Consider the following 56932-nt stretch of genomic DNA (forward strand, 5'->3'; position numbering starts at 1 on the left):
CACCCTCGGTCGACGGCACCACAGAGGCACCCTCGGTCGACGGCACCACAGAGGCACTCTCGGTCGACGGCGCCGCAGAGGCACTCTCGGCCGCCTGCCCCTCAGCCGACGGCACCGCACCCTCTGTCGCCGAAGCCGACGCCGGCGTCGCCTGGCTCGCCGAGCCCTCCGCTGCCGTACGGGCGCGCCGCACCGGACGGTCACCGGCCGCCCTCGCTGGGCGCTCCCCCGCAGCCGCACGGACCGGGCGGTCGCCAGCCCCGCCCTCTCCTCGCACCGGCCGGTCGCTCGCCGCTCGGGCGGCGCCTCGGGCGGGGCGGGCAGGTGCCGGTGGGAGTTGGCCCTTCAGGGGGCCCCACTCGTTCGGGTCGGGGACGCCCGGCGGGAGCATCTGGCGGCGTTTGGGGCCGCCGTGGTCGGACTCGCCCGGTTCCTTCGCGCCGGGCCAGGCCTTGGCGACGCGGGCCGCCAGGACGAAGTCCTTGCGGAGGGGGTGGCCTTCGAAGGTTTCCGGGAGAAGGAGGTGGTCCAGGGCCGGGTGGCCCTCGAAGTCGACGCCGAACATTTCGTGCGTCTCGCGTTCGTGCCAGGCGGCGCCCGCGTAGACGTCGACGGCGGTGGGGAGCACCGGAGCCCCGTGCGGGACCGTCGTACGGACGAGGAGTCGGCGTACCGGTGACAGCGCCACGACATGGGCCGAGACGCGGAAGCCGGTGCCGGGTTCGTCGACCGCGCTCAGCCAGTCGAAGTAGGTGCAGCCCAGGTCGTCGCGGGCGGTACGCAGGGCGGCGAGCCAGGTGGTGGGTGGTACGTCGACCGTGAGGAGGTCGTAGGACTCCTCGGCGGTGGCCTCCGTACCGAAGAGTTCCTCGGTGGGGGCGGGCAGCCAGCCGACGGCGGTCATCGGGCGTCCCCCGAGGCCGGGTCGGAGGACGAACCCGCAGCCGCAGCCGATGACCCCTGCGCCTCACCAGGCGCCGGCCCCGACCCCGCCGTCGGCGCCGCAACCAACCCGCTCTGCAGTGCCGCCGTCGAAGGCCGAGCGCCGGCGACCCCGTACCGCTCCCCCAGTGACTCCCGGGCGATCTTCTCCTGGAGTTTGAGGATGCCCTGGAGGAGGGCTTCGGGGCGGGGCGGGCAGCCGGGGACGTAGACGTCGACCGGGATGATCTGGTCGACGCCCTTGGTGACGGAGTAGGAGTCCCAGTAGGGGCCGCCGCAGTTGCTGCACGCACCGAAGGAGATGACGTACTTGGGCTCGGGCATCTGCTCGTAGAGGCGCTTCACGGCGGGGGCCATCTTGTCGGTGACCGTGCCGGAGACGACCATCAGGTCGGCCTGGCGCGGGCCGGGGGCGAAGGGGATCACGCCGAGGCGGATGAAGTCGTGGCGGGCCATGGACGCGGCGATGAACTCGATGGCGCAGCAGGCGAGGCCGAAGTTGAAGACCCAGAGGGAGTAGCGGCGGCCCCAGTTGAGGACGACCTTCATGGGCTCGGGGGCGAGGCGGGCGAGGGTGCCCAGCCGTTTCGGCTCCGGCAGCAGTACGGGCTCGCGGGACTCGGGGGTCACGTCCATGTCAGGACGCCCTTCTTGTATGCGTACAGCAGGCCCACGGTGAGGAAGCCGAGGAAGACGAACATCTCGACGAGGGTGGTCGCGCCGTAGCCCGGGGCGGCGAAGACCGTGGCCCAGGGGAAGAGGAAGATCGAGTCGACGGCGAAGATGACGTAGAGGAACGCGTAGACGTAGTACCGGACCTGGGTGTGGGCCCAGCCCTCGCCGACGGGGTCGACGCCGCACTCGTAGGTGAGGAGTTTCTCGGGGGTGGGGACGACCGGGCGCAGCAGGCGGCCGGCGCCGAAGGCCACGGCGACGAAGAGGACGCCGACGACGGTGAGCAGTCCCACGACGGAGTAGGAATGGAAGTAGTCCGCCGCGACGACCACGGCCGGTTCCCGGAGGGCGACCGGCGAGGTCGCCGGCAAGCCGTCCGGCAAGGTCCCCTGCACCATCTCCCGCAAGTCCGACCCCTCCTCTTCCCCACAGGCCCGTTGCGGCCCGTTCCCCACAGGTCCGCTACGGGCCCGCTCCGATGCCCTGATGCCCCGGTGACCCATGTGAACTCTGTGTTCGACGATGTGTACGCACGGGAGTCTAGGCCCTGTTAAAGGGGCGGTAAGCAGCCCGTCACGGCTTGAGATCCGGTCGGAATGATGAGATGGAGGCGATGGTGGGGTTTTCCCCAGGGAACCGGGGCGGCCGACCTCATGGCGCCGGGGCCGCCCGCGCGGCACGCTGGCCCATATGACCGTACGCATCCCCTACGCCGACCCGGCGGCATTCGACGGCGACAAGCTCGACGAGCCGTTGCCGCCGGCCCGCTTCGCCTACGACAGACACACCTGGAAGGAGATCGCGCATCTCCTGACGAATCTGCCGGTGTCGGTGTTCGGCTTCGTCTATGTGGTGACGATGCTGGCCGTCAGCGGTGGGCTGACCGTCACCGTGGTCGGGTTCCCGTTGCTCGCGCTGGGGTTGATGGGCGCGCGGCTGATCGGGAAGTTCGAGCGACGCCGGGCCCGGCGGCTGCTCGGGGTGCGGATCGAGGAGCCGACCCCGTTGCCGTTGCGCAAGGGGGGCGGGCTGGTGCAGCGGGTGTGGATGGCGCTGAAGGACCCGGTGGGCTGGCGGACGGTGCTGTACGACGGGATGCGGTTGCCGTGGGGTATCGCCACCTTCACGATCACGTTGACCTCGTTGTTCGTGCTGTGGCCGGTGCTGCCGTTCATCGCGCGGGGGCTGTCGAACGTGGACCGGGCGATGGTGCGCGGTCTCCTCTCGCCCTCCGACGAACTGGAGCGCCGTATCGCCGAGTTGGAGTCGGACCGGGGTGTCGTGGTCGACACGGCGGCGGCGGATCTGCGGCGGATCGAGCGCGATCTGCACGACGGGGCACAGGCCCGGCTGGTGAATCTGGCCATGGGGCTCGGCCTGGCCAAGGAGAAGCTGCTGGAGGGGCAGGCCGACGAACATGTCGCCGCGATGGTCGACGAGGCACACGGCGAGGTGAAGCTCGCGTTGCAGGAGCTGCGGGACCTGGCGCGCGGGATCCATCCCGCCGTCCTCACCGACCGCGGACTCGACGCCGCCCTCTCCTCCGTCGCCTCGCGCTGCACGGTGCCGGTGAAGGTGGACGTGGACCTGCCGTCACGACCGGCCGCCGCCATCGAGGGCATCGCCTACTTCACCGTCTCCGAGCTGCTGCAGAACATCAGCAAGCACAGTGGCGCCCGTACCGCGTCGGTGGACGTGTGGCGGACGGACGACCGGCTGCTGGTCCAGGTGTGGGACGACGGCCGCGGCGGCGCGCGCCTCGACGGCGGCACGGGCATGCGCGGTCTCGCCGACCGACTGGGCGCCGTGGACGGCCTGTTCGTCCTCGACTCCCCGCCCGGCGGCCCCACGACGGTCACCGCGGAGCTGCCCTGGCGCGAGCGGACCGCCGAACCGCGCCGGGGCTGAGGGAGAAAGCGGGAGGGTAGGGAAAACCCCCCTCCGAGGACGCCGACGGACTCCATGGCCCGTGGACCTGCGGCCGAGCAGTCTGGAGATACAGCAGCACGGTTGCCGGAACGAGTAGAACGGGACGACGTCAATGGCCACGGAGTACGAGCAGGGGTACGGAATGCACGGGAGGGCGGCCAAAGAGGGGCGCCGGCTGCCGACCGCGCTGCGCGCACCGTTGGCGGCGCGCAGCTGGCGCGAGTTCGGATACGTCCTGCTGAGCCTGCCGATCAGCATCATGCTCTTCACCTACGCGATCACGATGGTGTCGCTGGGCGCGGGCCTGCTGATCACGTTCCTCGGCGTACCGGTCCTGGCCGGAGCCCTGGCCGGCTGCCGCGGCTTCGGCGCGCTGGAACGGGCGCGGGCCCGCCGCCTGCTCGACCTGGACGTCGCCGACCCCGAGCCGCTGCGGATGAGGAAGAACGGCCCGATGGCCTGGATGGGCGCCGTCCTCAAGTCCGGAACATCCTGGCGCCATCTCCTGTACGCGGTGCTGCACTTCCCGTGGGCGGTCTTCTCCTTCGTCGTCGCCCTCAACTTCTGGGCCTACGGCTGGGCCCTGCTGACCTACCCGCTGTGGTTCTGGCTCTTCCCGATGTACGGCGGTGGGGGCGGCCTTCAGCTCTACGGCGACGAGCACCACCGGATCTATCTGGACAACCCCTTCGAGATCACGGTCACCGCGCTGGTGGGACTGTTGTTCACGCTGGCCACGCCGTGGATCGTACGGGCGCTGACGATGGTGGACCGGGTGATGGTGCACGGGCTGCTCGGACCGTCGAAGCTCGCGACGCGGGTCGTCGAGCTGGAGTCGGACCGGGGTGTCGTGGTCGACACGGCGGCGGCGGATCTGCGGCGGATCGAGCGCGACCTGCACGACGGGGCACAGGCCCGGCTGGTGGCGCTGGCCATGGATCTCGGGCTGGCGAAGGAGAAGCTGACGGAGGACCCGCAGGCGGCGGCCCGGATGGTGGGCGAGGCGCACGGCGAGGTGAAGACGGCGTTGCAGGAGCTGCGGGACCTGGCGCGCGGGATCCATCCCGCCGTCCTCACCGACCGAGGACTCGACGCCGCCCTCTCCTCCGTCGCCACGCGCTGCACGGTGCCGGTCAAGGTGGACGTGGACCTGCCGTCACGACCGGCCGCCGCCATCGAAGGCATCGCCTACTTCACCGTCTCCGAACTGCTGCAGAACATCAGCAAGCACGCGCAGGCCACGTGGGCGGCGGTGGACGTGTGGCGGGTGGAGAACCGCCTCATGCTCCAGGTCGTGGACAACGGAGTGGGCGGCGCGGATGCCTCCGGCGGTTCCGGGCTGGCCGGTCTCGCCGGTCGACTGGACGCGGTGGACGGAATCCTGGTGGTCGACTCACCGGCGGGCGGACCGACCCGGATCACGGCGGAACTGCCCTGGCGAGGCTGACCGCCGCCCACGAACGTGCCGTGGCCCCGGGATGTCCCCGGGCCACGGCACACGCCTACGCCGGATCACCCACCGCCAGCACCACCTTCCCCCGGTTCCGCCCCTCCCCCAGCACCCGGTGCGCCTCCGCCGCGTCCGCCAGCCCGTACTCCTCCGTGACATCGATCCGTACGGCACCAGAGGCGGCCAGTGCGAGTGCGCTGAGCGCGTGGGCGCGTACCGTCGCCGGGTCGCGGCGGGCGAGGTCGCCGATGTTGTAGCCGGTCAGGGTGCGGTTGTGCTTCCAGATCGGGAGGACGGGGAGTTGGAGGTCGGGGTGGCGGGCCGCTTCGCCGTAGACCGCGAGACGGCCGAAGGGGGCCAGGATCTCGAAGCTCGCCAGCCGGGTGGGGCCGCCGACCGGATCGAGGACGATGTCGACGCCCCGGCCGGAAGTGGCCGCGAGGACCGCCTCCGGGAAACCCTCCCGGACGAAGACCTCGTCATAGCCGAAGGAACGGCGGGCGTACTCCGCCTTCTCCGGCGTACTGACGGTGCCGTAGACCTGGCCGGCCCCCAGCGCCCGAGCGAGCTGCGCCGCCACGCCCCCGACACCACCGGCCGCGGCGTGCACGAGAACCGTGTCACCGGGCGCGACCCGCGCCGCACCGACCAACACACCGTAGGCCGTCGTCAGGACAAGCGCGGCACCACCGGCGGTACGCAGATCGAGCCCGCCTGCACGCGGGACGAAGCCGCCCTGCAGCCCGCCGGAATCACCAACACGCCCGTCGAGCCCGTCCGGCAGCCGGTCGGGACCGCCGACACCCGGAGCGAAACCACCCCGCACCCCACCGGAATCACCGACACGCCCGTCGAGACCGTCCGTCGGCGGGAGAGTCGAGGTAGCCGGCAGCGGGAGGTCCAAGCCGACCGGCAGCGGGCGGCCCAAGTCGCCCGCCGGCGGGAACGCAAAGACAGCCGGAGCCACCGCATACTCCGCGTAGCCTCCGCCGTTCGGGAGGTACGCCGTCACCGTGTCGCCGATCGAGACTTCCGTCACGCCCTCGCCCAGTGCGGTCACCCGGCCGGAGGCCTCCAGGCCCGGGACGGTCTCGCCCGCGGGCTGGCCGAAGTCGCCGAGGCGGTGCTGTATCTCGCCGTAGTTGACGCCGGCGTAGGCGACGCGGATGAGGATCTCGCCGGGGCCCGGTTCGGGGTCGGGGAGGTCCACCAGGCGCAGTACCTCCGGTCCGCCGGTCTCCTTGAACGCGCTCGCCCGCATGGGCCCACCCCTCCGTGTCGGGTACCCGGTGCCCGGTGATCGGGACCAGGTCGTGCGGAGAGCCGGAACCTGAGATGTCCTGTCCCTATTCCGGCCCTCTCCGGGGGGCGCGCCCGGTCCGAATTCCACTCGCCCGGACGCACCGCGGTCCGAATACTGGAATGCTGGACCTGTCGCGTGGACGGGCAGGGCGGGCTATGGGGGGCCGAACATCGTGGAGGACAGGGTGCGGGTGGTCATCGCCGAGGATTCGGTGCTGCTGAGGGAGGGCCTGACCCGGTTGCTGACCGACCGCGGGCACGACGTGGTGGCCGGGGTCGGCGACGGGGACGCGCTGGTCAAGACGATCACCGAGCTGGCCGACCAGGGCGCGTTGCCGGACGTGGTGGTGGCGGACGTGCGGATGCCGCCGACGCACACCGACGAGGGAGTGCGGGCCGCGGTGGAGCTGCGCAAGGCGCATCCCGGTCTCGGCGTGCTGGTGCTGTCGCAGTACGTGGAGGAGCGCTACGCCACCGAACTGCTGGCCGGTTCCACCCACGGCGTCGGCTACCTGCTGAAGGACCGGGTGGCGGAGGTGCGGGAGTTCGTCGACGCGGTGGTGCGGGTGGCCTCGGGGGGTACGGCGCTGGACCCGGAGGTGGTCGCGCAGTTGCTGGGGCGCAGCCGCAAGCAGGACGTGCTGGTGCGGCTGACCCCGCGGGAGCGCGAGGTGCTGGGGCTGATGGCGGAGGGGCGGACGAACTCCGCGATAGCCCGGCAGCTGGTGGTGAGCGACGGCGCGGTCGAGAAGCACGTCAGCAACATCTTCCTGAAGCTGGGGCTGTCGCCGAGTGACGGGGATCACCGGCGTGTTCTGGCCGTCCTCACCTACCTCAACTCCTGACAAACTGACACGGTGTCAGACATCAGCCGTTAGTCGAGCCGAGAACCGGACAATGCATGAGGAGCGTCTTCAAGGGAAGCGCCGGGGGGCGAGAAATCATGACAAGTCAGGTTGTCAGGCCGTCTCAAAACAGTATCCACCATGCGAACGGCCCAAGGAAGGCGACCCTTACGGACGTAGGGTTGATCCTGGGAGGGTCGGCGGTTCGACCATGCCCGGACAGCGTCCTCGAAGAGGAGGTCCAGTTCAGTGACCAGCCAGGTCAGTAGCCCAGCGGAGCAGACCGACGGAGCCGACGGCACGTTGGTCGGGGAACAACGCAAACCGGCGGGGGTGAAGGACGTCCAGCGCCTGGACCGGGTGATCATCCGGTTCGCCGGTGACTCGGGTGACGGTATGCAGCTCACCGGCGACCGCTTCACCTCGGAGACGGCCTCCTTCGGGAACGACCTCTCCACCCTGCCGAACTTCCCGGCCGAGATCCGCGCCCCCGCAGGCACCCTGCCGGGGGTTTCGTCGTTCCAGCTGCATTTCGCCGACCACGACATCCTGACCCCGGGCGACGCGCCCAACGTGCTGGTCGCGATGAATCCGGCCGCCCTCAAGGCGAACATCGGTGACGTTCCGCGCGGTGCGGAGATCATCGTCAACACGGACGAGTTCACCAAACGGGCGCTGCAGAAGGTGGGTTACTCCGCCTCGCCCCTCGACGACGGCTCGCTGGACGGCTACAGCCTCCACCCCGTCCCCCTCACGACCCTCACCGTGGAGGCGCTCAAGGACTTCGGCCTCACCCGCAAGGAGGCCGAGCGCAGCAAGAACATGTTCGCGCTGGGCCTGCTCTCGTGGATGTACCACCGGCCGACCGAGGGCACGGAGAAGTTCCTCAAGTCGAAGTTCGCCAAGAAACCCGAGATCGCGGCGGCCAACATCGCGGCGTTCAGGGCGGGTTGGAACTTCGGCGAGACGACGGAGGACTTCGCGGTCTCCTACGAGGTCGCCCCGGCCGCCACCGCGTTCCCGACCGGCACCTACCGCAACATCTCCGGGAACCTCGCCCTGTCCTACGGCTTGGTCGCCGCGTCCCAACAGGCGGACCTCCCCCTGTTCCTGGGCTCGTACCCCATCACCCCGGCCTCCGACATCCTGCACGAGCTGAGCCGGCACAAGAACTTCGGCGTACGGACCTTCCAGGCCGAGGACGAGATCGCCGGCATCGGCGCGGCCCTGGGCGCGGCCTTCGGCGGCTCCCTCGCCGTGACGACGACGAGTGGCCCGGGTGTGGCGCTCAAGTCGGAGACGATCGGTCTCGCCGTCTCCCTCGAACTCCCGCTCCTCATCCTGGACATCCAGCGCGGCGGCCCCTCCACCGGCCTGCCGACCAAGACCGAACAGGCCGACCTGCTCCAGGCGATGTTCGGGCGCAACGGCGAGGCGCCGGTCCCGATCGTCGCCCCGTGCACACCGGCCGACTGCTTCGACGCGGCGATCGAGGCGGCGCGGATCGCGCTGACGTACCGCACCCCGGTGTTCCTGTTGTCGGACGGCTACCTGGCCAACGGCTCCGAGCCCTGGCGCATCCCCGACATCGACGAACTCCCGGACCTCACCGTCCAGTTCGCCCAGGGCCCCAACCACACCCTGGACGACGGCACCGAGGTCTTCTGGCCCTACAAACGCGACCCGCACACCCTCGCCCGCCCCTGGGCGATCCCCGGCACGCCCGGCCTGGAACACCGCATCGGCGGCATCGAGAAGCAGGACGGCACGGGCAACATCTCCTACGACCCCGCCAACCACGACTTCATGGTCCGCACCCGGCAGGCCAAGATCGACGGCATCGACGTACCGGATCTGGAGGTCGACGACCCGCACGAGGCACACACGCTGGTCCTCGGCTGGGGCTCCACGTTCGGCCCGATCACGGCGGCGGTACGGCGCCTGCGCGCCTCCGGCGAGTCGATCGCCCAGGCGCATCTGCGCCACCTCAACCCCTTCCCGCGGAATCTCGGCGCGGTCCTGAAGCGTTACGACAGAGTGGTGATCCCCGAAATGAACCTCGGGCAGCTGGCCACCCTCGTCCGGGCGAAGTACCTGGTGGACGCGCACTCGTACAACCAGGTGAACGGCATGCCGTTCAAGGCTGAGCAGCTCGCCACGGCTCTCAAGGAGGCCATCGATGGCTGAGACGTCCACGGAAGGCACGGGCACGATCGAGGCACTTTCGCTCGTCCCCAAGGCCGAGGCAGTGCAGTCCATGAAGGACTTCAAGTCCGATCAGGAAGTGCGCTGGTGCCCCGGCTGCGGTGACTACGCGATCCTCGCGGCGGTGCAGGGTTTCATGCCGGAACTGGGCCTCGCCAAGGAGAACATCGTCTTCGTCTCCGGCATCGGCTGCTCCTCCCGCTTCCCGTACTACATGAACACGTACGGCATGCACTCCATCCACGGCCGCGCGCCGGCGATCGCGACCGGACTCGCCTCGTCCAGGCGGGACCTGAGCGTCTGGGTGGTCACGGGCGACGGCGACGCGCTGTCGATCGGTGGAAACCACTTGATCCACGCCCTGCGCCGCAACGTCAACCTCAAGATCCTGCTCTTCAACAACCGGATCTACGGCCTGACGAAGGGCCAGTACTCGCCGACCTCGGAGGTCGGAAAGATCACCAAGTCGACCCCGATGGGCTCCCTGGACGCCCCCTTCAACCCGGTGTCCCTGGCCATCGGCGCGGAGGCGTCCTTCGTCGCCCGCACGATCGACTCGGACCGCAAGCACCTGACCCAGGTCCTGCGCGAGGCGGCGGCCCACCCCGGCACGGCCCTGGTCGAGATCTACCAGAACTGCAACATCTTCAACGACGGCGCCTTCGACGCGCTGAAGGACCGCCAGCAGGCCGAGGAGGCGGTGATCCGCCTCGAACACGGACAGCCGATCCGCTTCGGCGCGGATGGCGCGCGGGGTGTGGTCCGGGACGCGACGACGGGCGACCTGAAGGTGGTCGACGTGACCCCGTCCAACGAGTCCCAGATCCTGGTCCACGACGCCCACGCGACGTCCCCGACCACCGCCTTCGCCCTGTCCCGCCTCGCCGACCCCGACACCCTCCACCACACCCCGATCGGCGTCCTGCGATCCGTACAACGACCGGTCTACGACACACAGATGGCCGACCAACTCGACACCGCGATCGTGCAGAACGGGAAGGGCGACCTGGCTGCGTTGCTGGCGGGCGGGGACACCTGGACCGTGGTGGGCTGACGGTTCCGCTCCGGACATGCGAGAGGGCCTGGGCATATCGCCCAGGCCCTTTGTCCGTTCACGTCACGCGTCGGGGATGTCCCGCTTCGCGCGGAGCAATGTGTCACGGGTGATGACGACGATTCGCTCATAGTCCGCCCGGGCCGCATCGGCCGGGAGAAGGGCATCGAGTTCTTCGGTGCGATCCGTACCAATAACGGCAAAACTTCCGTCATTGAGTTCGAATACGTCGGGGCAGGTCTCGTTGGTGTGACTACCTCGCATACTGGGCGGGTCTCCGAGGCGACGGATGATAGCAGCTGCGGAATGTTCGCTGAGCACTCGGAGAGCCTTCTTTTGGTCGGAACGGATATTTATCCGGCCATTTTAATTGTGCCACATCACATCGAGTGGTGATGCCGCACGTCAGGGGCATGGCGGCTCCCCTAAATGCCCCACAACCCACCATTCATCTGGATCATCCGCGAGTTCCTCCATAATGCTGTCTACGGCTTCACCCACCCGCCGTTCCAGGGAGTCCGCCGGAAGACTTCTGCGATGCTCGCCCGTTCGGTCCCAATATTCCGCAAAAAGGGAATTCCTACAGAGAATCCTCAGGTGACCGAGGAGTTCTCTCCAGTCGAACGTCCCTATGCGATAGGACAGCAGGAGAGACGTGTACTGACGGTTGGCGAAGATCATCTGCCGTCGCTTGGCCTCGGAGATCCCACCCAGCGTGCTCCGCGCATCGGCCAGCGAGGGGTCGTCGATCGTCCGGTCCATCTGTTCCATGGCGATGCGGTATTCCTGGATCAGGTTGGCGCGGTGCACCTCCTCGGTCATACGCGCCAATTGCCGCAGAAGTTCCGCGAAGAACTCGTCCTGATTCCTGCGCCGGGTGCCGCGGGCGAAGGGAGAACGCAGCCGGGCCAGCCCCGCCACCATTGCAGAACCGATACTTCGCGCGGCCGAATTCCGTGTGGGCATGTGACGGCATCCCCCTGATCTGACGGCCCGCGATCCGACCAGGGGGAACGCAGGCTGGGTACAGCAGTCGCGCACCCCACCCCAAGCGTGCCCGGGAACTCAAGGCGGCGCGGGAGGCGGAGAGGGGGCGCATGGATGGTTGGGTCTCACATGTCGACCAACGCCCTGACACATGTGTGCCCCCTGGCGCCGTGCACATGCCCCAAGTCGCCCGGGGCACACCGCATCGTTCCTGCTCAGCCCCGCCCCTTTGCCGCGTCGTACATCTCCCGCGCCTTCTCCACCTCCCCCATCCGTGCCTCCGCCCACAGCGCCAGCCCCCGCACCTGCTCGGCCGCCTCGCGGCCCAGGTCGGTCAGGGAGTAGTCGACCCTGGGCGGGATGACCGGCTTCGCGTCGCGGTGGACGAGGCCGTCTCGCTCAAGTGTCTGCAGGGTCTGGGTCAGCATCTTCTCGCTGACGGTGCCGATCGCCCGGCGGAGTTCGCTGAAGCGGTACGGGCGGTCGAGGAGCTCGATGAGGACGAGGACGCCCCAGCGGGACGTGACGTGTTCCAGGACCAGGCGGTACGGGCACATCACCGCGCCCACGGTGTACTTGCCCGCCGCCTCGGCCGCCACCTTGCCCGTCACCTCGGTGCTTACTGTCATGCCGGTACCTTACTTCAAAGTGGGTACTTTCGCAGAGTTAGCGCACCTCCTAGGGTTAGTGCCATCGCACCCCACAAGGAGTTGTCATCATGAGCATCGTCGTCACCGGAGCCACCGGACACCTCGGCCGCCTCGTCGTGGAACAGCTGCTGGAGAAGGTTCCGGCCGACCAGGTCACCGCCGTGGTACGCACCCCGGAGAAGGCCGCCGACTTCGCGGAGCGCGGAGTGAAGATCGCGGTCGCGGACTACAACACCCCCGAGACCTTCGACTCCGTCTTCGCCGCCGGCGACAAGGTGCTGCTGATCTCCGGCAACGAGTTCGACAAGGGCCGCGTCGAGCAGCACAAGGTCGTCATCAACGCCGCCAAGGCCGCCGGTGTGGCGCTGCTCGCGTACACCAGCGCCCCCGGCTCCCTCACCGCCGCCCTCGCCGACGACCACCGCGGCACCGAGGAGGCCCTGCTCGCCTCCGGTCTGCCGTACACCCTGCTGCGCAACGGCTGGTACAACGAGAACTACACCGAGCAGCTGGCCCCGGTCCTGGAGCACAGCGCCGTCGTGAACGCCGCCGGTGACGGCCGCGTCTCCTCCGCCTCCCGCGCCGACTACGCCGCTGCTGCCGCCGCCGTACTGACCGGCGAGGGCCACGAGAACCAGACGTACGAGCTGGGCGGCGACGAGGCCTGGGGCTTCGCCGAGTACGCGGCCGAGCTGAGCCGGCAGACCGGCAAGGAGATCGCGCACAACAACGTTCCCGGCGAGGTTCTCGTCGGCATCCTCACCGGCGCCGGGCTGCCCGAGCCGTTCGCCGTGATCCTCGCCGGTGTCGACGCCTCCATCGAGAAGGGCGAGCTGGTCGTCGCGACCGGTGACCTGTCCCGCCTCGCCGGCCGTCCGACCACGCCGATCGCCGAGTCGATCGCGCTCGCGCTCAAGGGCTGACACCACCCGCGCACGGGAGCGCCCCCGCCTGTCATGACCGTATGGCGATACGGGCATGACAGACGGGGGCGCTCGGCGCTACCTTCGTGCAGGCTGCACCGACGCGGCCGGGGCGAGGCGCGCGAAGGAGGGGCCCGTGAGCGGGAAGCCGAGCGGGAGGCCGAAGGGCGAACAGCACCACATAGGACTGCTGAACGGCTTCGCGGCATACGGCATGTGGGGACTGGTCCCGCTGTTCTGGCCGCTGCTCAAGCCGGCCGGCGCCGCCGAGATCCTCGCCCACCGGATGGTGTGGTCGCTCGCCTTCGTCCTCGTGGCGCTGCTGGTGGTCCGGCGCTGGGCCTGGATCGGCGAACTGCTGCGCCAGCCGCGCAAGTTGGGGCTCGTCGCGATCGCCGCGGGCTTCATCACCGTCAACTGGGGCGTCTACATCTGGGCCGTGAACAGCGGCCATGTCGTCGAGGCCTCGCTCGGCTACTTCATCAACCCCCTCGTCACCATCGCGATCGGCGTCCTGCTCCTGAAGGAACGGCTGCGCCCGGCGCAGTGGGCCGCGGTCGGCGTCGGTCTCGCCGCCGTGATCGTGCTGACCGTCGGCTACGGGCAGCCGCCCTGGATCTCCCTCTGCCTCGCCTTCTCCTTCGCGACCTACGGGCTGGTGAAGAAGAAGGTCAACCTCGGCGGCATCGAGTCGCTGGCGGCGGAGACCGCGATCCAGTTCCTGCCCGCGCTCGGCTATCTGCTGTGGCTGGGCTCGCACGGCGAGGCGACGTTCACGCAGGAGGGCCCCGGGCACGCCGCGCTGCTCGCCTCCACCGGCATCGTCACCGCACTCCCCCTCGTCTGCTTCGGCGCCGCGGCGATCCGGGTGCCGCTGTCGACGCTGGGCCTGCTCCAGTACCTGGCACCGGTGTTCCAGTTCCTGCTCGGCATCCTCTACTTCCACGAGTCCATGCCACCCGCACGATGGGCGGGCTTCGCGCTGGTGTGGCTGGCCCTGGTCCTGCTGACGACGGACGCGTGGCGCACGTCCCGGAGGGGGAGGGCCGCAGCGGCGGCAGCGGCGGTCACCGTCCTGCGGGACCCGAACCCGGTGGACCCGGTCGAGGCGTAGTCCGGCGGACCCACCCCGGTCGGGGGCGACTGTCAGTGCCGGGTGCCACAGTGGATGGCATGACACAGATTCCCGAGCCGACCGGCGCCCCCGCCCCGGCCCCCGTCCACTGGAAGCTAGTCATCGACGCCGCCGACCCGCACGCGCAGGCGGACTTCTGGGCCGCCGCGCTGCGCTACGAGGCCGAGGACAACAGCGCGCTCGTCGAACGGCTCCTGGAACTGGGCGCGTTGCCCGCCGCCGCGACCGTCGACTTCCACGGCCGCCCGGCCTTCCGCGACCTGATAGCCGTACGGCATCCCGACGACCCGTACGACAAGGAGCGCGGCACCGGGCTCGGCCGGCGGCTGCTGTTCCAGCGGGTGCCGGAGGCGAAGACCGTCAAGAACCGGCTGCACATCGATCTGCATCCGGGGGAAGGACGGCGGGAGGCCGAGGTGGCACGGCTGACGGGGCTGGGCGCGAGCGTGCTGCGCCAGGTGTCCGAGCCCGCCGGCGCGTGGGTGGTGATGGCGGACCCGGAGGGCAACGAGTTCTGCGTGTCGTAGGCCTAGTCGGTGGCCCGGCGGGCGCGTTCGGTGAGGCGGCCCATGCGGGCGCGGGCGGACTCCAGTTGCTCGATGTCCTCGACGGCGGGGCCGTCCTCGGTGGCGAGTTCGGTCCACAGGTCGAGCAGGGCGCGGCCGAGGGACAGTCCCTGCCCGGGATCGCGTACGGCACGCCAGGCGGTGGCCGCGCTCTGGACGCTGCCGTAGGCGCCTTCCGCGTCGTGGGCGCGGTGGCGGATGTGGGCGAGGTCGAGGGAGAGGTGGAAGGAGCGGACCGGGTCACCGGCCAAGTAGGCGATGTAGGCGGTGAGTTCGCGCAGCCGCAGCACTTCGAGGTGGTCGGGCCCGAGGGCGCCGGCGGCCTCGTCCACGGTCCGCTCCGCGAGCCCCGCCGCCTCTTCGATGCGCCCCGCCTTCACGGCCTCGTTGATCCGCGCCATCGGTTCCGCGAGAAACGCGACGCCCTCTCCGGCGGTCACCACCGGATCGTCCCCGAGCACGGCCTCGGCCACCGCGTCGAACCCACGGGCGGGCGTCGGCTTGGGATCCGGTTCGGGGGCGGTGAGTACGAGGTCGGGGATGGGAGCGGGGGTGGGGACGGGTGCGGACACTGGCGCGAGGCTGGGACTGGCACTGGCACTGGCACTGGGTGCGGACGACGTGGGGATGGCCTGCGGTGGCGCGTCCATGCTCGGCGGCGGGCCGAACTGCCCGGTCGGGGCCTGGACCGAGCCGAGCGGTGTGCCGGTCCCTGCCGACTCCGGTACGGCGGACAGCGGGAACGTAGGCGCCGACTCCCCCGCCGACTCGGGCACCGCCCGCAACGGGAACGTCGGGACCACCTCCCCCGCCGCCCCTCCCTCGTGCTCCGGCACCGGCACCGCCCGCAGCCGATGCGTCGCCGGGTCGCCGCCCGGCCGCCGGTCCTCAGGAAGCGCGGGCGGGAGTGCGGGCGGGAGCGCGGGCTGCGGCGGCGGAAAGCCCGCCGGAGCGCCCGTACCCGAGGGCGCCGCCGCGATCTCGCCCACCCCTGCCGCGCCCCCCGTCGCCCGCGGCTCCGCCGTGAAGTGCGTGGAGCCGTCGAGGTCGATCTGGAGGGGGACGACGTAACCGATGCGGTCGTCGTGGATCGTGGCGTGGACGGGGTGGCCGGTGGCCGTGGCGATGCGGTGGAGGTGGGTCAGGACGACCTGCTGGATCTCCTCGCCGGGGGGCACGGTGACCGGCACGCCGCCGATCGACGCGCCGCCCGCGCCCGGGCCGTCCACGGGGACGCGTACCTCGAAGGGTGACGCCGCGGGTGCCGAGCGTGCCGCTCGCTTCTGTTCCCGCTTCTTCTCGCGGCTGAGTCGAGACATCGGTTCCCTCACTCGCATGCGCCGGGGAGCCGGCCGGCGCTCCCCAGCGTCAAGATCCGTTCGTACGCGTACTGTTGAGTCTCGCCGTTCCCTTCCGGTTCTCAGGTCACCGCGACGTCACAGCCTCGTCCCAGGAGTTCCCGGACCCGTCGCGCCCGTTCGGAGGCCGTGAGGATCCGGCGGGGGCCACGAGGGAGGAGCTCGGTCATGCAGACAGGTGGACGGCGGGGGCCGGAGATCTGGCTCCGTGGACCGGTGGACGACGGTCCACGCACGGGCACACCGGCGCCCGAGCGCGTCTCCAGTATCCCCGCCTCCCCGCGCCGCTTCTCCTGGGTCGCCACCCACGGCGGCGCCGGCGTCACCACCCTCACGACGGTCTACGGCGGCCAGGACTGCGGACGCGACTGGCCCGGGCCCGAGGACCCGCCGTCGGTGCTGTTCGTCGCCCGTACGCACGCGGCCGGGCTGGCGTCCGTCTCGCGGGCCGTGGAGATGTTCCGGCGTGGTGTGGCGCCGGCGGGACTGGATCTCGACGCGGTGGTTCTCGTCGCGGACGCGCCGGGGCGGCTGCCGCGTCAGCTCGCCGCGCACGTCAGGGCGATCGAGTCGGTGATCGACGTGTACCGGGTGCCCTGGGTGCAGGCCTGGCGGCTCGGCGACCTGAGCGGTGAGCCGCCCCGCGAGACCGAGGCCCTCGTCCGGCTCACGGGAGCGGACCGGCGCCCCCACTCGCACCCGCACCCGCATCCCCACCCCATGGACAAGTAATTGCGCGCGCATATAATGCAGACGGCTATAACAATCGTGCGCCGACTATCTCTGGGGGACCCATGACCCGCCGTTTCCTCTTCGTGCTGGGCAGCGCCCGCACCGACGGCAACACCGAGCTGCTCGCCCGCCGGGCCGCCGAGCAGCTGCCCCCGGACGTCGAGCAGGAGTGGATACGCCTCGCCGAGCACCCGCTCCCCGACTTCGTGGACATTCGGCACGACGGCGTGGTCCACGCGCCCAGCGACGACACCGTACGGCAGCTCCTCGACGCCACCCTCGCCGCGACGGACGTCGTGATCGCCTCGCCGGTCTACTGGTACTCCCTGTCCGGCCTCACCAAGCGCTACCTGGACTACTGGTCGGACTGGCTGCGCGTCCCCGGCGCCGACTTCAGGGCGACGATGGCCGGCCGCACCCTGTGGGGCGTGTCCGTCCTCGCCGAGGAGGAAGAGGTGGTCGCCGATCCGCTGGTCGGCACGCTCAACAACTCGGCCGCGTACATGAAGATGCGCTTCGGCGGGGTCCTGCTGGGCAACGGCAGCGCACGCGGCGACGTACTGAAGGACGAGCGGGCGCTGGCCCGCGCCAAGACGTTCTTCGCACAGGACGCGGCCCTCGCGCGCTTCCCGCACGAGACCGGGAACTGACCGGCCGCTGTGCCGTGACGCCTACGCCGTGATGTCCTTCGCCGTGAACCTCGCCCAGGCCGCCGAGCCGAACACGGCCGCGTAGAGAACCTGCAGGCCGAGGTTCTTCACCAGGTCGTCCCAGTAGACCGGGTCGCGCATGAGGTCGGCGAAGGACAGCCAGTAGTGGGAGAAGAAGTACGGCTGGAGCGCGTGCAGTTGGGGGATCTGGTCGAGGATCTGGACGGTGATCAGCAGGCCCACGGTCGTCGCCATCGCCGCGATGCCGCTGCTCGTCATCGTCGAGACGAAGAGCCCCAGGGCCGCCACGCCGATGAGGGAGGCGGCGACCACCAGCGCGATCAACAGCGCCCGGCCGAGGCCGTCCGCGAAGCTGATCTGGGTGCCGGAGATCGTCGTCAGGTCGCCCAAGGGGAACAGCAGTGCCCCGACCGTGAGCGCCGAGAGCGCCACGACCAGGGTCGCCACCAGGCAGAACGTCATCACCGTCACGTACTTGGTGAGCAGCAGACGGGTGCGGCCCGCCGGGGCGACCAAGAGGTAGCGCAGGGTGCCGCCGCTGGCCTCGCCGGCGATCGCGTCGCCCGCGACGACCCCGATCGCCATGGGGAGGAAGAACGGGAGGGTCGCGGCCAGGGCGGTGAACACCAGGAACAGGCCGTTGTTGGTGATCTGCGCGATGAACGCCGGCCCTCCTCCGCCGTCCCCGCGCCCGGGCCCCGCCCCGTCCTGGGTCTCCAGCTTGACCGCGATGCCGACCAGGATCGGCACGGCGGCCAGGACACCGAGCAGGGCGAGGGTGCGCCAGCGGCGGAACGTGGTGACCAGCTCGCTGCGCAGCAGTCCGAAGGTCCACAACGGGCTGACCCTGCGCGCGACTTGAGCCTCGCCCACAGCCTTGACCTCGGTCTCGGCCTCAGCCTGCGACATCGAAGCCCTCCCCCGTGAGCGCCACGAACGCGTCCTCCAGGGAGGCCCGTTCGACGCCGAAGCCGCGGACGCGGACCCCGGCGGTCACCAACGCCTTGTTCACCTCGGCCAGTTCACGGTCCGGCGGCTCCGCCGTCACCCGCTCCTCCGCCACGACCACGTCCGCCAGCCCCTGTTCCTTCAGCACCCGTGCCGCGTCTCCGGTGTCGGGTGTCGCGACGAACAGCCGGCCCCGCGTCCCCGCCGCCAGTTCGGCCACCGAGCCCTGGGTGATCAGCTTGCCCTGGGCCATCACGGCCGCGTGGGTGCAGACCTGCTCGATCTCGTCCAGGAGGTGGGAGGAGAGGAAGACCGTCGTGCCGTCGGAAGCCAACTCCCGGATCAGGGAACGGATTTCGCGCATCCCCTGCGGGTCGAGGCCGTTGGTCGGCTCGTCCAGGACGAGCAGCTTGCGGGGCTGGAGCAGCGCGGAGGCGAGGCCGAGGCGCTGCTTCATGCCCAGGGAGTAGGCCTTGGCCTTCTTGCCGGAGGCCGCGGTCAGGCCGACCCGGTCGAGGGCGGCGGCGACGCGGTCCCGCCGGGTGCGCGGGTCGGCGGTCGGGTCGGCGGCGTCGTAGCGCAGGAGGTTGTCGCGGCCGGAGAGGAAGCCGTACAGGGCGGGGCCCTCGATCAGGGCGCCGACGTGCGGCAGGACCGTGCGGACGGATCTCGGCATGGGGCGGCCGAGGACGCGGGCCGTGCCGGAGGTGGGTTCGATCAGGCCCATCAGCATGCGGATGGTGGTGGTCTTGCCGGAGCCGTTGGGACCGAGGAAGCCGAAGACGCTGCCCGCCGGGACGGTCAGGTCGAGACCGTCCACGGCGAGCTGTCCGCCGCGGAAGCGCTTGGTGAGGCCGCGGGTGGCGATGATGCCGCCGTCACCCGCGTCCGTCTGTTCCGTCTCCGCAGCGGACGGTTCGTCCATCGGCTCCCTCAATTCCCGTGCTCCACAAGGTACTTGCCTACTTCGCCGCGTCGGCCGCCTTCACCAGCGCGCTCTTGGTGACCGCGCCGACGTAGACCTTGCCGTCGTCGGTGACCAGGGCGTTGATCAGCCGGGTCGAGTAGACCGTGCCCGAACCGAACGAGCCCTTCACCTGGTCGCCGAGCGAGCTGAGGAAGCCGCCGAGGTCGCCGCCGCCGGACGAGGAGCCGCCGGTCGGGATGCCCTGGCCGCCGGTCTCGAAGACGGCGATGGAGTTCCAGCCCTTGCCGAGGATCGTCGGGTCCTCGCCGCCCTTGTTGAGCGACTTGTCGCCCTTGTCGGACGGGCCGGAACCGGTGGAGTGCTTCGGAGCCGGGACGGCCTTTTCCGCACTGTCCTCCGTGGTGACCTTCGCGCCCTTGGGCACCTTGAAGTCGAAGGTGGAGGCGGCCGGCTTGGCCAGGCTGAGCTGGGTGAAGCCGACGTCGACGACGGCCGCGCCGCCGCTCGCCGGGGTGAGCGTGAACTTGAGCGGCAGGCCGGTCTTCGCGTCCACCGCGATGCTGATCGTGCCGACCGTGGTGCCGGACTGCTTGGGCTTGATCAGCAGCTTGTAGGCGTCGCGGCCCGCGACGTGCTCGGTGCCGTCGACGGTGACCGAGGTGGTGTCGTCGACCGACTTCAGCGCCTCGTCGGTGAGGCCCTTGGGCGTGGCCCGGGTCTCGTCGCTCTTGGACGTGTCGGCGGAGGTCGTGGCGTGGTAGACCTCGTTCGACTGGCTGTCGTAGCCCCAGACGTCCTTGCCGTTGTGGATGAGGCTGTACTCCGCCGCGTTTTCCAGGAGGGAGACCTTCTGCTTGTCGGGGCCGTCGGCCGCGACGCGCAGGGTGTGGCTGCCGGAGGCCAGCTCGGTGAGCTTGCCGGTCGGGTCCGCGGAGGAGCCGTCGCCGGACTTGGTGGCGCCGGACAGCATGCTGCTCTCCAGGCCGCCGAGGTCGGGCAGGCCCAGGTCCGTGCTGATCTTGACCGTGCCGGACAGCTGCTCGACGTCCGACTTGGCGACCTTGTCGAGGAGCTGCTGTGCGGTGATCTTCGGGAGATTCGGGTCGCCGGAGTCGGCGAGCGCCGGGACCAGTCCGATGGTCGCCGCCGCCACCCCCACCACGGTGACCGGGACGATGTACCGCGCCGCCCTGCGCCGCCCGGACCGGAGCTCGTCGCGCTCTCCGGCGTCCGTGCTGTCGTCGGTTTCGTACGGTGCCATGTCTGCCTTACCTCCGTCGTCGGCGGCGGCCAGTCCGTCTTCTGCGCGTCCCACCCTGCGCCGCCATTCTCACCCGAATCGGTGAGGAGTGGTGATTTCCGTGTTCTCCATCTGACCAAATCCGCGAGCGATAAGCGTCAGACCGGGGAGCCAACTCCGCGTACGACTGGGGTATGACACACGGAGGCGTCGCCTCCTCGAAACCCCTAGGGGGAAGACGCCGCCCGCACAGGGCAGTTGACCGGTATCGAGTAGAAACCGTCCTGAATCCGTACATATGGGTGGCAGCACACCGCATCGACCGAAGGGGTCGCCATGCACGCCACCCAGCACCTCACCGGATACGCGGCCACGGGCGCCGCGATCCTGGCACTCGCGCTCGCCGGATGCGGAAGCAGCGGCGGCAGTGGAAACAGCGGCTCGGCCGGCGCTCCGGCCGCGGTCACCACGTCGACGACCCTCATGACCGCGAAGGTCGGCAAGGTGGGCACCGTCGTGACCGACGGCAAGGGGTACGTCCTCTACCGCTTCGACGCCGACTCCGTCCACCCGACGAAGGTCAGCTGCTACGGCACCTGCGCCGTGGTCTGGCCCGCGGCGACCGTCAAGGGCTCCGTCACCGTCAAGGGCATCGACAAGAAGCTCGTCTCGACGGTGAAGCGCTCCGACGGGACCGCCCAGCTCACCCTGGCCGGCTGGCCCCTGTACCGGTACGCCAAGGACGACGAGCCCAAGGAGGCCTACGGCCAGGGCGTGGACGGCACCTGGTGGGCGGTGACGCCCACCGGAGCGAAGGCCACCACCTCCGGCAGCACGGGAAGCAACACGGGAGGGAGCGGCTACTGAACGGGCTCAGCCCGCGCGGTGCACCACCGCGTCGCACATCTCCAGGAGGGCGACCTTGGCGTCGCACTCGGGGAGCGGGGCGAGGGCCGCGCGGGCGTCCTCCGCGTAGCGGACGGTGTCGCGGCGGGCCTGCTCCAGGGCCGGGTGGTCGCGGAGCCGGGAGATGGCCTCGGTGAGGCGGTCGTCGTCCGTGAGGTCGGAGTCGAGGAGTTCGCACAGGGCGATGTCCTCGGCGAGACCGAGGCGGTCCGCGCGCTCCCGGAGCCGTAGCACCGGCAGGGTGGGGATGCCCTCGCGCAGGTCCGTGCCGGGGGTCTTGCCGGACTCGTGGCCGTCGGAGGCGATGTCCAGGACGTCGTCGGCGAGCTGGAAGGCGACGCCGAGCCGCTCGCCGTACTGGGTGAGGACGTCGACGACGGTCTCGTCGCAGCCGGACATCATCGCGCCGAAGCGGCAGGCGACCGCGACCAGGGAGCCGGTCTTGCCGCCGAGCACGTCGAGGTAGTGCTCGACAGGGTCGCGCCCGTCGGAGGGTCCCGCGGTCTCCAGGATCTGGCCGGTGACCAGCCGCTCGAACGCCTCGGCCTGCACGCGCACCGCCTCGGGCCCGAGGTCGGCCAGGGTGTGCGACGCGCGCGCGAAGAGGAAGTCGCCGGTGAGGACCGCGACCGAGTTGCCCCAGCGGGTGTTGGCGCTCTCCACGCCCCGGCGTACGGCGGCCTCGTCCATCACGTCGTCGTGGTAGAGCGTGGCGAGGTGGGTCAGTTCGACGACGACCGCGGAGGGGACGACCCCCGGCGCGTAGGGATCGCCGAACTGTGCGGCGAGCATCACGAGGAGCGGCCTGAACCGCTTCCCGCCCGCGCGCACGAGATGCTGGGCGGCCTCCGTGATGAAGGGCACCTCGCTCTTGGTGGCTTCGAGCAGACCCTCCTCGACTGCCGCCATTCCGGCCTGGACATCGGCTTCCAGAGCCTGGTCCCGCACGCTCAGCCCGAACGGCCCGACGACGGTCACGAGGGGTCTCCTGTCTGCTGGTGTCCCTGGGCGGTCACACGGATTGTCGATAGGTCGCTGCCTTCACTCAAGTCAGCGTATCCGGTCGGCTTTCGATCACAGGTGCCACCCACCACAGTCCAGGCCGGGCGGTATCGGATCACGACCGGTATGTTTTTGATCACCTGATAAGAACGGATAACTATCTATTTAGGTGGAAGCCGCGGATGGTGTCCCGAACCGCACTCGAAGCCGAGCCCGCCGACCAACCACCCCCCGAGGACGACCACGCCTTCCTCGGCCAGCCCAAGGGCCTGCTCACGCTCTCCGGTCTCGAGGTCTGGGAGCGTTTCTCGTTCCTGGGCATGCAGGCCATCCTCGTCCTCTACTTCGCGGATACCGTCGCGCGCGGCGGCATGGGCATGTCGTCCGGAACGGCCGCATCCGTATCCGCAGCCTACGGAACCCTGGTCTATCTCGTCTCGGTCGCGGGCGGCTGGCTCGCCGACCGGATCCTCGGCTCGTACCGCGCGGTCCTGTGGGGCGGGATCCTCATCGCCTGCGGGCACTACGCGATGGCGGTCCCCACGGGCACGATGACCTGGGTGGGCCTCGGTCTCATCAGCGCCGGCACCGGCCTGCTCAAGCCCAACGTGGCCACCATGGTCGGCAAGCTCTACCGCACCGACGACGACCGCCGGGACGCCGGCTTCGCGCTCTACTACATGGCGATCAACATCGGCGCCTTCGCGGGCCCGCTGATCACCGGCTGGCTCGGCGACCACGAGGGCTGGCACTGGGGCTTCTCGGCCGCCGCGGTCGGCATGACCTTCGGGCTGATCCAGTACGTCGCCGGACGACGTCATCTCGCCGGGCGCAGGAACACCGCCGAGTTCGCACTCGCACCGGACGCGCTGCGCCGCGCGGTGCGGCTGATCGTCGTAGGCATCGTGGTGGCCGCCGTGCTCGCGACCGGCCTCGCCCTCGCCGGCTGGCTCACCATGGGCCGCTTCGTCGACCTCCTGACCGTCGTCTCGGTCGTCGCGCCCGTCGTGTACTTCGCGGTGATGTTCACGAGCCCCCGCGTGACCCCCGAGGAACGCGGCCGACTGCGCCCGTACATCGTGCTGTTCCTGGCCTCCACGGTCTTCAACTTCATTCTCTTCCAGGCCTATTCGACGATGATGCTGCTGGCCGCGTCGAACGCCGAGACGACCATCCTGGGCTTCGACTTCCCCGCCAGTTGGTACGCGTCCGCGCTCGGCGCCTTCGAGGTCGGGCTCGCGCCCGTGGTCGCCGCGCTCTGGGTCCGCATGGGCCGCGGCCAGCCGCACGCCTCCAACAAGATCGCGATCGGCGTCGTCCTCGGCGGACTCTCGTTCCTCCTGATGGTCCTGCCGACCAGCGGGCACAGCGGCGACGCCTACCGGATGTCGGCCTGGTGGATCGTCGGCTCGTACTTCCTGCTCGGCCTCGGCGACATCCTCCTGGAGACCTCCGGCATGTCGGCCACCACGAAGCTCGCCCCGGCCGCGTTCTCCAGCCAGACCATGTCCCTCTGGTTCCTGTCCCTCGCCCTCGCGAACGGCATCCAGGCCCAGACGGTGAAGCTCTACGACGACGTCTCCAAGCCGGCCTACTTCGGCGTCAACGGCGCGATCGCGGTGGCCGCGGGCCTCGCGGTGATGGCCGCCGCGCCCTGGCTGCGCCGCACCATGCACCCGGTCCACTGAACCCAGGGGTCCCCTCATGCGCATCCGTACGTCCTTCCCCCACGAGACGGCCCACGAGGACATCCGCATCCCCCTCGCGGACGGAACACGCCTCTACGCGCGCGTGTGGCGCCCGCTGACGGACGAACCCGTACCGGCGCTCCTCGAATACCTCCCGTACCGCCTGACCGACTGGACCGCGCCCCGCGACGCCCAGCGCCATCCCTGGTACGCGGGCCACGGCTACGCCTCCGTCCGCGTCGACGTGCGCGGCCACGGCAACAGCGAGGGCGCACCCGGCGACGAGTACGACGCCCAGGAGCTGGCGGACGGCGTCGAGGTCGTCAACTGGCTTGCCGCGCAACCCTGGTGCACCGGCAAGGTCGGCATGTTCGGCATCTCCTGGGGCGGCTTCAACTCCCTCCAGATCGCCGCCCTCGCCCCGGAACCCCTGAAGGCGATCGTCACCGTCTGCTCGACCGACGACCGCTACGACAACGACGTGCACTACATGGGCGGTTCGGCCCTCGCCGTCGACCTGCACGCCTGGGCCGCCACCATGCTCGCCTTCGTCGCACGCCCGCCGGACCCCGAGTACGCGGGCCTGGTCTGGCGCGACATGTGGCTCAAGCGCCTCGAACAGATCGACCCGTTCATCCACACCTGGCTCGCCCACCAGCTCCGCGACGACTACTGGAAGCACGGCAGCGTCTGCGAGGACTACGGCGCGATCCGGGCCGCCGTCCTGGCGGTGGGCGGCTGGCACGACCCGTACCGCGACACGGTCCTACGGCTCGTCCAGCACCTCCCGCCCGACCGGGTGCGCGGCCTGATCGGCCCGTGGTCCCACCAGTACCCGGACCGGGGTCTGCCGCCAGGACCCGCGATCGGCTTCCTCCAGGAGACGCTGCGCTGGTGGGACCACTGGCTGAAGGGCGAGGACACGGGGGTGGCCACCGATCCGCTCCTGCGCGCCTACGTCAGCGACTCGCATCCTCCGGCCGCGGTCTACGACACCCTGCCCGGCCGTTGGGTCGGCGAGCCCGCGTGGCCCTCGCCGCATGTGAAGACGACGACGTACGGCCTCCGGGGCGCACCCGTGCTGGTGCGCTCCCCCATGCACACCGGGGTGGACGCGGGCCGTTTCTTCCCGTTCGGGAACGACGCCGATCTGCCGCCGGACCAGCGGGACGAGGACGCGCGGTCGGCGTGCTTCGAGTTCGAGGTGCCGGCCGAGACGTGGGTGCTGGGGCGGCCGAGGGTGCGGCTGCGGTTGACCTGCGGTGTGCCGCGCGGGCAGGTGATCGCGCGGCTGTGCGATGTCGCGCCGGACGGCGCCTCGACGCTGGTCACCCGGGGTGTGCTGAACCTGTCGGCGCGGTTCGGGCGGGACCGGGCGGTGTCGTGGACGCCGGGGGTCACGGAGGACGTGACCTTCGAGCTGAACGCCATCGGGCACGCCTTTCCGCCGGGGCATCGGATCCGGCTCGCGGTGTCGTCGGCGTACTGGCCGTGGATCTGGCCGCAGCCGGAGTCGGGGGCGGGGTTCACGCTGGATCCGGAGGGGAGTGCGATGGAACTCCCGGTTCGGGAGCGGGAGTTGGGGCCTGTCATCCGGTTCGACGAGCCCGAGGAGGCCGCGCCCATCGGGGTCAACTACCCCGCCACGCTGGACGAGCCGCGGCCCGAGCGGCTGGTCGTGCGGGATGTGGCGAAGGGCGAATGGCGGCTGGAGGTGGACCCCCGGTACGGCGGCACACGCGTGTATCCGGACGGGCTCGAGTTCACCGAGGACGCGCTGGAGACGTACACGATCGACGAGTCGGACCCGTTGTCCGCCCGTACGCGGTCCGACTGGACGATCCGGCTGCATCGGCCGGAGCTGGGATGGGACACGACCGTGCGGACGCGGTCGGAGATTACTTGCGACGAAACGGACTTTATTACCTCGAATGAGGTGATCTGCACCGAGGGCGGTGAAGTGATCTTTCACCGCACTTGGGAGAAAAGGATTCCGAGAACTGCCAGTTGAGGATGAATGCCCGATTTGCCGTTCTTAATCCCGCCGTGAGTTGGGTCACGCGTTTCTGTGCCTGGCCTGTGGTCCCGCGCGTTCACGTTTCCCCTTGCGGTGATTGACAGTTGAACCTTGGCTTACGCAAAGGATCAAGTGCCCCATACGCCTCAGATCAAGGTCAATAGGGGTTAGGTGTGATTCCGCCACTTGTTCCGGACATGTGCTCTCGCATAGTTTCCGGGCCTGTCGAGCGGAACGCCGAATCCTGCCGCCGCCCGGCATCCCAGTCACGAACTTCTCGCACGGCAGGAGCGGGGGAACCAGGTAAGTCGCCGGACCGGTCAGCACGACCGGGACGGCTTGGGGTTAAGTCACGTCCGTGAGGGCGTGGCCGGGCACCTCCCAGCCCGAACCCGACAGCTCACCTCGCAGGCGACGGAGAGGAACCTCGTCATGCCTGCATCCGCTCAGTCCCGCCGCGCCCGCCTTGTCCGCCGTGTCGTTGTCGCCGGTACCGGTGTCGCGATCCTCGCCCTGCCCGTCGTGGGGGCGACCACCGCGTCGGCCGCGACGACCTCGTCGACCACGGTCGCCGGGTACCCCAACACCCTTGACGGGTGGATCCGTGAGTCCCTCGCGATCATGGCGCAGAAGGGGATTCCGGGGACGTACAACGGGATCTACCGCAACGTGATCCGTGAGTCGTCCGGCAACCCGTACGCGATCAACAACTGGGACTCCAACGCGGCGGCCGGTACGCCGTCCAAGGGGCTGCTCCAGGTGATCGACCCGACGTTCAACGCGTATCACGTTGCCGGGACTTCGTTCGACCCGTACGACCCGGTTGCGAACATCACGGCTGCTTGCAACTACGCGGCGGCGGTTTATGGGTCGATCGACAACGTGTACGGCGCTTACTAGAAACTGTGGGATCAGCCACGACGGGTTGTGCTTTGAGTGGCACCGCCGTCGTGGCTGGTCGCGCCCGCGCGGCGGAGCCGCAAATTGACACAGCCCCGCGCCCCTAAAGGCCTTAGCTGAGCAGCCTTTCCAGTACCACCGCAATTCCGTCGTCCTCGTTCGACTTCGTCACCTCGTCCGCCACCGCCTTGAGTTCGGGGTGGGCGTTGGCCATCGCCACTCCGTGGGCCGCCCAGTCGAACATCGGGATGTCGTTCGGCATGTCGCCGAAGGCGATGGTGTCGGACGGGGTCAGGCCCAAGTGGTGGGCCGCCAGGGCCAGGCCCGTCGCCTTGGTGATGCCGAGTGGCTGGAGTTCGACGGTGCCGGGGCCCGACATGGTGACCGAGGCCAGGGAACCGACCACCGAGCGCGCCGTGGACGCCAACTCGTCGTCCTCCAGGGCCGGGTGACGGAGCAACACCTTGCTGATCGGTTCGCACCACAGGTCGTCGCGCTTCCCCACCCGCACCGCGGGGAGCGTGGGGTGCGGCATCAAGTAGCCGGGCTCGATGAGGGTGAGGCCGTCCACTCCGTCCTGGTCGACCGCCGCGTACACCTGGCCCACCTCCGCCTCGATCTTGCCGAGCGCGGTCTCCGCCAGCTCACGGTCCAGGGTGACCGACCAGAGCAGACGGTCCGCGCCGGCGTCGTACAACTGCGCGCCCTGTCCGCACACCGCGAGCCCCCTGCTGCCGAGATCTTCGAGGAGCGGGCGCACTCTCGGGGCGGGCCTGCCGGTGACGACCAGGTGCCGGGCGCCGGCCGCCGCCGCCCTCGCGAGTGCGATGCGGGACCGGTCGGAGAGCGTGTCGTCGCCGCGCAGCAGCGTCCCGTCCAGGTCGGTGGCGATCAGTGCATATGCGAGGGGTGCGGCCATGATCAGAGAATACGGATGGAACGCCCCACCGACTCGACACGAACCGGACGGCTGCTGCCTTCACATCCGTTGACCCGAGTTCCGGTTGGTTTGACAGTCACGGCGGTTATGCCGACTCCCGGATCACCAGTTCGGTGGGCAGGATCACGCCCGCCGTGTCCTCGCCGGCGATCTGCGCCAGGAGCATGCGGACCATCTCGGCGCTGATGCGGTCGTAGGGCTGGCGCATGGTCGTGAGGGCGGGGGTGATCGCCGTGGCCGCCGCCGAGTCGTCGAAGCCTCCGACAGCGATGTCATCCGGGACCGAACGGCCGGATTGCTGAAGGGTGTTGACCACTCCCAGGGCCATGAGGTCGGAGGCCACGAACACCGCGTCTATGTCGGGGGCCTGCGTCAGGAGTCTGCGGGCCGCTTCCTCGCCTCCCGTGCGGCGGTAGTCGCCCTCGACCACGAGGGTCGGGTCATGCGGCAGCCCCGCTTCGGTGAGGACATCGCGGTAGCCGGCCAGGCGGTCGGGGCCGCCGGGGGCGTCGAGCGGGCCGGTGACCATTGCGATGCGGCGTCTGCCGCGGGAGATGAGGTGGCGGACCATTTCCTGGGCGCCGTCGCGGTCGGCCGCGGCCACGTAGCTGTACTTGGAGGCGGGGCCGAGCGGTTTGCCGCAGGCCACCAACGGGATACCCGCGTCGCGGAGTTCGGCCGCCACCGGGTCGCCGCTGTGGTTGGAGACGAGGAGGACGCCGTCCACGTGGCCCGAGGTGATGTAGCGGGTGAGGCGGCGGCGGTCGTCCTTCGAGGAGGCCAGCATCAGGAGCAGCGGGATGTCGTGGCGGGCCAGATGTTCGGTGCAACCCCGCAGCAGGACATTGAAGTTGGGGTCCTCGAAGAACTTCTCCTGCGGCTCGGTGAGGAGGAACGCCACCGAGTCCGACCGTCCGGTGCTCAGGGAGCGGGCGTGCCGGTTGACGACGTAGCCCGTCTTCCTGATCGCCGTCTCCACGGCGGTGCGGGCGGCCGGTGAGACGTAGTGGCCGCCGTTGAGGAAACGGGAGACGGTGCCCCGGGAGACCCCTGCCTCCCGGGCCACGTCGTGGATGGTGGGCGGTTTACGGCGTCCGTTCGGACTGGTGGTCATGGTCCTCGTTCTGCCGGTTCAGTGGGGGGAGTTGGCGCTCGGTACCTGTCTCACGCCTTGACCGAGCCGCTCAGCAGGTCCAGGGACCAGAACCGCTGGATCACCAGGAACAGCGCGATCAGCGGCAGGATCGCGAGGAAGCAGCCCATGATGACCAGGGTGTAGAGGGCGGGTTGGGAGGCGCCCTGGTTGAGCAGGGTGTAAAGGCCCAGTGTGAGCGGGAACTTGTTGTCGTCCGCGAGCATCACGTACGGCAGCAGGAAGTTGTTCCAGATGCCGACGAACTGGAACAGGAACACCGTGATGAGCCCCGGCATCATCATGGGCACCGCGATCCGCGAGAAGATCCGCCACTCGCTCGCGCCGTCCATGCGGGCCGCTTCGAGGAGTTCGTTCGGTACCGAGGCCGCCGCGTAGATGCGGACGAGGTAGACGCCGTAGGGGGAGAGGATCGACGGGAGGAGCATCGACCAGTACGAGTCGGCCAGGCCCAGCTTCGACAGGAGCAGGTACTGCGGGACCGTGAGGACGATGCTCGGGACGAGGACGCCCGCCAGCATCAGCTTGAAGACGAACTCCCGTCCCCTGAAGGCGAATCGGCCCAGCGCGTAGCCGCCGGCGGCCGAGACCGCGGCGGAGAGCAGGGCGCCGCCGCCCGCGTAGACAAGGGAGTTGACCATCCACTCCCAGTAGATGCCGTCCCGGTAGGAGCTCAACTCCTTGAGGTTGTCGAGGAATCCGGTGCCGGGGGCGAAGGTGAAGGTGGAGAAGAGTTCGCCCTGGCCCTTGCTGGCCGCGATGACCACCCAGGCCACGGGGATCAGGCAGTACAGCGAGCCGAGGATCAGCACCAGGGTGGGCACCCAGGCGGTGCGCTTCGCCTTGCCGAGGCCCTGGTCGGCGTCGGCGGTGAGGGTGAGGGGGGTCATGCCCGGTCCTCCCGGGTGTAGCGGTCGGAGACGCGCAGCAGGGTGAAGGAGAGCGCGAAGGTGGCCAGGGCCAGCACCACCGCGGTGGCGGAGGCGCCGTAGATGTCCGACCTGAGGAAGGCGGCGTCGTAGATGGCCATCAGCGGACTCCAGGAACCGGAGATGCCGTTGGTCAGCGGCTTGAGGGCCATGGGCTCGGTGAAGACCTGGAGGGTGGCGATGACCGAGAAGAAGAACGTGAGCACGAGGGAGGGCAGCACGATCGGGATCTTGATCCGCAGCGCGATCTTCAGGTCGGAGGCGCCGTCGATGCGGGCGGCCTCGTAGATCTCCTGCGGGATCGAGCGCAGGGCCGTGTAGATGACGATCATGTTGAAGCCCGTGCCGCCCCACACCGCGATGTTCGCGAAGGACAGATACAGGTTGCCGCCGTCGAACAGGTCCGGCTGCGGGAGGTGGAACTCGCGCAGCAGGTAGTAGAAGGGGCTGACCGTCGGGAGGTAGAGGAAGCCCCACATGAGGGCGGCGATGATGCCGGGGACGGCGTACGGCAGGAAGATCGCGAGCCGGGCGAACTTGGCGCTGCGCGCCTGCGGGGTGTCCAGCATCAGCGCGAAGACCAGGGCCAGACCGAGCATCGTGGGGATGACGATCAGGCCGTAGCCGAAGGCGCGCAGGACGCTGTGGCCGAACTCGGAGTCGTTCAGGACGTCGGTGTAGTTGCCGATGCCGTTCCACACCTGCTGACGGGCGCCCTTGCCGAGGCCGAGGCCCTTGACCTGGACCTTGTGGAGACTGAGCCACACCGCGTACCCGATCGGTACGACGGTGAAGGCGGCGAACAGGAGCACGGCCGGTACCAGGAACCAGTACGGCGCGCTGCGGCCACGGCGGCGGATGCGGCGGGGGCGGACGGTGGTGGCGGTGCCGTCCGCCAAGGGCCCGGCCGACGCGCGGTCGGAGCCCTTGAGCGGAGTGGCGGTCATGCCTCGGTCACCTTGAAGCCCTGCTTCTTCATGTCGGTGAAGGTCGCCGACTGCATGGTGGCGAGCGCGGTGTCGAACTGCGCGGCCTTCTTCGCCTTGGTGGCCTTGCCGAACGCGTCGCTGAAGGTGTCGTAGGCGACCTGGACGTTCGGGCCCCAGGCGGAGGCGGCCGTGGTGGCGGCGATCTTCGCGGCGGTGTCGTAGAAGTCGGTCTGGTTCGGGAAGAACGCGGGGGTGGTGAGGATCGAGCCGGACTGGCCCTTGGTGGCCGCCGGGTAGATGCCGGCCTCCTTGACCAGGGCGGCCAGCGCCTCCGGGTCGGTGTTCAGCCAGTTCGCGAACTTGACCGCGGCCTCGGCGTGCTTGGAGTCGGTGGAGACGCCGGTGGAGGAACCGCCCCAGCTGCCGGTGACGCTCTCGCCCGCGCTCCACTGCGGCAGCGGCGCCATCCGCCACTTGCCCTTGGTGTCGGGGGCCGAGCTGACCAGCACACCGGGCGCCCACACGGCGGACACCCAGGCGATGTTGGTGCCCTTGTTCAGCGCGTTGTTCCAGGCCGGCGTGTACATCGGCTGGTTCTCGATCACACCCTCCTGGACCAGACCGCCCCAGAAGTCCGCGACCTTCTTGGTGGCCGCGTCGTCGATGCCCACGGTCCACTTGCCGCCGTCGCCCACGGTCCACCACTTGGCACCGGCCTGCTGCGCCAACCCGGCGAACAGACCGGGGTCGTTGGAGGAGAACGTGGTCAAGTAGGCGTTCGGCAGGGCCTTCTTGGCGGCGCGGGCGGTCTTGGCGAAGTCGTCCCAGGTGGTGGGGACGGTCAGGTTGTGCTGCTTGAACAGATCCTCGCGGTAGAAGAACATCAGCGGCCCGGAGTCCTGCGGTATCGCGTACACGGCGTCGGTGCCGAGCGTGACCATGCCCCAAAGGCCCTCGGCGAACTCGGACTTGACGGACTTCGCGTACTTCGAGATGTCCGCGAGGACGTCGTTGGAAACCAGCGTCGGCAGCGACTGGTACTCGACCTGGATCAGGTCGGGGGCGTTGCCCGCCTTCTTCGCGGTGATCAGCTTGGAGACGATGTCCTTGCCGGCGGCCTGCTTGGAGACGGTGACCGTGATGTCCGGGTTCTTCTTGTTCCAGATCGCGGCGACCTTCTCCATGTTCGGCGCCCAGGTCCAGTAGGTCAGCTTGACGGGCCCGCTGCTCTTGCCGGAGCCGGAGTCGTCGTCGGAACCGCCGCAGGCGGCGAGGGTGCCGGTGAGGCCGACAGCTGCTGCCCCGGCAAGGATGCTGCGCCTGCTGAACTGGTGGCGGTGGATCGACATCTTCATCTCCCCTGACTGAGTGCGAGCCTGTCCACGGCTCTGTGACCGTGCACAGTAGAGAATTGTTTCGGACCCTTGTCAATGGGTGTCGCCTGGGGTTACCTACTTGTTGCTGATGGGTTGGAGCCGCGACCATCCATGTGCACGATCACAGAAACAGCCATCTACTTCGGGAGTGAACCTATGCCGTCCCCCGTCCCCCACGACCGTCTGCCGCTCGCCTTCGGAGGTGACTACAACCCCGAGCAGTGGCCGCGGGAGGTCTGGGAGGAGGACGTACGGCTGATGCGGGAGGCCGGTGTCACGGCGGTCTCGCTCGGCGTCTTCTCCTGGGCCCGTCTCGAGCCGCGGCCGGGCGAGTACGACTGGGAGTGGCTGGACACGGTGATCGGCCTGCTGCACGGGGCGGGCATCGCGGTGAACCTCGGCACGCCCACGGTCGTACCGCCGGCGTGGTTCTACCGCGCGCACCCCGACGCGCTGCCGGTGACACGGGAGGGCGTGCGCCTCGCCTTCGGCTCGCGGGGCGCGATCTGCCACTCGAACCCGGCGTATCGGTCGGCGGCGGCCACGATCACGACGGCGCTGGCCGAGCGCTACGGCAGCCACCCGGCCGTCGTCCTGTGGCACGTCCACAACGAGTACGGCGCCCCGGTCCTCGCCTGCTACTGCGATGTCTGCGCGGCGGCCTTCCGGGTCTGGCTGCGTGCGCGCCACGACACCCTCGACGCCCTCAACCACGCCTGGGGAACGGCATTTTGGGGCCAGCAGTACGGCGACTGGGAGGAGATCACCCCGCCGCGCGCGACCCCGTCCGTATGCAATCCCACCCAGCAACTCGACTACCACCGCTTCGCCGACGCGCAGGCCCGCGCCAACTTCGTCGCCGAGCGGGACATCCTGCACCGCCTCTCTCCCGGCATCCCGGTCACCACCAACTTCATGGTCGCGCCGAGCCAGGGCCAGACCGTCGACTACTGGGCCTGGGCCAAGGAGGTCGACCTCGTCACCAACGACCACTACCTGATGACCGACGGCCGCCGCACCCACGTGAACCTGGCGCTGGCAGCCGACTTGACCCGCTCGGTGGCGGGCGGGGGCCCGTGGCTGCTGCTGGAACACGCGACGTCCGGGGTCAACTGGCAGCCGTACAACCCCGCGAAGCGCCCCGGCGAGATGGCGCGGAACTCACTCGGGCATGTGGCACGCGGTTCCGAGGGCGCGATGTTCTTCCAGTGGCGGCAGTCGCAGTCGGGCGCGGAGAAGTTCCATACGGCGATGCTGGCGAACTCCGGTACGGACAACCGGGGTTGGCGCGAGGTGACGGAACTCGGGCGCCGGGTGGGGGACTTGAGCCGGGCCGGGCTGCGGGGCACCCGGACACGCGGTGACGTGGCGATGGTGTGGTCGTGGCACTCGTGGTGGGCGCAGAGCCTGGAGTGGCGGCCGAGCCAGGACCTGGACGCGCGGGAACGCCTGGACTCCTTCTACGAGGCGCTCTACGACCGGCACTTGACGGTGGACTTCCTGCCGCCGACGGGGCTGGCGGACCTGGACCCGGCACGATATCCGCTGCTGGTGGTACCGCAGTTGTACTCCGCTCCGGCGGGGATCGGCGCCGACCTGGAACGGTACGTGTCGCGGGGCGGCACGCTGCTGGTCTCCTTCTTCTCCGGGATCGTCGACGAGAACGACACGCTGCATCCGGGCGCGTATCCGGGCGCGCTGCGGGACGTACTCGGCCTGACCGTCGAGGAGTTCGACCCGCTGCTGCCGGGCGAGACGGTGTCTGTGCGGGGTGCGGACGGGTCGTCGTACACGGCGGACCTCTGGTCGGAGGTCGTGATCCCGGGTGCGGGATGCGAGACGGTCGCGGTGTTCGCGGACGGTCGTACGGCGGGCGGGGCGGCGCTGACGCGGCACGCGGTGGGGTCGGGTTCGGCGTGGTACCTGGCGACCCGTCTGACCGGCGCCGACCTGGCCGCCGTGGTGGACCTGGCCCTCGCGGACGCGGGCATCACGCCGGTCGATCTGCCGCGCGACGTCGAACTCGTCGTACGGGAGGGCGAGTCGGAGACGTTCCGCTTCGCGGTGAACCACACCGGGAGCGAGGTGAAGGTGGTGTTGCCGGACGGGACCCGGGCGGCGGTACCGGCGGGCGGGGTGGAGGTCTTCCGCACCCCACGCTGACCCCGGCTCGACTCAACTCACTTGTCTCTTTGGTTACTTGGGTTACTTGGTGAAAGGAAGTCCTGTGATGCGCAGACGCAGTGTTCTTACGGCGGCCGGTGCCGCCGCGCTCGCGATACCGGTGTTGGGCGCGACACCCGCGATGGCCGCCGACCGGCGCCGGTTGGAGATCCGGGGCATGGACATCTCGTCCCTCCCCAAGGACGAGGCGTACGGCGCGGTGTACCGCCGGGCGGACGGCCGCAGGGACGACCCGATCCGCATCCTCGCGGACGCCGGAGTGACGCACGCCCGTCTCAAGGTCTGGGTGAACCCGGCCGACGGCTACAACAACAAGAAGCACATCCTGCCGCTGGCCAAGCGGCTGCGGCGGGCCGGGATCGGCATCTGGGTCGACTTCCACTACTCCGACACCTGGGCCGACCCGTCCCACCAGACCAAGCCGGCGGCCTGGGCGGACCTGGACGTGGCGGGCCTGACGAGGGCGGTCTACGACCACACCGCCGACGTGCTGGGCGCGCTGCGCCGCCAGGGCACCCCGGCCGACCTGGTCCAGATCGGCAACGAGATCAACGGCGGCCTGCTCTGGCCCACCGGCAAGAACTGGGGTGACGACGCCGGGGGTTGGGGCAACCTGACGGCCTTCCTGAAGGCGGGCCTGAACGCCGCCCACGACACGACCCCCCGCATCCGCACGATGCTCCACATCGCGTCGGGCGGCGACAACGGCACGTCGCGCTGGTGGTACGACAACGTGGTGGCCGACGGGGTGGACTTCGACATCATCGCCCAGTCGTACTACCCGTTCTGGCACGGCGCCCCAGCGGCTGCGGCGGCCAACCTGGCGGATCTGGCGGCGCGTTACGACAAGCCGGTGCTGATCGCGGAGACGGCGTACCCGTTCACGCTGGCGAGCGAGGACGCGACGAACGACATCATGTACGACCCCTCACAGCTCACGGAGGGCTACCCGGCGACCCCCGCGGGCCAGGCGGCATGGCTGCGCACGGTGGCGGACCTGATGGTGGACGTCCCCGGCGGAAAGGGCCTCGGCTACTGCTACTGGGAAGGCGTCTGGACCTACCGCAAGGGCGACGGCTGGGACCCGACCGACCCGACGTCCGGCAACGCGTGGGAGAACCTGGCCCTGTTCGACTTCGACGACAGGGCGCTGCCGGGCCTGAGGACACTGGGCCGCTACCGGTCGTAGAGCCACTGGGGTCACGTGTCCGGTATTTGCCACCGCTCCCGCCCTAGACCAGCCACTTTCCGTCACGCATGAGGGTCCGTCCGGCCATCTCGGGAACCGTCCCCCACGCCTGCAGCACCTGCGGGGTGACCTGGAAGAAGACGTACGAGGGGTGGTCCTCGCGGGGGTCCCAGCCGTCCTTGGCGGCGAACGCGTCGCCCACCCCGGCCGGAAGCTCCTCGCGGGTCAGCACGCGCGCGGTGCCGTGGATCAGGACCACGTCCCGGCTGTGGCCGAAGCTGAGCCGGACCCGGCCCGAGGAACACAGGTTGCGCCCGGTCGGGTTGGTGTCGCGGGTGGACAGCCACACCGCCTCGCCGTCCCACCAGAAGGCCAGCGGAACGAGGCACGGTTCACCGGTGGCGTCGGCGGTGGCGACCCACACGTCGTTGTCCCGCGCGAGTCGCTCGAGCGCCTCGCGCTTGCGCTGCTCCGAGCTACGGGGGCCGCCGGGTCGAGAGTCAACTGCCGTCATGCGGGGAGACTATGGCGTCCGGCGCCCGACCGCATCCGACGGCGGACCTACGTCGCAAGGCGGACTCGTGCGCGGGGGCCGTGCCCTGCCTGTCAGGCGTCGTCGGAACTCCGCACGAGGGATCCGCCGATCCCGAAGGACAACGCCTTTTGGTCTCTGCTCAGTGAGCGCCGCATGGCATTGACCAACTGCACCTGCGCCCGGGCGGGCGCCCTGCTCGCCCGGGCGAACTCCTCCTGGCTCAACGGATCACGCGTAGCGTCGCGTGCCGGGTCGCGCGCCACCGTGTCCAGGAACCCGTTGACGGCCTTGCCGAAGTTGTCGATCTCGGTCGCGACGGCCGCAGGCGCGACCAGACTGGCGCGGGTCAGTGCCGCGCTCCACTCGCTCCAGTCGTAGTCCCATCCCTGCCGGCCGGCATGCGCGCGGCTGATGGTCATCGTGAACTTGGCGTAGTGGCTGATCAGTTCCTGGTAGGCGAGCAACTGCTTGTCCCGCAGCCACTGACGGTCCTGGGCCCGGTGCGTGACGATGCCCCCGACCAGGACCCCGACCGTGGCAGACAGCGCCCCGACGCCCGTTGTCAGCAGTGTGTCCAGCAGTGCCACAACAGGCCCCGCATTCCCCGTCGTTCGACCATCGGCGGCCCGAACCTACAACCCTCGGCATGCATCATCCAGGCATGCTCACCCCCGAACAACGCGACCGCACCCCGCGCCCGAGGGAGCCGTCGTGGCGAACACTCTTCGGCACTCCAGCGGACCGTCGACCGCGTACGGCGAGAAGGTGACGTGTCGGGGGGTGTCCGCCCGCAGCGGTTGGCGCGTCAACACCCCGAAAATCTTGCGAGACCGATTCCGCGCCGTTCCGAGGACGGACACCCCCCGACGCGGCACCGACCCACAACGAACCGGGGGCGAACCACCCGCACACTGCCGACCACCGCAACCCACAAGCCACCCCACCGAACCAGAACCCCGCCGAGCCCTGAATGCGACAATCACCACCACGGCCCACCTACGGCCGATGCTCACGGAGCTACGGAGCTGACGCAACGCATGGGCACGACCACACACATCGACCTCATCCCCGTCCCGTCCGGCCAGGTCACCCTCTCCGACCGCCGCACGGAACGCAGTTGGACGGTCGACCTCGCCGCCTTCGAGCTCGGCACCCTCCCCGTCACCCAGGCCCAGTACGCCCAGGTCACCGGCCAACACCCCAGCACCGCCCCCGGCAACGACCGCCTCCCCGTGGAGACCGTGTCCTGGCTGGACGCCGTACTCTTCTGCAACTCCCTATCACTACAAGACGAGTTGACACCCGCGTACGACATCCAGGGCGAGACCGTCGTACCCGCCCCCTCCGCCGACGGCTACCGCCTCCCCACCGAGGCCGAGTGGGAGTACGCCTGCCGCGCCGGGACGACCGGCCCCCGCTACGGGCCGCTCGACGACATCGCCTGGCACCGCGGCAACTCCGAGGAACGGCCCCACGAACCGGGCGGCCGACTCCCCAACCCGTGGGGCCTGCACGACATGCTGGGCAATGTGTGGGAGTGGTGCTGGGACCTCTACGACCCGGAGGTCTACGGCACCTATCGGGTACTGCGCGGCGGCGGATGGTTCGACGAGCACTGGAGCTGCCGTGCCTCGGTACGCCGTCGAAGCCACCCGACCTTCCGCGTCGACGACGTGGGCTTCCGCGTCGCCCGATCGTCGACCGCAAAAAACTGACGACCCGCCAACTACCCGTGCGCCGCCGCCAGATGCTTCGCCAGCCGCGGCGACGCGAACTCCGTGCCGCACACGAACCGCATCACCGGCCCGTACGACGACGCGGCCGGCAGCCCCGTGAAGTAGACACCCGGCACCGAGGACACATACCCCGCACCGAGCTTCGGCGTCCCCCTGCTCACCGCCAACTGCGTACGCAGCTCATGCCCCAGGAAGTCCATCGCCGCGATGTCGACCCGATAACCCGTCGCCGAGATGACGTGGTCGGCGCCGAGGCGCTCGGTACCACCGCCGTGCGTGCCGACCGTCAGAACCGGACGGCCTGCCTCCGCGTCCGCCCGTACGATCCGGTCGACCTCGCTGACCTGCACCTTCCCCTCGAACCGCTCGCGCAGCCACCACGCGCCGAGCGGACCGAGCACCCGGCGGACCAGGTAGTGACGGGTCCCCTCGGGGAGATAGCGGTACGGCTGCGGGTAGTAGCTCAGCGCCCACAGCGACCACGCCCGCCCGAACGGCGACTCGGGACGCAGCTTCGGCTGCTCCCACGGCGCCGCGCCGAACGCGACCCGCCCCCGCCCGCGCGAGACGATCCGGACCTGCGCGCCCGCCTCCGCCGCGAGTACCGCCGTCTCCAGCGCGGACTGCCCGGCGCCGACGACGATCAGCTCCTTGCCCTTGAACCCGCTGAGGTCGTGGTGCTGGGAGCTGTGCGAGACGGGACCGGTGGGTGCGGGGCCGTCGGCCGCCGCTGCGGCCAGCTCGGGCGGGAGGTGGGCCAGGCCGTACAGACCCGTCGCCACCACGACCGCGCGGGCCGTGAACAACTCCCCCGAATCCAGCTTGAGTTCGAAGCCGCCGCCCTTGTTCCGGTCGGCGTTCCGGTCCACCGACACGACCCGTACCCGCTCCAGCTCGGGCACCAGCTTCTGCTGGAACCACTCGCCGTAGCCGATGAAGGTCTCGACGGGGATGATGTCCTCGTCGGTGACCAGGCGGGGGATGCCGGCCGCGTCGCAGTAGTCGACGAGGTTGTGGCCGGGCTGCGGGGCGTCGAAGTTGGAGGCGGCCGGGGTCGACTTCAGGAGCATTCCGGCCGGCATGTGGTCGCGCCAGCTGACCATGGGCTCGCCGAAGACACGGACCGGGATGCCGCGCGCCCGCAGATGCGCGGCGGTGGACAGGCCGAACGGGCCGGCGCCGATGATTGCTACCGGTTGAATCACGAAGTCCCTCCCCAGGACGTCATTTCGCCACTTCGTGCTGAAGCTGCCGCCAACTGCCACAGGCCACTGGCCACTTGGCCACAGACCACTTGGCCACAGACCACTTGGCCACAGGCCTATTGCTGGCTGCCGCCACTCGTGCTGCTGCCGCGCCGGTTGGTGCGCCACAGCTGATACAGGTGCTTCGCGCCCGGCCGCACGAAGCGAGCGAGCATCGTGAAGAACGGCCGCAGGTCGTCACCCGCGAGCCAGGCCAGCTCGGTCCCGCTCGCCTTCGCCGGTGCGTGCGGCGTCGTATAGCCGCTGCGGCGGTAGGCGAGGAGGGCGGGCAGGTCGATGTTCTCCACGATGTACCGGTGGCCGGCGCGCTGTTCCCCCTCCGGGACGGGGCGGCCGGTCAGGTCGAGGTGCATGGCGCGGACGACGTCCACCCCCGACTCGTTCTCGAAGAGTCGGAACTGGGCGCCCATGCGGGGGTTGAAGTCGAGCAGTTTGTACTGACCGTCGCGCCGGTCGAAGCGCAGGTCGAGGTCGATGATTCCGGTGAAGCCGATCTGTTTGATGAAACGCGCGGCGAGATCCGCGAGTTCCGGATTGTCCACGACATACGCATTTGCCGTCATGCCCGCGTGCGGCGGCCAGGAGCGCACCTTGACGCCGGTGAACATGGCGAGCGGGGTGGAGTCCTGGTCGAAGTAGGCGTGCACGATCCAGTCCTCGGCGTCCTCCCTCGGGAGGTACTCCTGGAGGATCACGCCGGGGTGCTCGCCCCAGTCACGGGCGAGCGCGAGCAGTCCCTCGCGGGTGGTGATCTTCGTCGTGCCGTTCACCGCGGGCTGGGAGCGTCGTACGAACGCCTCCCGGTTCTTGGCCACGATCGGGAAGCGGGCCTTCTCCGCGAAGTCGACTATGTCGTCGTAGGACTGCGGGAAGGCGGCCGTGGGGCTGGGTATGCCGTGTTCCACGCAGAGTTCGTGGAGTCCCTGTTTGCTGGCGAGGTGGCGCGGCAGCTTCGGATCGACGCGCGGTAACAGGAAGCGGTCGGTCAACGCGTCCTGGTGCTCGGCGATCAGGACCGCGGCCTCCTCGTCGGTGGGGATGAGGACGGTGGGACGGCCGATGCGGCGCCCGATGCGCAGCAGTCCCTCCACGAGTCGTTCGGGTTCCTCGGTGCCGGTCGTCGGCCAGACGAACGCACGTTCCAGATAACGGGACACCGCGGCCGGCGTGTATCGGTCCTCCGTGATTGCATACATCGGCACGCCGAGACGGCCGAGACTGCGGATCGCGCCCACCCCGCCGTGATGCAGCGGATAGGCGCCGAATTTCACGATCAGGCCCGGCACCGAGCGGTCGGCCTCGAAAGGCACGCTGCCGGTGCGTTTGGCCACGGGTCCCCCCACGTGTCCCCCCTACGGACCGGACCCACCCCGTCCGTGTCCCCCAAAGGACGCTAAGCCGGAATTGCCTCCTCCGACAAGGCCTATTCGGACATTGCGAACTCTTTAGACACTGCCGGTCCCTGCAACTCACCCGTAACGTGTGGCGCGGCCACATGCGAGTACGTACGAGAGTGAGGCAGCACGCCATGCCCCCCTTCGATCTTCCCGAGGGCGATCCCTTCGGCCCGCACAACCTTCCCTACGGCGTCTTCTCGCCCCTCGGCTCGGACGAACGGACCGTCGGCGTCCGCTACGGCGACCAGGTGCTCGACGCGGGCGCCGCCGCCGCCGCGCTCGGCTCGCCGTACGTCTCCCTGCTCGCGCACCCCACGCTCGGCCCGCTGCTCGCCGCGGGCCGTACGGCCTGGTCCGACGTCCGGCGCGCGCTGACCGCGTGGGTGACGGTGCCGTCCCACCAGGAGACGGTCGCCCCCTTCCTCCACCCCCTCTCCGCGGTGACCCTGCACCTCCCCTTCGAGGTCGCGGACTACGTCGACTTCTACGCCTCCGAGAACCACGCCCGGAACGTGGGCCGCATCTTCCGCCCCGACGCGCCCGACTCCCTGACCCCCAACTGGAAGCACCTGCCCATCGGTTACCACGGCCGCTCGGGCACGATCGTGGTCTCGGACACGGATGTCGTACGACCGTCCGGACAGCGGAAGTCCCCGTCCGACCCGGCGCCCGTCTTCGGCCCTTCCGTCCGCCTGGACATCGAGGCTGAGGTCGGCTTCGTGGTCGGGACGCCGTCGCGGATGGGCGAGCCGGTCGCCCTCGCCGACTTCCGCGAACACGTCTTCGGCCTGTGCCTCCTCAACGACTGGTCCGCACGCGACATCCAGGCCTGGGAGTACGTCCCCCTCGGCCCGTTCCTCGGCAAGTCCTTCGCCACGTCGGTGTCGGCGTGGATCACCCCGCTGGACGCGCTGGAGGACGCGCGGACCGCGCCCCCCGAGCGCACCCACACGCTCCTCCCCTATCTGGACGACTCGGCGGAGGAGCCCGGCGGCTACGACCTCCGCATCTCGGTCGCGATCAACGGTCACGTCGTCTCCGAGCCGCCGTTCTCCACCATGTACTGGACGGCCGCACAGCAGCTCGCCCAGATGACGGTCAACGGCGCCTCCCTGCGCACCGGCGACCTGTACGGCTCCGGCACGGTCAGCGGGCCGGCGGAACGCGAGCGCGGTTCGCTGCTGGAGCTGACCTGGAACGGCCGCGACGCCCTCGAACTCCCGGACGGCAAGCGGACGTTCCTGGAGGACGGCGACGTCGTGACCCTGTCGGCCTGGGCACCGGGGGCGAACGGGACCCGGGTGGGGCTCGGCGAGGTCACCGGACGGATCGTGGGGCGGGACTGAGGTGAGTTGCGGGCGGGAGCGGTGAGGCGGCTCGCGGACCGGGGCGGAGGCGGGTCGCGGGCGAGGCCCGAGGGCGGCTCGTGGGCCGGAGTCGGGGCGGTCGCGAGCGCGTTCGGTGCTCGCCGTACACCTGACTCCGGCCGCCCGGACCGTCATACTGACGGCGGACGGGCCCACACCTCGTGCGCTCGCCCTCGGGTACAGCCGCACCCGCGCCCCCGTTCGTCCCTCTGTCTGTGCCGTTGACCAGGATCCGGAGCCCGTGGCATGACTGTCTGCCTGCTCCTGCTGAGCGTCGTCGCCCTCTCGGCCGCCGTGCCGGTTCCGCGCGCGCTGACCCGGGCCGGGTGGCCCGAGCGGGAACCCGTGGTCGGCCTGTGGGTGTGGCAGTGCCTGGTCGCGACCGTTCTGCTGTGCTGTCTGGGCGCCCTGGTGCTGGGCGCGGCGGCCGTCTTCCACACCGTCCGCGACCATGTCTTCGCCCCGGCCCCGCCCGCGGTCACCGCGGCCTACGACCTCTCCGCCGCCCCCGTCTGGGCCGTCGCCCTCACGCTGTCGCTGGCGTGCGGCGCGGCCTGGACCACGGCGATGCTGGCCCGCGAACTCGCCGAGGCCCGCCGCCGGCGCGGACTGGCCCGCGCCCTGCTGCGCGAGCGCGCCCCCGACCTGCCCGCCGGGCTGCCCCCCGCACGGGGTCCCCTCCTCGTCCTGGAGGACGAGTACCCGGACGCCTGGTGGATGCCGGGCCATCCGCCCCAACTGGTCGTCACCACGGGGGCGTTGCACCGCCTCACCGGCCACCAGCTCGACGCGGTCCTCACCCACGAACGCGGTCACGCCCGCGCCCACCACGACTGGCTGCTGCATCTGTCGACGGCGCTGGCCTCCGGTTTTCCGCACGTCCCGCTGTTCGCCCACTTCTGCGACCAGACCCACCGGCTGGTGGAACTCGCCGCCGACGACACCGCGTCCCGCCAATGCGGCCACCTGACCACGGCGTTGGCGCTGATCGAGCTGAACAACCACCGGGGCGTCCTCTCCTGCGCCTCCAGCCACCGCCTCCTCGGTGAACGGGTCGACCGTCTCCTGGACCCCCGCCCCCGCCTGGGCCGCCGTCGCCGCGCCCTGACGACGACGGTCGCGACGCTGGTCCCCCTTCTCCCGCTGCTGATCGTGTTCGCGCCGGGACTGACCGCGCTGAGCTGACCGCCTCGCGCGCACCTGGCAGATGTCTCCCGTCGGCCGCCGTCCGCCCAGCTCAGCAGCCCTGTCGTGAGTGACGGCGGTGGCGCAACACTCCCGCAACACTCTGTTCCCTACCGGCTCGCTATGGTTCGAAACATGCCACCCACGGACCGCATCCGCGACCACGCCGGACAGGGCGCGACCACCGTCGCCGCCCACCGCGCGCGGCGCCGGCTGCGTGCCGACCAGGCCCGGCAGCTCGCCGATCTGCTGCGCCACGAGCTGCTGGCCGACGGCTTCCCGGACGGCACGCTCCCGCACGAGAGCACCCTCGCCACCGAGTACGGCGCCTCCCGCAACACGGTCCGCCAGGCCCTGGACCTGCTGCGCGCGGAAGGTCTCGTCGACCGCCTCCCCGGTGTCGGCACGGTCGTCGTCGCGCGGAAGTACCCGCACGGCCTGGACCGGTTGATGGGCCTCGCGGAGACCCTGCGCGAACACGGCCAGGTCACCAACGAGGTCCGCACCATGGGCCCCGCGCCGGCACCGGCCCCCGTCGCCGAACGCCTCCACGTCCAGCCCGGCACCGACGTCCTCTACATCGAACGCCTGCGCCGCCTCAACGGCATTCCCCTCTCCCTCGACCTCACCTACCTCCCGCTCGACATCGGCACCGCGCTGCTCGACGCCGACTTGGAGAACACCGACGTCTTCCGCCTCCTGGAGACCATCACCGGCCAGGGCCTCGGCCACGCCGAGATCACCCTGGAGGCCGTCAACGCGGACGCCCACTCCGCCGCCGTGCTCGAAGCCCCGCGCGGCGCGGCCGTCCTGATGCTGGAACGCCTCACCCACCTCGCCGACGGCCGCCCGGTCGACCTGGAGTTCATCCGCTTCCGCGGCGACCGCATCACCATGAGCGGCCTGCTGCACCGCTCCGTCTGATCTCTCCCTCCTGCCTGTACCTCCCTGGAGACAGCCATGCCCTTGGCGCCCCAGCGGGCCGACGTGCCCGTGACCATCGACGAGTCGAAGTGCATCGACGGCTGCACCCTGTGCGTCGACATGTGCCCGCTGGACTCCCTGGCCATCGACGAGAGCAACGGCAAGGCCTACATGCACGTCGACGAGTGCTGGTACTGCGGCCCGTGCGCGGCCCGCTGTCCCACCGGAGCCGTCACGGTCAACATGCCCTATCTGCTCCGGTGAGAGGTCCGAACTCCCATGAAACGCACGGCAGTTGCCCTGTCCGCGGTCGCCCTGCTGCTGACCCTGTCCGGCTGCGGCGGCAGCGCGGAGGCCGGTAGCGGCTCCACGGTGACGATCACCGTCGGCTACCAGTCGAAGACCATCAACACCGTCACCGCGGGCACCCTTCTGCGCTCCCTCGGATACTTCGAGCAGCAGCTCGACGCCCTCCACGACGGCCACACCTACAAGGTCGACTGGCAGGACTACGCGACCGGCGCCCCCATCACCGCGCAGATGACCGCCGGGAAGATCGACATCGGCTCGATGGGCGACTTCCCGCTCCTCATCAACGCGGCCCGCGGCAAACAGCTCGGCCAGCCCACCCGGCTGGTCTCCGTCACCGGCTACAACCTGCGCGGCGGCCTCAACACCATCGTCACCGCGCCGAGTTCGCACCTCACCTCCCTCAAGGACCTCAAGGGCAAGAAGGTCTCCACGAGCGTCGGCTCCGCCGCCGACGGCACCCTCGTCCGCGCCCTGCAACGCGCCGGCATCGACCCCGACAAGGGCATCGAGAAGCTCAACCAGCAGCCCGCGGTGGGCGCTTCGGCCCTCACGGCGGGCAGCGCGGACGCACTCTCCCAGTTCGTCGCCTGGCCCGGCCTGCTCGCCTTCCAGGGCCGCGCGAAGGCCCTCTACGACGGTGCCCAACTGAACCTCCCCACCTTCCACGGCGTCACCGCCCGCGAGAACTTCGCGAAGCAACACCCCGCCGTGCTCGACGCGTTCCTCAAAGCCCAGGACCGGGCGACCGACTACCTCACCACCCACCCGGTGACGGCCGCCGAGAAGGTCGCCAAGGCCACCGGCCTGCCCGCCGAGGTCGTGTACCTCTACAACGGCGCCCACGGCATCGCCACCTTCGACCCGGCCCTCAAGCCCCAACTGGTCTCCGCCCTCAAGCAGGACGTCGCGGTCCTGAAGTCGGCGAAGCTCGTCGGGGACGTCGACGTCGACTCCTTCGTGGACGACCAGTACGTGAAGCAGGCCCTGGGCCCGACGGACTACGCCACACAACTCGCCGCGCAGCCGCCGACCGCCGCGAGCGAGGCCTGGCCCAAGGGCGCCGAGCAGACCGTCAGCTTCAAGTCCCCTGCGGAACTGCTGAGTTACGTCTCGGCGCACCGCACCGCCCTCCGCGCCGCCTACGTCCCCGACGCCACCACGGGCACGCTGTGGTTCGCGGACAAGGCGGTGTGGGTGAGCGACGGGTCGAAGGTGCTGCCGTTCGTCGCACCGGCGACCGCGCAGGCGTATGTCACCGCCCACGGGGGCGCCCGGGTCGTGACGTATGCCGAGGCTCTGGAGCAGGCGTCGTGACCCGGTATCCGGGGCGGGCGGGCCGCTCCGCGCTCCGGCTCGGCTCGCTGGCCGCCGCCCTCGGCATCTGGCAGTTGCTGACCAGCCTGAACGTCGACCTGTGGCTGCGTTTCTCGCAGTTCCCCACGGTCGCCGACGTGGCCCGCGCCTTCGCCGACCGGGTCACCGGCGACGACTACTGGACCGACCTCACCGACAGCCTCACCCGCATCCTCACCGGCTTCGCCCTGGCTGCTGTCCTGGGCGTGGCGGCGGGCGTGCTCGTGGCCCGCTCGCGCCTCGCCGAGGACCTGCTCGGCCCGCTCGTCGAGGTGCTGCGCCCGATCCCCGCGATCGCCCTGGTCCCCGTCGCGATCCTCCTGTTCCCCTCCAACGAACAGGGCATCGTCTTCATCACCTGCACGGCCGCCTTCTTCCCCGTCCTGGTCTCCACCCGCCACGCCGTCCGCGCGCTGACTCCCGTGTGGGAGGAGGCGGTTCGCACGATGGGCGGCGGCCGGTGGCGCGTCCTCTTCTCGGTGGTGCTGCCGGGCGCGCTGCCCGGCATCTTCGGCGGTCTGTCGGTCGGCATCGGCGTCTCGTGGATCTGTGTGATCTCCGCCGAGATGATCTCCGGCCAGTACGGAGTCGGTTACCGCACCTGGCAGGACTACACGGTCGTCGACTACCCGGGCGTCTTCGTCGGCATGGTCACGATCGGCCTGCTCGGCTGGCTCACGTCCACGGCCGTCGAACTCCTCGGCCGCCGCCTCACCCACTGGCTCCCGCGCACGTCGTACGTCCCGGTGAGCCGCGCCCCGCGCCGGACGAGCGGTACCGCACCTGCCGTACCGGCGACCGCCACACCCCAGGAGGGCGTGCCCCATGAACAGCTCGTCTGAGGTCAGGTCGCCTTCCGGGACGGATCCGCGGAGCAAGGTGCGGGCCGACTCCGAGAGCGAGGTGAGCGCCGGCTTCGGGGGCGAGGCAGCGTCCACCTCCGGGAGCACGCTGAGGACCGACTCCGGGAGCGAGGCAGCGTCCGCCTCCGGGAGCGAGGCGCCAACCGGCTCCGGGCCCGAGCTGAGGGCTGGCTCCGGCCGCGAGGTGACAGCCAACTCCCGTACCGGCGCAGCCCTTTCGCTGCGCTCCGCCGCCCTCGGCCGCCCCGGCGCCCCCGTCCTGGACGCCATCGACCTCGACGTCTCCCCCGGCGAGATCCTCACCGTCGTCGGCCCCTCCGGCTGTGGCAAGTCCACGCTGCTGCGCACGCTCGCCGGGCTGCTGTCGCCGCTCTCCGGTGAGGTCGCCCAGGACGGCCACCCGCTGACCGGTCCCGGTGCCGACCGTGCCCTGATCTTCCAGGACGACGCCCTCCTGCCCTGGCGCAGTCTGCGCGCCAACGTCGAACTCCCGCTGGCCATCAAGAAGTTGCCGCGCGCCGAGCGCAGGAACCAGGCGACCGCCTGGCTCGACCGGGTCGGACTCGCCGCGCAGGCACGGCAGTTGCCCCACCGCGTCTCCGGCGGACAGCGCCAGCGCGCACAACTGGCCCGCGCCCTCGCCGGAGCGCCCCGCGCCGTCCTCATGGACGAACCCTTCGGCGCCCTCGACGCCCAGACCCGCGCCGGGATGCAGGACCTGCTGGTCGAGGTGTTGCGCGGCACGGGCGCGACCGTCGTCTTCGTCACCCACGACGTGGACGAGGCCCTGTACCTCGGCGACCGCGTCGCCCTCCTCGGCGCGGGCCGGCTCGTCGCCGTACGCGAGGTGCCGCGTCCACGGGACCGTGCCGCGCACGACGATCCCGCGCGCGTGGCGCTGCGCCGCGACGTCCTGACCTCGCTCGGTTCCTGAAAGGCCCCCTGGTGACCACCTCCGTGCACACGCCCCTGGAGATCCCCTCGCTCGCCGAGGCCGAAGAGCTGACCTGCGACGTCCTGGTCATCGGCGGCGGTACGGCCGGCACCATGGCGGCCCTGACCGCCGCCGAGCACGGCGCGAACGTCCTCCTCCTGGAGAAGGCGCACGTCCGCCACTCCGGCGCGCTCGCCATGGGCATGGACGGCGTCAACAACGCGGTCATCCCCGGCCGCGCCGAGCCCGACGACTACGTCGCCGAGATCACCCGCGCCAACGACGGCATCGTCGACCAGTCCACCGTCCGCCAGACCGCCACCCGCGGCTTCGCGATGGTGCAGCGCCTGGAGTCGTACGGCGTGAAGTTCGAGAAGGACGAGCACGGCGAGTACGCGGTCCGCCAGGTCCACCGCTCCGGCTCGTACGTGCTGCCGATGCCGGAGGGCAAGGACGTCAAGAAGGTCCTGTACCGGCAACTGCGGCGGCGCGAGATGCGGGAGCGGATCCGCATCGAGAACCGGGTGATGCCGGTGCGCGTACTCACCGCCGGGGGGCGCGCGGTGGGCGCGGCGGGCTTCAACACCCGTACCGGCGGCTTCGTCTCGGTCCGCGCGGGCGCCGTGATCCTCGCGACCGGCGCCTGCGGCCGGCTCGGTCTGCCCGCCTCCGGCTACCTGTACGGCACGTACGAGAACCCGACGAACGCGGGCGACGGCTACGCGATGGCGTACCACGCGGGCGCCGAACTCACCGGCATCGAGTGCTTCCAGATCAACCCGCTGATCAAGGACTACAACGGCCCCGCCTGCGCCTACGTCGCCAACCCCTTCGGCGGCTACCAGGTCAACCGGCACGGCGAACGCTTCGTCGACTCCGACTACTGGTCCGGCCAGATGATGGCCGAGTTCGCGGCGGAGGTGGCGAGCGACCGCGGGCCCGTGTACCTGAAGCTGAGCCACCTCCCGGAGGAGTCGATCTCCGCCCTGGAGTCGATCCTGCACTCCACGGAACGGCCCACCCGGGGCACCTTCCACGAAGGCCGCGGCCACGACTACCGCACCCACGACGTCGAGATGCACATCTCCGAGATCGGCCTGTGCGGCGGCCATTCGGCCTCGGGCGTACGGGTCGACGACCACGCCCGTACGACCGTCCCCCGCCTGTACGCCGCCGGCGACCTCGCCTGCGTCCCGCACAACTACATGATCGGCGCGTTCGTCTTCGGCGACCTCGCGGGCGCTGACGCGGCCCAATACACCGCGTACGAGGGCGAGTTGCCGCTTTCCCAGCTCCGTGACGCGCACGAGCTGATCTACCGTCCGCTGCGCAACCCGGACGGCGCGCCGCAGCCCCAGGTCGAGTACAAACTGCGCCGCTTCGTGAACGACTACGTGGCCCCGCCGAAGTCCGGCGCCCGGCTGTCGCTCGCCCTGGAGGCGTTCGAGCGGATGCGCGCGGACATCGCCGAGATGGGCGCCCGCACCCCGCACGAACTGATGCGCTGCGCCGAGGTCTCCTTCATCCGCGACTGCGCGGAGATGGCCGCGCGCGCCTCCCTGGCCCGCACGGAGTCCCGCTGGGGCCTCTACCACGACCGCCTCGACCATCCGGCTCGCGACGACGTCTCCTGGTTCCACCACCTCGACCTGCACAAGTCCCCCTCCGGTGCGATGGAGTTCACGGCCCGACCCGTGGCCCCCTACCTGGTCCCGATCGAGGAGTTCACCCCGACCGGCGGTCCCTCCCGCCGACTCGGCGAGGTCCATCCGGAGAACGTGGCGACGGCGGGCTCCCGCGACACGGCTCCGCTGGTGTCCCCGACGGAGCCGTCGGAGGAGCGGGGCACGGACATCCCCACGATCACAACTCCCGCCCCCGGTACGGCTACTGCTCCGGGCCGGTCCTCCTCCCGTCTCCTCGAACTCGTCGCCCTCGCCGAGGAAGAGCCCGAACTCGACGCCCTGCGCCCCTACTTGACCGACCCGGCCTCGTCCGTCCGCCGCGAGGCGGTCACCGTCCTGACGGAGACCCTCCCGCCCGGCACTGGCCCCGCCCTCGCCGAGGCCCTCCGCGACCCCGCCGCCGAGGTCCGCACGGCCGCTGCGGCCTCTCTGCGCGAACTCGTCGAGACACTGCCCCCTTCCCCCGCCCTCCGCGACGGTCTCGCCGGTGCCCTGGCCGAGCCCGACCCGGTCGTCCGCGCCGCGGCCCTTGACGTCCTGCGCGCGCTGCGCCTCGGCGACGCGGACCTGTTCGCCCGCTCCTTGACCGACCCCGACACCGCCGTCCGCATCGAGGCCGTCCGCGCCCTCGTCTCGGTCGACGCCATCGGCGAGCTGGCCCACGCGGCACCGTCGGACCCGTCCCGTGAGGTCCGCGTCACCTTCGCCAAGGCGCTGGGGACGGTGGCGGCAGGACACCTGGGTGACCTCTCAGAGGCCGCGTCCGACACGGGCGCCGAATCCGCTCTCGCCGCCCTCACCGACGACCCCGACGCCCTGGTCCGCGCCGCCGCCTACGGTGCCCTGGGCACCACCGGCTGCCCGGCCCCCCTCGCGATCGGTGCCGTCGCCGCCCTGGCCGACCCGGCCTGGCAGGTCCGGGCCGGCGCCGCCACCGCGCTGTCCGCCGCCGACCCCGACACCGCGGTCCCCGCCCTGGCCAAGGCGCTGGCCGACCCGAACGCCGACGTACGCAAGGCGGCCGTCCTCGCGCTGACCCGGCACCGCACCACCGACGCCCGCGCGGCCCTCGCCACGGCGACCGCCGACTCGGACGCGGACGTCAGGGCGTACGCGACCCGCGCGCTGTAGCGGCCGCCCCTACATGCCGGTCCCCTATATGCCGGTCTCCTATATCCAGTCCTCGGGCTCCGGCTCCGCATCCATCTCGGGCCAGTAGTCCGCACCGGGGTCGACATCCTTCGCCGCCTGAGCCGGTGCCGGTGCGGGTGCGGGTGCCGACGCCCGCACTTGCGCGGGCACCTCCGCTGCGGCCGGCGCCCCGCCCAGCTCCGCCAGCACCCCGATCACGCCCTCCCCGTACGTCGCCAGCTTCTTCTCGCCGACCCCGCTGATCTCCCCCAACTGCCCCACGGACGTGGGCCACACCGTCGCGATCTCCCGGAGCGTGGCGTCATGGAAGATGACGTACGCCGGGACTCCCTGCTCACGGGCCTGCTCCGCACGCCAGGCGCGCAGGGCCTCGAAGGCGGGCTGCAAGGATTCGGGCAGTTCCACCGCCGCGGCCTTCGCCTTGCGCTCGCCCCGGCCGGAGGACGACGACCGCGAGGCCGCCGGCTTCTTCGGCTCCTTGCGCAGCGGCACCTCCCGCTCGCGCCGCAGCACGGTGCCACTCGCCTCGGTGAGCACCAGCGTGCCGTACTCCCCCTCGACCGCGAGCAGTCCCTGTGCCAGCAACTGCCGTACGACGCCCCGCCATTCGCCCTCGGCCAGGTCCTCGCCGATGCCGAACACGGACAGCTGGTCGTGGTCGAACTGGATCACCTTGGCCGTGCGGCGCCCCATGAGGATGTCGACGATCTGCACGGCGCCGAACTTCTGGCCCCGCTCGCGCTGCAGCCGTACCACCGTCGACAGCACCTTCTGCGCGGCGACCGTGCCGTCCCAGGTCTCCGGCGGGGTGAGGCAGGTGTCGCAGTTGCCGCAGGCCGCCGCGTCCGGGTCCTGCCCGAAGTAGGCGAGCAGTTGGCCGCGCCGACACTGTGCCGTCTCGCAGAGCGCGAGCATGGCCTCCAGGTGGGCGGCGGCGCGGCGGCGGAACGCCTCGTCGCCCTCGCTGGACTGGATCATCTTGCGCTGCTGTATGACGTCGTTAAGGCCGTACGCCATCCAGGCCGTGGAGGGTGCTCCGTCACGCCCCGCACGCCCCGTCTCCTGGTAGTAGCCCTCCACCGACTTGGGCAGGTCGAGGTGGGCGACGAACCGTACGTCCGGCTTGTCGATGCCCATGCCGAAGGCGATGGTCGCGACGACGATCAGGCCGTCCTCGCGCAGGAACCGGGACTGGTGTGCCGCGCGGGTGCCCGAGTCGAGGCCCGCGTGGTACGGCACCGCCTCGATGCCGTTGCGGGACAGGAACTCGGCGGTCGCCTCCACGGACTTGCGGGAGAGGCAGTACACGATGCCCGCGTCGCCCGCGTGCTCCTCGCGCAGGAAGCTCAGCAGCTGCTTCTTGGGGTCGGCCTTCGGCACGATCCGGTACTGGATGTTGGGCCGGTCGAAGCTCGCCACGAAGTGCCGGGCGTCCGGCATCTTCAGCCGCTGGGTGATCTCCTTGTGCGTGGCGTCCGTGGCCGTCGCCGTGAGGGCGATCCGCGGGACGTCCGGCCAGCGCTCGCCCAGGAGGGAGAGGGAGAGGTAGTCCGGGCGGAAGTCGTGGCCCCACGAGGACACGCAGTGCGCCTCGTCGATCGCGAACACCGAGATCTTGCCGCGCGAGAGCAGGTCCAGGGTGGAGTCGAGCCGCAGCCGCTCCGGCGCGAGATAGATGAGGTCCAGCTCGCCGGCGAGGAACTCGGCCTCGACCACACGCCGCTCGTCGAAGTCCTGCGTCGAGTTCATGAACCCGGCGCGCACCCCGAGCGCCCGCAGCGCGTCCACCTGGTCCTGCATCAGCGCGATGAGCGGGGAGACGACAACGCCCGTACCGGGTCTGACCAGGGACGGAATCTGGTAGCACAACGACTTGCCGCCGCCGGTCGGCATGAGGACCACGGCGTCGCCGCCGGCCACCACATGCTCGATGACCTCTTCCTGCGCGCCGCGGAAGCTGTCGTAGCCGAAGACGCGGTGGAGCGTGGCCAGTGCCTCGCTCTCGCCGTGTGCCGTCGGCGTCCGTACTTCGGTCGTCACAACCGTCCCGCCCATCCCGTGCATCGCTCGTCCCCCGTACGTCGTCCCTCGACCACTGCGTCCACGATAGGGCTCCGCGCTGACAGCGTCGGAGTTATCCACAGGCCGGTGGCGGTGACCGGGTGTGGTCAGTCGAATGGCTCCCGTCACATGGCGCGACCACTGCGGCCGGAACATGCTGCTCGGGCGGGCCTGGGGAGGTCCGCCACGCCACCGAACGGACGGCGCGCCGTGCGCGGGCGCCTCCCGAAGTCCAAGGAGCCCCACCATGTCCTCTCGGTCCCTGCAGGGCGCCGTCAAGACCGCCGTCGCGGTGGCGACGGCCGCGGCCTTCGCGCTGACCGCCGCCCCGGCCCACGCCGCGTCCGACGACCCCGACCCGTCCGTGTGGACCACGCTGAGCAAGACGTACCAGGCCACCTCGAAGTACGGGTACGAGGCGTTCGCCGCGGGCGGCGGCTACGCACGTACCGACACCTGTGTCTCCGACCCGACCGAGGGCGGCATGGGCTACCACTACGTCAACTACAAGAACATCGATTCACTCGATCCGGCGAAACCGGCGGCTCTGCTGTACGCGGACGGGTCCGACTTCGTCGAGGGGCGCCGGCTGGTCGCGGTCGAGTGGGTGGTGAAGGACTCGGGGCAGGCGGCGCCGACACTGTTCGGGCAGACCTTCCAGAAGGACCAACTCCCGGGCTACTTCACCCTCCACGCCTGGATCTACAAGCCCAATCCCAAGGGCCTGTTCGCCCCCTGGAACCCCGAGGTCGTCTGCCCGAAGGCCTGACCGACCGCACGCGCACGAAGGCCCCGGCCCCCGCGAGGGGAACCGGGGCCTTCGGCCCGTACTCGGCGTCAGCGGGCGAAGACCCCCGCCTGGTTCGCCAGGTCCAGGAAGTACTGCGGGGCCACACCGAGGACGAGCGTGACCGCCACGCCGATCCCGATCGTCGCCATGGTCAGCGGGGACGGGACCGCGACGGTGGGGCCGTCGGGCCGCGGCTCGCTGAAGAACATGAGCACGATCACGCGGATGTAGAAGAACGCCGCGATGGCGGAGGAGAGCACACCGACCACGACCAGCGGGGCCGCGCCACCGGCCGCCGCCGCCTTGAACACGGCGAACTTCCCGGCGAAGCCGGCCGTCAGCGGAATGCCCGCGAAGGACAGCAGGAACACCGCGAAGACGGCCGCGACCAGCGGCGACCTGCGCCCGAGCCCCGCCCACTTCGACAGGTGCGTCGCCTCGCCGCCCGCGTCCCGTACGAGGGTGACGACCGCGAAGGCACCGATCGTCACGAACGAGTACGCGCCCAGGTAGAAGAGCACGGACGAGACGCCGTCCCGGGTGGTCGCGATGACACCCGCGAGGATGAAGCCCGCGTGCGCGATCGACGAGTACGCCAGGAGCCGCTTGATGTCGGTCTGGGTGATCGCGACGATCGCGCCGCCCAGCATCGTGATGATCGCGACGCCCCACATGACGGGCCGCCAGTCCCAGCGCAGGCCCGGCAGCACGACGTAGAGGAGCCGGAGCAGCGCTCCGAAGGCGGCCACCTTGGTGGCGGCGGCCATGAAGCCGGTGACCGGGGTCGGCGCGCCCTGGTAGACGTCGGGCGTCCACATGTGGAACGGCACCGCGCCCACCTTGAACAGCAGCCCCATGACGATCATCGCGCCGCCGATGAGCAGCAGCGCGTCGTTGCCCATGGTGTCCGCGAGGGCGGGGTTGATGTTGGTGATGGAGCCGTCGACGACCTGCGCGATCGTGGCGTACGACATCGAGCCCGCGTAGCCGTAGAGGAGCGCGATGCCGAAGAGGGTGAACGCGGAGGCGAAGGCGCCGAGGAGGAAGTACTTGACCGCGGCCTCCTGCGACAGGAGCCGCTTGCGGCGGGCCAGGGCGCACAGGAGGTAGAGCGGGAGGGAGAAGACCTCCAGGGCCACGAACAGGGTCAACAGGTCGTTGGCGGACGGGAAGACGAGCATTCCGGAGACCGCGAAGAGCAGGAGCGGGAAGACCTCCGTGGTGGTGAACCCGGCCTTGACGGCGGCCTTCTCGCTGTCGCTGCCGGGCACGGACGCGCCCTGCGCGGCGAAGGAGTCGACGCGGTTGCCGTGCGCCTCGGGGTCGAGGCGCCGCTCGGCGAAGGTGAACAGGCCGACGAGGCCGGACAGCAGGATCACGCCCTGGAGGAACAGGGACGGTCCGTCGACCGCGATCGCGCCCATGGCCGCGATGTGCGCCTTGGTGGTGCCGTATCCGTCCGCCGCGAGTGCCACGACCGCCGCGAAGGCGGCGCAGAGGGCTACGACGGAGACGAACACCTGGGCGTAGTAACGGGACTTGCGCGGGACGAACGCCTCGACCAGTACCCCGATGAGCGCCGCGCCGAGGATGATCAAGGTGGGCGACAATTGCCCGTACTCGATCTTCGGTGTGGGGATCTTCGAGATCGGGTCCGCGCCTGCCGCCGTTGTCCACAGGCTGTGGACGGCTGTTGCGCTCACTTGGCCGCCTCCACCGAGGGCTTGGGATCCTTCTTGTGTACGTCGGACAGGGTCTGCTTGACCGACGGGTTCACGATGTCCGTGATCGGCTTCGGGTAGACGCCGAGGAAGATCAGCAGCACGATCAGCGGGGCGACGACCAGGAGTTCACGCGGTCGCAGGTCCGGCATCGCGGCGACCTCGGGCTTCACCGGGCCGGTCATCGTCCGCTGGTAGAGGACGAGGGTGTACAGCGCGGCCAGCACGATGCCGAAGGTGGCGATGATCCCGATCGCCGGGTAGCGCGAGAACGTGCCGACCAGGACCAGGAACTCACTCACGAAGGGCGCGAGTCCCGGCAGCGACAGGGTCGCCAGGCTGCCGATCAGGAAGGTGCCGGCGAGCACCGGTGCCACCTTCTGCACCCCTCCGTAGTCGGCGATCAGACGCGAGCCGCGCCGCGAGATCAGGAAGCCGGCGACCAGCATCAACGCGGCCGTGGAAATACCGTGGTTGACCATGTAGAGCGTCGCGCCGGACTGGCCCTGGCTGGTCATCGCGAAGATGCCCAGGATGATGAACCCGAAGTGCGAGATCGACGCGTACGCCACCAGCCGCTTGATGTCCCGCTGTCCGACCGCGAGCAGCGCCCCGTAGATGATGCTGATCAGGGCGAGGACGAGGATGACGGGCGTCGCCCACTTGCTGGCCTCCGGGAAGAGCTGGAGGCAGAAGCGGAGCATCGCGAAGGTGCCCACCTTGTCGACAACTGCCGTGATGAGCACGGCGACCGGGGCGGTGGACTCCTGCATGGCGTTGGGCAGCCAGGTGTGCAGCGGCCACAGCGGCGCCTTCACCGCGAAGGCGAAGAAGAAGCCGAGGAACAGCCAGCGTTCGGTGTTGGTCGCCATGTGCAGCGTGCCGTTGGCCCGCGCCTGCGCGATCTCCGCGAGCGAGAAGTTCCCGGCCACCACGTAGAGGCCGATCACGGCCGCCAGCATGATGAGCCCGCCGACCAGGTTGTAGAGCAGGAACTTGACGGCGGCGTACGACCGTTGGGTGGCCGCCGCCTCGTCGCCGTGCTCGTGGGCCCGGTCCCCGAAGCCGCCGATGAGGAAGTACATCGGGATGAGCATGGCTTCGAAGAAGATGTAGAAGAGGAAGACGTCGGTGGCCTCGAAGGAGATGATCACCATCGCCTCCACCGCAAGGATGAGGGCGAAGAAGCCCTGGGTGGGCCGCCAGCGCTTGCTGCCGGTCTCCAGGGGGTCGGCGTCGTGCCAGCCGGCCAGGATCACGAACGGGATCAGCAGGGCGGTGAGCGCGATGAGCGCGACCGCGATGCCGTCCACACCCAGCTCGTAGCGGACCCCGAAGTCGGCGATCCAGGCGTGGGACTCGGTGAGTTGGTAGCGGTCGCCGCCCGGGTCGAAGCGCACCAGGACGACGATGCCCAGCGCGAGCGTGGCCAGCGAGACGAACAGCGCCAGCCATTTCGCGGCGGTGCGCCGGGCGGCCGGGACGGCGGCCGTGGCCACCGCCCCGAGGGCCGGGAGCGCCGCCGTCGCTGTCAGGAGGGGAAAGGACATCGGTATCAGACCGCCCTCATCAGCAGGGTCGCGGCGACGAGGATGGCCGCACCGCCGAACATCGAGACCGCGTACGACCGCGCGTAGCCGTTCTGCAGCTTGCGCAGCCTTCCGGAGAGGCCGCCCATGGAGGCCGCCGTGCCGTTGACGACGCCGTCGACCAGGGTGTGGTCGACGTAGACCAGGGAGCGGGTGAGGTGCTCGCCGCCGCGCACCAGGACGACGTGGTTGAAGTCGTCCTGGAGGAGGTCGCGGCGGGCGGCCCGGGTGAGCAGCGAGCCGCGCGGGGCGACGGCCGGGACCGGGCGGCGCCCGTACTGCGCCCAGGCGATCCCGACGCCGATGACGA

51 protein-coding genes and 1 riboswitch (1 of these 52 cut by a window edge) are annotated in these 56932 nt (G+C 70.3%); of the genes, 26 read left to right on the forward strand and 25 right to left on the reverse strand.

The features are described 5' to 3' along the window. From JHN45_RS06280 to JHN45_RS06290, 3 genes are all read right to left on the reverse strand, one after another. On the reverse strand, positions 1–904 hold a 904-nt coding region (locus JHN45_RS06280; protein WP_236583427.1), incomplete at its 3' end, for an NADH-quinone oxidoreductase subunit C. Then, a complete protein-coding gene (locus tag JHN45_RS06285) occupies positions 901–1578 on the reverse strand; it encodes an NADH-quinone oxidoreductase subunit B (protein WP_201048340.1) in 678 nt (225 codons plus the stop codon). The genes JHN45_RS06280 and JHN45_RS06285, both read right to left, overlap by 4 nt. Next, a complete protein-coding gene (locus JHN45_RS06290; RefSeq protein ID WP_200716810.1) occupies positions 1569–2015 on the reverse strand; it encodes an NADH-quinone oxidoreductase subunit A in 447 nt (148 codons plus the stop codon). The genes JHN45_RS06285 and JHN45_RS06290 overlap by 10 nt, the downstream gene beginning before the upstream one ends. Before the next feature lie 292 nt (positions 2016–2307). Between JHN45_RS06290 and JHN45_RS06295 the strand changes: the two genes are divergently transcribed. Together JHN45_RS06295 and JHN45_RS06300 are read left to right on the forward strand one after the other, a co-directional pair. Next, positions 2308–3525, forward strand: a complete 1218-nt coding sequence (locus JHN45_RS06295; RefSeq protein WP_200716800.1) for a sensor domain-containing protein — start codon at positions 2308–2310, stop codon at positions 3523–3525. 133 nt (positions 3526–3658) lie between these two features. Further along, positions 3659–4993, forward strand: coding sequence for a sensor histidine kinase (locus tag JHN45_RS06300; protein ID WP_201048341.1), 1335 nt, complete (start codon positions 3659–3661; stop codon positions 4991–4993). A gap of 55 nt (positions 4994–5048) precedes the next feature. Here JHN45_RS06300 and JHN45_RS52815 read toward each other — a convergent pair whose 3' ends face one another. Further along, a complete protein-coding gene (locus tag JHN45_RS52815; RefSeq protein WP_236583428.1) occupies positions 5049–6257 on the reverse strand; it encodes a zinc-binding dehydrogenase in 1209 nt (402 codons plus the stop codon). A 226-nt stretch (positions 6258–6483) separates the two neighbouring features. Here JHN45_RS52815 and JHN45_RS06315 point away from each other — a divergent pair, with 226 nt between their 5' ends. The 3 genes from JHN45_RS06315 to JHN45_RS06325 all read left to right on the forward strand — a co-directional run bounded on the left by JHN45_RS06315 (position 6484) and on the right by JHN45_RS06325 (position 10402). Continuing rightward, positions 6484–7143 (forward strand): response regulator transcription factor, encoded by a 660-nt coding sequence (locus JHN45_RS06315; protein WP_026179104.1) that lies wholly within the window; start codon positions 6484–6486, stop codon positions 7141–7143. Positions 7144–7392: 249 nt separating this feature from the next. Further along, entirely contained in the window at positions 7393–9330 is a 1938-nt protein-coding gene (locus tag JHN45_RS06320; RefSeq protein WP_201048342.1) for a 2-oxoacid:acceptor oxidoreductase subunit alpha, read from the forward strand. Then, a complete protein-coding gene (locus JHN45_RS06325; protein ID WP_201048343.1) occupies positions 9323–10402 on the forward strand; it encodes a 2-oxoacid:ferredoxin oxidoreductase subunit beta in 1080 nt (359 codons plus the stop codon). Before JHN45_RS06320 ends, JHN45_RS06325 begins: the two co-directional genes overlap by 8 nt. Positions 10403–10465: 63 nt before the next feature. Here the strand turns inward: JHN45_RS06325 and JHN45_RS06330 are convergent, their stop codons facing one another. From JHN45_RS06330 to JHN45_RS06340, 3 genes are all read right to left on the reverse strand, one after another. Further along, on the reverse strand, positions 10466–10666 hold the full coding sequence (locus JHN45_RS06330; protein WP_201048367.1) for a hypothetical protein: 201 nt from the start codon (positions 10664–10666) through the stop codon (positions 10466–10468). 141 nt (positions 10667–10807) lie between these two features. Further along, the gene (locus tag JHN45_RS06335; protein ID WP_201048344.1) at positions 10808–11368 is read right to left on the reverse strand and encodes a DUF6082 family protein; all 561 of its coding nucleotides are present in this window, start codon (positions 11366–11368) and stop codon (positions 10808–10810) included. Between the two features lie 236 nt (positions 11369–11604). After that, positions 11605–12018 carry a helix-turn-helix domain-containing protein gene (locus tag JHN45_RS06340; RefSeq protein ID WP_236583429.1) on the reverse strand — a complete coding sequence of 138 codons (414 nt, stop codon included), beginning with the start codon at positions 12016–12018 and terminating at the stop codon, positions 11605–11607. Positions 12019–12107: 89 nt separating this feature from the next. Between JHN45_RS06340 and JHN45_RS06345 the strand changes: the two genes are divergently transcribed. From JHN45_RS06345 to JHN45_RS06355, 3 genes are all read left to right on the forward strand, one after another. Next, positions 12108–12962 (forward strand): SDR family oxidoreductase, encoded by an 855-nt coding sequence (locus tag JHN45_RS06345; protein ID WP_200715799.1) that lies wholly within the window; start codon positions 12108–12110, stop codon positions 12960–12962. Positions 12963–13098: 136 nt separating this feature from the next. After that, positions 13099–14076 (forward strand): EamA family transporter RarD, encoded by a 978-nt coding sequence (gene rarD / locus JHN45_RS06350; RefSeq protein WP_200715800.1) that lies wholly within the window; start codon positions 13099–13101, stop codon positions 14074–14076. 59 nt (positions 14077–14135) lie between these two features. Beyond that, the gene (locus JHN45_RS06355; RefSeq protein WP_201048345.1) at positions 14136–14624 is read left to right on the forward strand and encodes a VOC family protein; all 489 of its coding nucleotides are present in this window, start codon (positions 14136–14138) and stop codon (positions 14622–14624) included. Between the two features lie 2 nt (positions 14625–14626). Here JHN45_RS06355 and JHN45_RS06360 read toward each other — a convergent pair whose 3' ends face one another. Continuing rightward, positions 14627–15982: a tetratricopeptide repeat protein gene (locus tag JHN45_RS06360; protein WP_201048346.1), complete on the reverse strand. Its 1356-nt coding sequence runs from the start codon at positions 15980–15982 to the stop codon at positions 14627–14629. A 207-nt stretch (positions 15983–16189) separates the two neighbouring features. On the opposite strand from JHN45_RS06360, the gene JHN45_RS06365 reads away from it, so the two are divergent. Together JHN45_RS06365 and JHN45_RS06370 are read left to right on the forward strand one after the other, a co-directional pair. Then, entirely contained in the window at positions 16190–16753 is a 564-nt protein-coding gene (locus JHN45_RS06365; RefSeq protein ID WP_200711642.1) for a hypothetical protein, read from the forward strand. Between the two features lie 62 nt (positions 16754–16815). Continuing rightward, positions 16816–17403: a flavodoxin family protein gene (locus JHN45_RS06370; protein WP_200711643.1), complete on the forward strand. Its 588-nt coding sequence runs from the start codon at positions 16816–16818 to the stop codon at positions 17401–17403. Positions 17404–17424: 21 nt separating this feature from the next. Here JHN45_RS06370 and JHN45_RS06375 read toward each other — a convergent pair whose 3' ends face one another. Genes JHN45_RS06375 through JHN45_RS06385 form a run of 3 tightly spaced genes read right to left on the reverse strand, consistent with a single transcriptional unit; the run spans position 17425 to position 20561 of the window. Continuing rightward, positions 17425–18333, reverse strand: coding sequence for an ABC transporter permease (locus tag JHN45_RS06375; RefSeq protein WP_200711644.1), 909 nt, complete (start codon positions 18331–18333; stop codon positions 17425–17427). Continuing rightward, on the reverse strand, positions 18320–19297 hold the full coding sequence (locus JHN45_RS06380; RefSeq protein ID WP_200711645.1) for an ABC transporter ATP-binding protein: 978 nt from the start codon (positions 19295–19297) through the stop codon (positions 18320–18322). Before JHN45_RS06380 ends, JHN45_RS06375 begins: the two co-directional genes overlap by 14 nt. Positions 19298–19334: 37 nt before the next feature. After that, positions 19335–20561 carry an outer-membrane lipoprotein carrier protein LolA gene (locus JHN45_RS06385; protein ID WP_200711646.1) on the reverse strand — a complete coding sequence of 409 codons (1227 nt, stop codon included), beginning with the start codon at positions 20559–20561 and terminating at the stop codon, positions 19335–19337. A gap of 315 nt (positions 20562–20876) precedes the next feature. Between JHN45_RS06385 and JHN45_RS06390 the strand changes: the two genes are divergently transcribed. Next, entirely contained in the window at positions 20877–21407 is a 531-nt protein-coding gene (locus JHN45_RS06390; RefSeq protein ID WP_200711647.1) for a hypothetical protein, read from the forward strand. 6 nt (positions 21408–21413) lie between these two features. Here the strand turns inward: JHN45_RS06390 and JHN45_RS06395 are convergent, their stop codons facing one another. Then, on the reverse strand, positions 21414–22424 hold the full coding sequence (locus tag JHN45_RS06395; RefSeq protein ID WP_200711648.1) for a polyprenyl synthetase family protein: 1011 nt from the start codon (positions 22422–22424) through the stop codon (positions 21414–21416). A 206-nt stretch (positions 22425–22630) separates the two neighbouring features. On the opposite strand from JHN45_RS06395, the gene JHN45_RS06400 reads away from it, so the two are divergent. The 3 genes from JHN45_RS06400 to JHN45_RS06410 all read left to right on the forward strand — a co-directional run bounded on the left by JHN45_RS06400 (position 22631) and on the right by JHN45_RS06410 (position 27053). Next, positions 22631–24136, forward strand: a complete 1506-nt coding sequence (locus tag JHN45_RS06400; protein ID WP_200711649.1) for a peptide MFS transporter — start codon at positions 22631–22633, stop codon at positions 24134–24136. Positions 24137–24152: 16 nt separating this feature from the next. Continuing rightward, positions 24153–26147 (forward strand): CocE/NonD family hydrolase, encoded by a 1995-nt coding sequence (locus JHN45_RS06405; protein WP_200711650.1) that lies wholly within the window; start codon positions 24153–24155, stop codon positions 26145–26147. Between the two features lie 231 nt (positions 26148–26378). Further along, positions 26379–26580, forward strand: a riboswitch (cyclic di-AMP (ydaO/yuaA leader). Positions 26581–26585: 5 nt separating this feature from the next. Further along, on the forward strand, positions 26586–27053 hold the full coding sequence (locus JHN45_RS06410) for a transglycosylase SLT domain-containing protein (protein ID WP_200711651.1): 468 nt from the start codon (positions 26586–26588) through the stop codon (positions 27051–27053). A gap of 112 nt (positions 27054–27165) precedes the next feature. On the opposite strand, the gene JHN45_RS06415 is transcribed toward JHN45_RS06410, so the two are convergent. The 5 genes from JHN45_RS06415 to JHN45_RS06435 all read right to left on the reverse strand — a co-directional run bounded on the left by JHN45_RS06415 (position 27166) and on the right by JHN45_RS06435 (position 32359). Next, a complete protein-coding gene (locus JHN45_RS06415; RefSeq protein ID WP_200711652.1) occupies positions 27166–27972 on the reverse strand; it encodes an HAD family hydrolase in 807 nt (268 codons plus the stop codon). A 106-nt stretch (positions 27973–28078) separates the two neighbouring features. Further along, complete coding sequence (locus JHN45_RS06420) at positions 28079–29107, reverse strand: LacI family DNA-binding transcriptional regulator (RefSeq protein ID WP_200711653.1); 1029 nt, start codon at positions 29105–29107, stop codon at positions 28079–28081. A 50-nt stretch (positions 29108–29157) separates the two neighbouring features. Then, a complete protein-coding gene (locus JHN45_RS06425) occupies positions 29158–30036 on the reverse strand; it encodes a carbohydrate ABC transporter permease (RefSeq protein ID WP_200711654.1) in 879 nt (292 codons plus the stop codon). Further along, positions 30033–31022 carry a carbohydrate ABC transporter permease gene (locus tag JHN45_RS06430; RefSeq protein WP_200711655.1) on the reverse strand — a complete coding sequence of 330 codons (990 nt, stop codon included), beginning with the start codon at positions 31020–31022 and terminating at the stop codon, positions 30033–30035. The genes JHN45_RS06425 and JHN45_RS06430 overlap by 4 nt, the downstream gene beginning before the upstream one ends. After that, positions 31019–32359 carry an ABC transporter substrate-binding protein gene (locus tag JHN45_RS06435; RefSeq protein ID WP_200711656.1) on the reverse strand — a complete coding sequence of 447 codons (1341 nt, stop codon included), beginning with the start codon at positions 32357–32359 and terminating at the stop codon, positions 31019–31021. The genes JHN45_RS06430 and JHN45_RS06435 overlap by 4 nt, the downstream gene beginning before the upstream one ends. A 177-nt stretch (positions 32360–32536) precedes the next feature. Between JHN45_RS06435 and JHN45_RS06440 the strand changes: the two genes are divergently transcribed. Next, positions 32537–34543, forward strand: coding sequence for a beta-galactosidase (locus JHN45_RS06440; protein WP_200711657.1), 2007 nt, complete (start codon positions 32537–32539; stop codon positions 34541–34543). A gap of 67 nt (positions 34544–34610) precedes the next feature. Further along, on the forward strand, positions 34611–35753 hold the full coding sequence (locus JHN45_RS06445; RefSeq protein WP_200711658.1) for an arabinogalactan endo-1,4-beta-galactosidase: 1143 nt from the start codon (positions 34611–34613) through the stop codon (positions 35751–35753). A gap of 43 nt (positions 35754–35796) precedes the next feature. Here the strand turns inward: JHN45_RS06445 and JHN45_RS06450 are convergent, their stop codons facing one another. Then, complete coding sequence (locus JHN45_RS06450; protein ID WP_200711659.1) at positions 35797–36267, reverse strand: pyridoxamine 5'-phosphate oxidase family protein; 471 nt, start codon at positions 36265–36267, stop codon at positions 35797–35799. 92 nt (positions 36268–36359) lie between these two features. Beyond that, a complete protein-coding gene (locus JHN45_RS06455; RefSeq protein WP_200711660.1) occupies positions 36360–36875 on the reverse strand; it encodes a hypothetical protein in 516 nt (171 codons plus the stop codon). 450 nt (positions 36876–37325) lie between these two features. Between JHN45_RS06455 and JHN45_RS06460 the strand changes: the two genes are divergently transcribed. Further along, on the forward strand, positions 37326–38003 hold the full coding sequence (locus tag JHN45_RS06460) for a formylglycine-generating enzyme family protein (RefSeq protein WP_200717483.1): 678 nt from the start codon (positions 37326–37328) through the stop codon (positions 38001–38003). An 11-nt stretch (positions 38004–38014) separates the two neighbouring features. Here JHN45_RS06460 and JHN45_RS06465 read toward each other — a convergent pair whose 3' ends face one another. Beyond that, positions 38015–39229: an NAD(P)-binding domain-containing protein gene (locus JHN45_RS06465; RefSeq protein ID WP_200717484.1), complete on the reverse strand. Its 1215-nt coding sequence runs from the start codon at positions 39227–39229 to the stop codon at positions 38015–38017. A gap of 116 nt (positions 39230–39345) precedes the next feature. Then, positions 39346–40620 carry an ATP-grasp domain-containing protein gene (locus JHN45_RS06470; RefSeq protein ID WP_307783045.1) on the reverse strand — a complete coding sequence of 425 codons (1275 nt, stop codon included), beginning with the start codon at positions 40618–40620 and terminating at the stop codon, positions 39346–39348. A gap of 197 nt (positions 40621–40817) precedes the next feature. Between JHN45_RS06470 and fahA the strand changes: the two genes are divergently transcribed. The 8 genes from fahA to JHN45_RS06510 all read left to right on the forward strand — a co-directional run bounded on the left by fahA (position 40818) and on the right by JHN45_RS06510 (position 50440). Continuing rightward, positions 40818–42032: a fumarylacetoacetase gene (gene fahA / locus JHN45_RS06475; protein ID WP_200716344.1), complete on the forward strand. Its 1215-nt coding sequence runs from the start codon at positions 40818–40820 to the stop codon at positions 42030–42032. 267 nt (positions 42033–42299) lie between these two features. After that, positions 42300–43238 (forward strand): M56 family metallopeptidase, encoded by a 939-nt coding sequence (locus JHN45_RS06480; RefSeq protein ID WP_200716343.1) that lies wholly within the window; start codon positions 42300–42302, stop codon positions 43236–43238. A 135-nt stretch (positions 43239–43373) separates the two neighbouring features. Continuing rightward, positions 43374–44162 (forward strand): GntR family transcriptional regulator, encoded by a 789-nt coding sequence (locus tag JHN45_RS06485; protein WP_200716342.1) that lies wholly within the window; start codon positions 43374–43376, stop codon positions 44160–44162. 36 nt (positions 44163–44198) lie between these two features. Continuing rightward, a complete protein-coding gene (locus tag JHN45_RS06490) occupies positions 44199–44426 on the forward strand; it encodes a ferredoxin family protein (RefSeq protein ID WP_010986276.1) in 228 nt (75 codons plus the stop codon). A gap of 15 nt (positions 44427–44441) precedes the next feature. Next, the gene (locus JHN45_RS06495) at positions 44442–45788 is read left to right on the forward strand and encodes an ABC transporter substrate-binding protein (RefSeq protein ID WP_200716341.1); all 1347 of its coding nucleotides are present in this window, start codon (positions 44442–44444) and stop codon (positions 45786–45788) included. Next, the gene (locus JHN45_RS06500; protein WP_200716340.1) at positions 45785–46669 is read left to right on the forward strand and encodes an ABC transporter permease; all 885 of its coding nucleotides are present in this window, start codon (positions 45785–45787) and stop codon (positions 46667–46669) included. Before JHN45_RS06495 ends, JHN45_RS06500 begins: the two co-directional genes overlap by 4 nt. Before the next feature lie 181 nt (positions 46670–46850). Further along, positions 46851–47624 (forward strand): ABC transporter ATP-binding protein, encoded by a 774-nt coding sequence (locus JHN45_RS06505; protein ID WP_200716345.1) that lies wholly within the window; start codon positions 46851–46853, stop codon positions 47622–47624. Positions 47625–47635: 11 nt separating this feature from the next. Next, complete coding sequence (locus JHN45_RS06510) at positions 47636–50440, forward strand: fumarate reductase/succinate dehydrogenase flavoprotein subunit (protein WP_201048347.1); 2805 nt, start codon at positions 47636–47638, stop codon at positions 50438–50440. 39 nt (positions 50441–50479) lie between these two features. Here the strand turns inward: JHN45_RS06510 and recQ are convergent, their stop codons facing one another. Beyond that, complete coding sequence (gene recQ / locus JHN45_RS06515; RefSeq protein WP_201048348.1) at positions 50480–52516, reverse strand: DNA helicase RecQ; 2037 nt, start codon at positions 52514–52516, stop codon at positions 50480–50482. Between the two features lie 253 nt (positions 52517–52769). Here recQ and JHN45_RS06520 point away from each other — a divergent pair, with 253 nt between their 5' ends. Then, positions 52770–53291, forward strand: coding sequence for a hypothetical protein (locus JHN45_RS06520; protein WP_201048349.1), 522 nt, complete (start codon positions 52770–52772; stop codon positions 53289–53291). Positions 53292–53359: 68 nt separating this feature from the next. Here the strand turns inward: JHN45_RS06520 and nuoN are convergent, their stop codons facing one another. The 3 genes in view from nuoN to nuoL are tightly spaced (at most 5 nt apart) and all read right to left on the reverse strand, a layout consistent with a single transcriptional unit that may run on beyond the window. Then, entirely contained in the window at positions 53360–55015 is a 1656-nt protein-coding gene (gene nuoN / locus JHN45_RS06525; protein WP_200711419.1) for an NADH-quinone oxidoreductase subunit NuoN, read from the reverse strand. Further along, a complete protein-coding gene (locus JHN45_RS06530; protein WP_200711420.1) occupies positions 55012–56583 on the reverse strand; it encodes an NADH-quinone oxidoreductase subunit M in 1572 nt (523 codons plus the stop codon). The genes nuoN and JHN45_RS06530 overlap by 4 nt, the downstream gene beginning before the upstream one ends. A 5-nt stretch (positions 56584–56588) precedes the next feature. Continuing rightward, positions 56589–56932: the 3' end of an NADH-quinone oxidoreductase subunit L gene (nuoL, locus tag JHN45_RS06535; RefSeq protein WP_201048350.1), read on the reverse strand. 1552 nt of this gene lie beyond the right edge of the window; 344 of the gene's 1896 nt are visible here — the last part of the coding sequence; its start codon lies off the right edge, out of view; its stop codon occupies positions 56589–56591.

The sequence above is a fragment of the Streptomyces sp. MBT53 genome, assembly GCF_016654115.1.
GTDB lineage: Bacteria > Actinomycetota > Actinomycetes > Streptomycetales > Streptomycetaceae > Streptomyces.

Bases quoted from the DNA above. Each gene is read 5' to 3' on its own strand.
- JHN45_RS52815 (WP_236583428.1), bottom strand. From the start codon at position 6,257: ATGCGGGCGAGCGCGTTCAAGGAGACCGGCGGACCGGAGGTACTGCGC.
- JHN45_RS06390 (WP_200711647.1), top strand. From the start codon at position 20,877: ATGCACGCCACCCAGCACCTCACCGGATACGCGGCCACGGGCGCCGCG.
- JHN45_RS06420 (WP_200711653.1), bottom strand. From the start codon at position 29,107: ATGACCACCAGTCCGAACGGACGCCGTAAACCGCCCACCATCCACGAC.
- JHN45_RS06440 (WP_200711657.1), top strand. From the start codon at position 32,537: ATGCCGTCCCCCGTCCCCCACGACCGTCTGCCGCTCGCCTTCGGAGGT.
- JHN45_RS06460 (WP_200717483.1), top strand. From the start codon at position 37,326: ATGGGCACGACCACACACATCGACCTCATCCCCGTCCCGTCCGGCCAG.
- JHN45_RS06380 (WP_200711645.1), bottom strand. From the start codon at position 19,297: ATGGACGAACCGTCCGCTGCGGAGACGGAACAGACGGACGCGGGTGAC.
- JHN45_RS06330 (WP_201048367.1), bottom strand. From the start codon at position 10,666: ATGCGAGGTAGTCACACCAACGAGACCTGCCCCGACGTATTCGAACTC.
- JHN45_RS06335 (WP_201048344.1), bottom strand. From the start codon at position 11,368: ATGCCCACACGGAATTCGGCCGCGCGAAGTATCGGTTCTGCAATGGTG.
- JHN45_RS06425 (WP_200711654.1), bottom strand. From the start codon at position 30,036: ATGACCCCCCTCACCCTCACCGCCGACGCCGACCAGGGCCTCGGCAAG.
- JHN45_RS06285 (WP_201048340.1), bottom strand. From the start codon at position 1,578: ATGGACGTGACCCCCGAGTCCCGCGAGCCCGTACTGCTGCCGGAGCCG.
- JHN45_RS06485 (WP_200716342.1), top strand. From the start codon at position 43,374: ATGCCACCCACGGACCGCATCCGCGACCACGCCGGACAGGGCGCGACC.
- JHN45_RS06375 (WP_200711644.1), bottom strand. From the start codon at position 18,333: ATGTCGCAGGCTGAGGCCGAGACCGAGGTCAAGGCTGTGGGCGAGGCT.
- JHN45_RS06495 (WP_200716341.1), top strand. From the start codon at position 44,442: ATGAAACGCACGGCAGTTGCCCTGTCCGCGGTCGCCCTGCTGCTGACC.
- JHN45_RS06435 (WP_200711656.1), bottom strand. From the start codon at position 32,359: ATGAAGATGTCGATCCACCGCCACCAGTTCAGCAGGCGCAGCATCCTT.
- JHN45_RS06360 (WP_201048346.1), bottom strand. From the start codon at position 15,982: ATGTCTCGACTCAGCCGCGAGAAGAAGCGGGAACAGAAGCGAGCGGCA.
- JHN45_RS06295 (WP_200716800.1), top strand. From the start codon at position 2,308: ATGACCGTACGCATCCCCTACGCCGACCCGGCGGCATTCGACGGCGAC.
- JHN45_RS06410 (WP_200711651.1), top strand. From the start codon at position 26,586: ATGCCTGCATCCGCTCAGTCCCGCCGCGCCCGCCTTGTCCGCCGTGTC.
- fahA (WP_200716344.1), top strand. From the start codon at position 40,818: ATGCCCCCCTTCGATCTTCCCGAGGGCGATCCCTTCGGCCCGCACAAC.
- JHN45_RS06480 (WP_200716343.1), top strand. From the start codon at position 42,300: ATGACTGTCTGCCTGCTCCTGCTGAGCGTCGTCGCCCTCTCGGCCGCC.
- JHN45_RS06450 (WP_200711659.1), bottom strand. From the start codon at position 36,267: ATGACGGCAGTTGACTCTCGACCCGGCGGCCCCCGTAGCTCGGAGCAG.
- JHN45_RS06445 (WP_200711658.1), top strand. From the start codon at position 34,611: ATGCGCAGACGCAGTGTTCTTACGGCGGCCGGTGCCGCCGCGCTCGCG.
- JHN45_RS06520 (WP_201048349.1), top strand. From the start codon at position 52,770: ATGTCCTCTCGGTCCCTGCAGGGCGCCGTCAAGACCGCCGTCGCGGTG.
- JHN45_RS06405 (WP_200711650.1), top strand. From the start codon at position 24,153: ATGCGCATCCGTACGTCCTTCCCCCACGAGACGGCCCACGAGGACATC.
- JHN45_RS06415 (WP_200711652.1), bottom strand. From the start codon at position 27,972: ATGGCCGCACCCCTCGCATATGCACTGATCGCCACCGACCTGGACGGG.
- JHN45_RS06530 (WP_200711420.1), bottom strand. From the start codon at position 56,583: ATGTCCTTTCCCCTCCTGACAGCGACGGCGGCGCTCCCGGCCCTCGGG.
- JHN45_RS06340 (WP_236583429.1), bottom strand. From the start codon at position 12,018: ATGACAGTAAGCACCGAGGTGACGGGCAAGGTGGCGGCCGAGGCGGCG.
- recQ (WP_201048348.1), bottom strand. From the start codon at position 52,516: ATGGGCGGGACGGTTGTGACGACCGAAGTACGGACGCCGACGGCACAC.
- JHN45_RS06325 (WP_201048343.1), top strand. From the start codon at position 9,323: ATGGCTGAGACGTCCACGGAAGGCACGGGCACGATCGAGGCACTTTCG.
- JHN45_RS06430 (WP_200711655.1), bottom strand. From the start codon at position 31,022: ATGACCGCCACTCCGCTCAAGGGCTCCGACCGCGCGTCGGCCGGGCCC.
- JHN45_RS06355 (WP_201048345.1), top strand. From the start codon at position 14,136: ATGACACAGATTCCCGAGCCGACCGGCGCCCCCGCCCCGGCCCCCGTC.
- JHN45_RS06365 (WP_200711642.1), top strand. From the start codon at position 16,190: ATGCAGACAGGTGGACGGCGGGGGCCGGAGATCTGGCTCCGTGGACCG.
- JHN45_RS06385 (WP_200711646.1), bottom strand. From the start codon at position 20,561: ATGGCACCGTACGAAACCGACGACAGCACGGACGCCGGAGAGCGCGAC.
- JHN45_RS06400 (WP_200711649.1), top strand. From the start codon at position 22,631: ATGGTGTCCCGAACCGCACTCGAAGCCGAGCCCGCCGACCAACCACCC.
- JHN45_RS06345 (WP_200715799.1), top strand. From the start codon at position 12,108: ATGAGCATCGTCGTCACCGGAGCCACCGGACACCTCGGCCGCCTCGTC.
- JHN45_RS06490 (WP_010986276.1), top strand. From the start codon at position 44,199: ATGCCCTTGGCGCCCCAGCGGGCCGACGTGCCCGTGACCATCGACGAG.
- JHN45_RS06290 (WP_200716810.1), bottom strand. From the start codon at position 2,015: ATGGTGCAGGGGACCTTGCCGGACGGCTTGCCGGCGACCTCGCCGGTC.
- JHN45_RS06370 (WP_200711643.1), top strand. From the start codon at position 16,816: ATGACCCGCCGTTTCCTCTTCGTGCTGGGCAGCGCCCGCACCGACGGC.
- JHN45_RS06300 (WP_201048341.1), top strand. From the start codon at position 3,659: ATGGCCACGGAGTACGAGCAGGGGTACGGAATGCACGGGAGGGCGGCC.